The organism is Haloplanus ruber, from assembly GCF_024494725.1.
In the GTDB taxonomy this organism is placed as follows: Archaea; Halobacteriota; Halobacteria; order Halobacteriales; family Haloferacaceae; genus Haloplanus; species Haloplanus ruber.
In genome coordinates this window covers 1,053,458-1,107,747 of the sequence record NZ_JANHDK010000001.1, presented here as the reverse complement: position 1 = coordinate 1,107,747, position 54,290 = coordinate 1,053,458, and the positions used below count along the sequence as shown (strand labels likewise).

Annotated in this window: 59 protein-coding genes and 1 tRNA gene (1 of these 60 cut by a window edge); 32 read left to right on the top strand and 28 right to left on the bottom strand. The window is 66.7% G+C overall.

Annotation, left to right across the window (positions count from 1 at the left end):
- Window positions 1-15 precede the first annotated feature (15 nt).
- Window positions 16-1,092 (top strand): tubulin/FtsZ family protein, encoded by a 1,077-nt coding sequence (locus NO878_RS05940; RefSeq protein ID WP_256405042.1) that lies wholly within the window; start codon window positions 16-18, stop codon window positions 1,090-1,092.
- A 1-nt stretch (window position 1,093) separates the two neighbouring features.
- Here NO878_RS05940 and NO878_RS05935 read toward each other — a convergent pair whose 3' ends face one another.
- Window positions 1,094-2,446: an alkaline phosphatase family protein gene (locus NO878_RS05935; protein WP_256405041.1), complete on the bottom strand. Its 1,353-nt coding sequence runs from the start codon at window positions 2,444-2,446 to the stop codon at window positions 1,094-1,096.
- A gap of 251 nt (window positions 2,447-2,697) precedes the next feature.
- Between NO878_RS05935 and NO878_RS05930 the strand changes: the two genes are divergently transcribed.
- Complete coding sequence (locus NO878_RS05930; RefSeq protein ID WP_256405040.1) at window positions 2,698-2,934, top strand: DUF7123 family protein; 237 nt, start codon at window positions 2,698-2,700, stop codon at window positions 2,932-2,934.
- On the opposite strand, the gene NO878_RS05925 is transcribed toward NO878_RS05930, so the two are convergent.
- Window positions 2,931-3,602: a winged helix-turn-helix transcriptional regulator gene (locus tag NO878_RS05925; protein ID WP_256405039.1), complete on the bottom strand. Its 672-nt coding sequence runs from the start codon at window positions 3,600-3,602 to the stop codon at window positions 2,931-2,933. The genes NO878_RS05930 and NO878_RS05925 overlap by 4 nt on opposite strands.
- 56 nt (window positions 3,603-3,658) lie before the next feature.
- Complete coding sequence (locus NO878_RS05920; RefSeq protein ID WP_256405038.1) at window positions 3,659-4,801, bottom strand: SPFH domain-containing protein; 1,143 nt, start codon at window positions 4,799-4,801, stop codon at window positions 3,659-3,661.
- Window positions 4,802-4,896: 95 nt separating this feature from the next.
- Between NO878_RS05920 and NO878_RS05915 the strand changes: the two genes are divergently transcribed.
- Complete coding sequence (locus tag NO878_RS05915; protein ID WP_256405037.1) at window positions 4,897-5,157, top strand: HAH_0734 family protein; 261 nt, start codon at window positions 4,897-4,899, stop codon at window positions 5,155-5,157.
- A 4-nt stretch (window positions 5,158-5,161) separates the two neighbouring features.
- Here the strand turns inward: NO878_RS05915 and NO878_RS05910 are convergent, their stop codons facing one another.
- Window positions 5,162-7,477 carry a DUF2298 domain-containing protein gene (locus NO878_RS05910; RefSeq protein WP_256405036.1) on the bottom strand — a complete coding sequence of 772 codons (2,316 nt, stop codon included), beginning with the start codon at window positions 7,475-7,477 and terminating at the stop codon, window positions 5,162-5,164.
- Window positions 7,478-7,571: 94 nt separating this feature from the next.
- On the opposite strand from NO878_RS05910, the gene NO878_RS05905 reads away from it, so the two are divergent.
- The 5 genes from NO878_RS05905 to NO878_RS05885 all read left to right on the top strand — a co-directional run bounded on the left by NO878_RS05905 (window position 7,572) and on the right by NO878_RS05885 (window position 9,646).
- Entirely contained in the window at window positions 7,572-8,342 is a 771-nt protein-coding gene (locus NO878_RS05905; RefSeq protein WP_256405035.1) for a glycosyltransferase, read from the top strand.
- Complete coding sequence (locus NO878_RS05900) at window positions 8,339-8,797, top strand: GtrA family protein (protein WP_256405034.1); 459 nt, start codon at window positions 8,339-8,341, stop codon at window positions 8,795-8,797. The genes NO878_RS05905 and NO878_RS05900 overlap by 4 nt, the downstream gene beginning before the upstream one ends.
- A gap of 66 nt (window positions 8,798-8,863) precedes the next feature.
- Window positions 8,864-8,938: transfer RNA gene (locus NO878_RS05895), tRNA-Met, on the top strand.
- Window positions 8,939-9,131: 193 nt separating this feature from the next.
- Entirely contained in the window at window positions 9,132-9,449 is a 318-nt protein-coding gene (locus NO878_RS05890) for a hypothetical protein (protein WP_256405033.1), read from the top strand.
- 23 nt (window positions 9,450-9,472) lie between these two features.
- A complete protein-coding gene (locus NO878_RS05885; RefSeq protein ID WP_256405032.1) occupies window positions 9,473-9,646 on the top strand; it encodes a hypothetical protein in 174 nt (57 codons plus the stop codon).
- Here NO878_RS05885 and NO878_RS17070 read toward each other — a convergent pair.
- The 6 genes from NO878_RS17070 to NO878_RS05855 form a co-directional block, all read right to left on the bottom strand.
- Window positions 9,626-10,852 carry an outer membrane protein assembly factor BamB family protein gene (locus tag NO878_RS17070; protein WP_305882568.1) on the bottom strand — a complete coding sequence of 409 codons (1,227 nt, stop codon included), beginning with the start codon at window positions 10,850-10,852 and terminating at the stop codon, window positions 9,626-9,628. The two genes, NO878_RS05885 and NO878_RS17070, sit on opposite strands and share 21 nt — an antisense overlap.
- A gap of 99 nt (window positions 10,853-10,951) precedes the next feature.
- Window positions 10,952-11,395, bottom strand: coding sequence for a hypothetical protein (locus tag NO878_RS05875; RefSeq protein ID WP_256405031.1), 444 nt, complete (start codon window positions 11,393-11,395; stop codon window positions 10,952-10,954).
- 47 nt (window positions 11,396-11,442) lie between these two features.
- A complete protein-coding gene (locus NO878_RS05870; RefSeq protein ID WP_256405030.1) occupies window positions 11,443-11,856 on the bottom strand; it encodes a Rieske (2Fe-2S) protein in 414 nt (137 codons plus the stop codon).
- 52 nt (window positions 11,857-11,908) lie between these two features.
- Window positions 11,909-12,793: an aminotransferase class IV gene (locus NO878_RS05865; protein WP_256405029.1), complete on the bottom strand. Its 885-nt coding sequence runs from the start codon at window positions 12,791-12,793 to the stop codon at window positions 11,909-11,911.
- A 6-nt stretch (window positions 12,794-12,799) separates the two neighbouring features.
- Window positions 12,800-13,309 (bottom strand): DUF4332 domain-containing protein, encoded by a 510-nt coding sequence (locus NO878_RS17250; RefSeq protein WP_379824027.1) that lies wholly within the window; start codon window positions 13,307-13,309, stop codon window positions 12,800-12,802.
- Window positions 13,310-13,354: 45 nt separating this feature from the next.
- The gene (locus NO878_RS05855; protein ID WP_256405028.1) at window positions 13,355-14,173 is read right to left on the bottom strand and encodes a shikimate dehydrogenase; all 819 of its coding nucleotides are present in this window, start codon (window positions 14,171-14,173) and stop codon (window positions 13,355-13,357) included.
- Window positions 14,174-14,270: 97 nt separating this feature from the next.
- Here NO878_RS05855 and NO878_RS05850 point away from each other — a divergent pair, with 97 nt between their 5' ends.
- The 3 genes from NO878_RS05850 to NO878_RS05840 all read left to right on the top strand — a co-directional run bounded on the left by NO878_RS05850 (window position 14,271) and on the right by NO878_RS05840 (window position 16,905).
- Window positions 14,271-14,465, top strand: a complete 195-nt coding sequence (locus NO878_RS05850; protein WP_256405027.1) for an HVO_2922 family protein — start codon at window positions 14,271-14,273, stop codon at window positions 14,463-14,465.
- 276 nt (window positions 14,466-14,741) lie between these two features.
- Window positions 14,742-16,070: a sodium:calcium antiporter gene (locus NO878_RS05845; protein WP_256405026.1), complete on the top strand. Its 1,329-nt coding sequence runs from the start codon at window positions 14,742-14,744 to the stop codon at window positions 16,068-16,070.
- Window position 16,071: 1 nt separating this feature from the next.
- A complete protein-coding gene (locus NO878_RS05840; protein ID WP_256405025.1) occupies window positions 16,072-16,905 on the top strand; it encodes a universal stress protein in 834 nt (277 codons plus the stop codon).
- A gap of 54 nt (window positions 16,906-16,959) precedes the next feature.
- On the opposite strand, the gene NO878_RS05835 is transcribed toward NO878_RS05840, so the two are convergent.
- Window positions 16,960-18,156: a sodium:calcium antiporter gene (locus NO878_RS05835; RefSeq protein ID WP_256405024.1), complete on the bottom strand. Its 1,197-nt coding sequence runs from the start codon at window positions 18,154-18,156 to the stop codon at window positions 16,960-16,962.
- A gap of 97 nt (window positions 18,157-18,253) precedes the next feature.
- Window positions 18,254-18,649 carry a universal stress protein gene (locus tag NO878_RS05830; RefSeq protein ID WP_256405023.1) on the bottom strand — a complete coding sequence of 132 codons (396 nt, stop codon included), beginning with the start codon at window positions 18,647-18,649 and terminating at the stop codon, window positions 18,254-18,256.
- Window positions 18,650-18,727: 78 nt separating this feature from the next.
- On the opposite strand from NO878_RS05830, the gene NO878_RS05825 reads away from it, so the two are divergent.
- From NO878_RS05825 to NO878_RS05805, 5 genes are all read left to right on the top strand, one after another.
- Complete coding sequence (locus tag NO878_RS05825; RefSeq protein WP_256405022.1) at window positions 18,728-20,086, top strand: D-aminoacyl-tRNA deacylase; 1,359 nt, start codon at window positions 18,728-18,730, stop codon at window positions 20,084-20,086.
- Between the two features lie 131 nt (window positions 20,087-20,217).
- The gene (gene ftsZ, locus NO878_RS05820) at window positions 20,218-21,390 is read left to right on the top strand and encodes a cell division protein FtsZ (protein ID WP_256405021.1); all 1,173 of its coding nucleotides are present in this window, start codon (window positions 20,218-20,220) and stop codon (window positions 21,388-21,390) included.
- Window positions 21,391-21,449: 59 nt separating this feature from the next.
- Window positions 21,450-21,623 carry a protein translocase SEC61 complex subunit gamma gene (locus NO878_RS05815; RefSeq protein WP_256405020.1) on the top strand — a complete coding sequence of 58 codons (174 nt, stop codon included), beginning with the start codon at window positions 21,450-21,452 and terminating at the stop codon, window positions 21,621-21,623.
- Window position 21,624: 1 nt separating this feature from the next.
- Complete coding sequence (locus NO878_RS05810; protein ID WP_256405019.1) at window positions 21,625-22,062, top strand: transcription elongation factor Spt5; 438 nt, start codon at window positions 21,625-21,627, stop codon at window positions 22,060-22,062.
- A gap of 109 nt (window positions 22,063-22,171) precedes the next feature.
- The gene (locus NO878_RS05805) at window positions 22,172-22,903 is read left to right on the top strand and encodes a PHP-associated domain-containing protein (protein WP_256405468.1); all 732 of its coding nucleotides are present in this window, start codon (window positions 22,172-22,174) and stop codon (window positions 22,901-22,903) included.
- Window positions 22,904-22,919: 16 nt separating this feature from the next.
- Here NO878_RS05805 and NO878_RS05800 read toward each other — a convergent pair whose 3' ends face one another.
- Window positions 22,920-23,426: a metal-dependent hydrolase gene (locus NO878_RS05800; RefSeq protein WP_256405467.1), complete on the bottom strand. Its 507-nt coding sequence runs from the start codon at window positions 23,424-23,426 to the stop codon at window positions 22,920-22,922.
- Between the two features lie 85 nt (window positions 23,427-23,511).
- Here NO878_RS05800 and NO878_RS05795 point away from each other — a divergent pair, with 85 nt between their 5' ends.
- Window positions 23,512-24,612, top strand: coding sequence for a pyridoxal phosphate-dependent aminotransferase (locus tag NO878_RS05795; protein ID WP_256405018.1), 1,101 nt, complete (start codon window positions 23,512-23,514; stop codon window positions 24,610-24,612).
- On the opposite strand, the gene NO878_RS05790 is transcribed toward NO878_RS05795, so the two are convergent.
- Window positions 24,609-24,956, bottom strand: coding sequence for a DUF7979 domain-containing protein (locus NO878_RS05790; RefSeq protein ID WP_256405017.1), 348 nt, complete (start codon window positions 24,954-24,956; stop codon window positions 24,609-24,611). The genes NO878_RS05795 and NO878_RS05790 overlap by 4 nt on opposite strands.
- Window positions 24,957-25,034: 78 nt before the next feature.
- Here NO878_RS05790 and NO878_RS05785 point away from each other — a divergent pair, with 78 nt between their 5' ends.
- Window positions 25,035-26,165, top strand: a complete 1,131-nt coding sequence (locus tag NO878_RS05785) for an ArsA family ATPase (RefSeq protein ID WP_256405016.1) — start codon at window positions 25,035-25,037, stop codon at window positions 26,163-26,165.
- Here the strand turns inward: NO878_RS05785 and NO878_RS05780 are convergent.
- Both NO878_RS05780 and NO878_RS05775 read right to left on the bottom strand, forming a co-directional pair.
- Window positions 26,157-26,981, bottom strand: coding sequence for an SDR family oxidoreductase (locus NO878_RS05780; protein WP_256405015.1), 825 nt, complete (start codon window positions 26,979-26,981; stop codon window positions 26,157-26,159). The two genes, NO878_RS05785 and NO878_RS05780, sit on opposite strands and share 9 nt — an antisense overlap.
- Before the next feature lie 30 nt (window positions 26,982-27,011).
- Window positions 27,012-27,491, bottom strand: a complete 480-nt coding sequence (locus NO878_RS05775) for a DUF7984 family protein (RefSeq protein ID WP_256405014.1) — start codon at window positions 27,489-27,491, stop codon at window positions 27,012-27,014.
- 239 nt (window positions 27,492-27,730) lie between these two features.
- Here NO878_RS05775 and NO878_RS05770 point away from each other — a divergent pair, with 239 nt between their 5' ends.
- Window positions 27,731-29,650 (top strand): beta-CASP ribonuclease aCPSF1, encoded by a 1,920-nt coding sequence (locus NO878_RS05770; protein WP_256405013.1) that lies wholly within the window; start codon window positions 27,731-27,733, stop codon window positions 29,648-29,650.
- 117 nt (window positions 29,651-29,767) lie between these two features.
- Here NO878_RS05770 and NO878_RS05765 read toward each other — a convergent pair whose 3' ends face one another.
- Window positions 29,768-30,415, bottom strand: a complete 648-nt coding sequence (locus NO878_RS05765) for an endonuclease III domain-containing protein (protein ID WP_256405012.1) — start codon at window positions 30,413-30,415, stop codon at window positions 29,768-29,770.
- A 532-nt stretch (window positions 30,416-30,947) separates the two neighbouring features.
- Between NO878_RS05765 and NO878_RS05760 the strand changes: the two genes are divergently transcribed.
- Together NO878_RS05760 and NO878_RS05755 are read left to right on the top strand one after the other, a co-directional pair.
- Window positions 30,948-31,451: a DUF1102 domain-containing protein gene (locus NO878_RS05760; RefSeq protein ID WP_256405011.1), complete on the top strand. Its 504-nt coding sequence runs from the start codon at window positions 30,948-30,950 to the stop codon at window positions 31,449-31,451.
- Complete coding sequence (locus tag NO878_RS05755; RefSeq protein WP_256405010.1) at window positions 31,448-32,251, top strand: PKD domain-containing protein; 804 nt, start codon at window positions 31,448-31,450, stop codon at window positions 32,249-32,251. Before NO878_RS05760 ends, NO878_RS05755 begins: the two co-directional genes overlap by 4 nt.
- 202 nt (window positions 32,252-32,453) lie before the next feature.
- Here NO878_RS05755 and NO878_RS05750 read toward each other — a convergent pair whose 3' ends face one another.
- Entirely contained in the window at window positions 32,454-32,867 is a 414-nt protein-coding gene (locus tag NO878_RS05750; RefSeq protein ID WP_256405009.1) for a DUF371 domain-containing protein, read from the bottom strand.
- 38 nt (window positions 32,868-32,905) lie between these two features.
- On the bottom strand, window positions 32,906-33,061 hold the full coding sequence (locus NO878_RS05745) for a hypothetical protein (protein WP_256405008.1): 156 nt from the start codon (window positions 33,059-33,061) through the stop codon (window positions 32,906-32,908).
- Window positions 33,062-33,387: 326 nt separating this feature from the next.
- On the opposite strand from NO878_RS05745, the gene NO878_RS05740 reads away from it, so the two are divergent.
- From NO878_RS05740 to NO878_RS05730, 3 genes are all read left to right on the top strand, one after another.
- The gene (locus tag NO878_RS05740) at window positions 33,388-34,311 is read left to right on the top strand and encodes a coiled-coil protein (protein WP_256405007.1); all 924 of its coding nucleotides are present in this window, start codon (window positions 33,388-33,390) and stop codon (window positions 34,309-34,311) included.
- A 67-nt stretch (window positions 34,312-34,378) separates the two neighbouring features.
- Entirely contained in the window at window positions 34,379-35,374 is a 996-nt protein-coding gene (sppA, locus tag NO878_RS05735) for a signal peptide peptidase SppA (protein ID WP_256405005.1), read from the top strand.
- A gap of 49 nt (window positions 35,375-35,423) precedes the next feature.
- Window positions 35,424-36,548 (top strand): DUF373 family protein, encoded by a 1,125-nt coding sequence (locus NO878_RS05730; protein WP_256405004.1) that lies wholly within the window; start codon window positions 35,424-35,426, stop codon window positions 36,546-36,548.
- Between the two features lie 9 nt (window positions 36,549-36,557).
- Here NO878_RS05730 and NO878_RS05725 read toward each other — a convergent pair whose 3' ends face one another.
- The 4 genes from NO878_RS05725 to NO878_RS05710 all read right to left on the bottom strand — a co-directional run bounded on the left by NO878_RS05725 (window position 36,558) and on the right by NO878_RS05710 (window position 41,446).
- A complete protein-coding gene (locus tag NO878_RS05725) occupies window positions 36,558-37,379 on the bottom strand; it encodes an aldo/keto reductase (RefSeq protein WP_379824018.1) in 822 nt (273 codons plus the stop codon).
- Between the two features lie 128 nt (window positions 37,380-37,507).
- The gene (locus NO878_RS05720) at window positions 37,508-38,743 is read right to left on the bottom strand and encodes a digeranylgeranylglycerophospholipid reductase (protein ID WP_256405003.1); all 1,236 of its coding nucleotides are present in this window, start codon (window positions 38,741-38,743) and stop codon (window positions 37,508-37,510) included.
- A 70-nt stretch (window positions 38,744-38,813) separates the two neighbouring features.
- Complete coding sequence (locus NO878_RS05715) at window positions 38,814-39,677, bottom strand: 2-oxoacid:ferredoxin oxidoreductase subunit beta (RefSeq protein ID WP_256405002.1); 864 nt, start codon at window positions 39,675-39,677, stop codon at window positions 38,814-38,816.
- Window positions 39,674-41,446 (bottom strand): 2-oxoacid:acceptor oxidoreductase subunit alpha, encoded by a 1,773-nt coding sequence (locus tag NO878_RS05710; RefSeq protein ID WP_256405001.1) that lies wholly within the window; start codon window positions 41,444-41,446, stop codon window positions 39,674-39,676. The genes NO878_RS05715 and NO878_RS05710 overlap by 4 nt, the downstream gene beginning before the upstream one ends.
- A 190-nt stretch (window positions 41,447-41,636) precedes the next feature.
- Here NO878_RS05710 and acs point away from each other — a divergent pair, with 190 nt between their 5' ends.
- On the top strand, window positions 41,637-43,631 hold the full coding sequence (gene acs / locus NO878_RS05705) for an acetate--CoA ligase (RefSeq protein WP_256405000.1): 1,995 nt from the start codon (window positions 41,637-41,639) through the stop codon (window positions 43,629-43,631).
- Window positions 43,632-43,802: 171 nt separating this feature from the next.
- On the opposite strand, the gene NO878_RS05700 is transcribed toward acs, so the two are convergent.
- Together NO878_RS05700 and NO878_RS05695 are read right to left on the bottom strand one after the other, a co-directional pair.
- Entirely contained in the window at window positions 43,803-45,302 is a 1,500-nt protein-coding gene (locus tag NO878_RS05700) for a sodium:solute symporter family transporter (protein WP_379824014.1), read from the bottom strand.
- Window positions 45,303-45,391: 89 nt separating this feature from the next.
- The gene (locus NO878_RS05695) at window positions 45,392-46,147 is read right to left on the bottom strand and encodes a GNAT family N-acetyltransferase (RefSeq protein WP_256404998.1); all 756 of its coding nucleotides are present in this window, start codon (window positions 46,145-46,147) and stop codon (window positions 45,392-45,394) included.
- An 83-nt stretch (window positions 46,148-46,230) separates the two neighbouring features.
- On the opposite strand from NO878_RS05695, the gene NO878_RS05690 reads away from it, so the two are divergent.
- From NO878_RS05690 to NO878_RS05660, 7 genes are all read left to right on the top strand, one after another.
- Entirely contained in the window at window positions 46,231-46,908 is a 678-nt protein-coding gene (locus tag NO878_RS05690; RefSeq protein ID WP_256404997.1) for a haloacid dehalogenase type II, read from the top strand.
- 158 nt (window positions 46,909-47,066) lie between these two features.
- Window positions 47,067-48,422, top strand: a complete 1,356-nt coding sequence (locus tag NO878_RS05685) for a substrate-binding protein (RefSeq protein ID WP_256404996.1) — start codon at window positions 47,067-47,069, stop codon at window positions 48,420-48,422.
- Between the two features lie 128 nt (window positions 48,423-48,550).
- Window positions 48,551-49,492: a branched-chain amino acid ABC transporter permease gene (locus NO878_RS05680; protein WP_256404995.1), complete on the top strand. Its 942-nt coding sequence runs from the start codon at window positions 48,551-48,553 to the stop codon at window positions 49,490-49,492.
- Window positions 49,489-50,589 carry a branched-chain amino acid ABC transporter permease gene (locus NO878_RS05675; protein WP_256404994.1) on the top strand — a complete coding sequence of 367 codons (1,101 nt, stop codon included), beginning with the start codon at window positions 49,489-49,491 and terminating at the stop codon, window positions 50,587-50,589. The genes NO878_RS05680 and NO878_RS05675 overlap by 4 nt, the downstream gene beginning before the upstream one ends.
- Window positions 50,589-51,347, top strand: coding sequence for an ABC transporter ATP-binding protein (locus NO878_RS05670; RefSeq protein WP_256404993.1), 759 nt, complete (start codon window positions 50,589-50,591; stop codon window positions 51,345-51,347). The genes NO878_RS05675 and NO878_RS05670 overlap by 1 nt, the downstream gene beginning before the upstream one ends.
- Window positions 51,344-52,087, top strand: a complete 744-nt coding sequence (locus tag NO878_RS05665; protein WP_256404992.1) for an ABC transporter ATP-binding protein — start codon at window positions 51,344-51,346, stop codon at window positions 52,085-52,087. Before NO878_RS05670 ends, NO878_RS05665 begins: the two co-directional genes overlap by 4 nt.
- Before the next feature lies 1 nt (window position 52,088).
- Window positions 52,089-52,763 (top strand): thioredoxin family protein, encoded by a 675-nt coding sequence (locus NO878_RS05660; protein ID WP_256404990.1) that lies wholly within the window; start codon window positions 52,089-52,091, stop codon window positions 52,761-52,763.
- On the opposite strand, the gene NO878_RS05655 is transcribed toward NO878_RS05660, so the two are convergent.
- The 3 genes from NO878_RS05655 to NO878_RS05645 all read right to left on the bottom strand — a co-directional run.
- Window positions 52,760-53,158 carry a universal stress protein gene (locus NO878_RS05655; RefSeq protein ID WP_256404989.1) on the bottom strand — a complete coding sequence of 133 codons (399 nt, stop codon included), beginning with the start codon at window positions 53,156-53,158 and terminating at the stop codon, window positions 52,760-52,762. The two genes, NO878_RS05660 and NO878_RS05655, sit on opposite strands and share 4 nt — an antisense overlap.
- A 24-nt stretch (window positions 53,159-53,182) precedes the next feature.
- Window positions 53,183-53,452, bottom strand: coding sequence for a DUF7520 family protein (locus tag NO878_RS05650; protein ID WP_256404988.1), 270 nt, complete (start codon window positions 53,450-53,452; stop codon window positions 53,183-53,185).
- Between the two features lie 195 nt (window positions 53,453-53,647).
- Window positions 53,648-54,290, bottom strand: partial view of a cbb3-type cytochrome c oxidase subunit I gene (locus NO878_RS05645; RefSeq protein WP_256405465.1) — the 3' end only. It continues 1,073 nt past the right edge of the window; only the last 643 of its 1,716 coding nucleotides appear in the window; its start codon lies beyond the right edge, outside the window; the stop codon is at window positions 53,648-53,650.

Sequence of the window (54,290 nt, the reverse complement as noted above, 5' to 3'; positions counted from 1 at the left end):
ACACACGTCGGACGCATGAAGTCCGTCCTGATTGGTGTCGGACAGGCCGGCGGTAAGGTCGTCGACGCCCTGTCCGATTTCGACGCGCGAAACGGCTTTGGCGCGGTCATCGGTTCCCTCGCGGTCAACAGCGCCCGCTCCGACCTGCAGTCCCTCCCTCTCGATACGGTCCTGATCGGCGGGGCCGAGGTGAACGGACACGGGGTCGGCGGCGACAACGAACTCGGCACGAAGGTGATGCGGGACGACGTACAGGAGGTACTCGGCGCCATCGACGGGCGGGTGACCGCCCGGGCCGAGGCGGTGTTCGTCGTCGCCGGCCTCGGCGGTGGGACCGGGAGTGGGGGCGCACCGTATCTCGTCAAGGAACTCCAGCGAATCTACGACGTGCCGGTCTACGGCCTCGGCATCCTTCCCGGGCGAGATGAGGGAGCGCTCTACCAGGCGAACGCCGGGCGGTCGCTGAAGACACTGAGCCGGGAGGCCGACGCGACGCTCTTGGTCGACAACGACGCCTGGCGGTCGGCAGGCGAGAGCCTGGAATCCGGATACGAGGCGATCAACGAGCGCATCGCCCGCCGTGTCGGCCTGTTGCTCGCGGCCGGCGAGGCGGTCGACGGCGTCGGTGAGTCCGTCGTCGACAGCTCCGAGGTCATCAACACCCTCCGCGGGACGGGCGTCGCTACGCTCGGCTACGCCGCCGCGGAGTCGTCGTCCGAGGCGGCGGCGAACGTGAACGTCGTCACGAGTACCACCCGTCGGGCGATGCGGTCGGGGCTGAGCCTCCCCGATACGACCAGCGCCGAACGCGGACTATTAGTCGTCGCCGGCCGGCCCGAGACCATCTCTCGGAAGGGCGTCGAGCGCGCCCGCTCCTGGCTGGAGACCGAACTCGATACGATGGAGGTTCGGGGCGGCGACTTCCCCCTCTCGGGCGACCGCCTCGCGGCGCTCGTCTTGCTCGGCGGGGTGGCCGACTCCGACCGTCTCGACGGCTTCCTCGAACGGGCACGACAGGCCGCAGATGCGGGGGACGACGACGAAGATGCCGCCTCGGCGCTCGAAGACGACCGGATCGACGGGCTGCTCTAGGTCACTTCGACGTGACGAGGCTGCCACCGTCGAAGTCGGTGCGGCCGTAGTCGACGTCCATCAGATCAAGGATGGTCGGCGCGATATCGAACAGGTCGGCGTCCGTCACCGATGCCGAGGGGTCGTCGACGAACAGCGTCGCGTTGTCGAAACTGTGCATCCCGTTCCGCGGCCCGACGTCGAACACCTCGTCGTGACCCTTGAACCCGGATTTGAGGTCGAACCCGTGGCTGGGGATGGCAACGAGATCAGGCGCGATATCGTCGTGTTCGCCGCGGAAGGCGTCCTCCTTCTCGACGACGCGTTCACACACCGGGTTGCCGTCCGGCCCTTCTAGACTCTCTAGTGCCGCCTTCAGTTCGTCGCGGGTCGACTCGTACTCCTCTTGAGGGACCGAACCCCGTGGCTCCCGGCCTTCGAGGTTGATGTAGAAGCGACCGGGGATGAGCGAGTACGCCCGCGACTCCTCGGCGATATCCGTCAGGTCGTCGTGGTCATCGTCCTCGAAGGAGAGCCAGCCCTCTTCCTGGAGCCACGCGTTGCAGTGTACCTCGTAATCGAGGGAGGTGAAGCCGTGGTCGCTGGCGACGACGAGTGTCACGTTGTCGTCCAGGCTGTCGCGAATCCGGCCGATGTAGTCGTCGACCTTCCGGTAGAAGTCCATGAACGCCTCCTTGTTCGGGCCGTCGCGCTCGTAATCCTTGAACAGGAAATGATTGACCCGGTCGGTGGTCATGAAGACGCCGAAAAACAGGTCCCAGTCGTCGTCTTCGAGGTAGTTGGAGAACGCCTCGAAGCGCGTGTCGATGGTGTCGTGGGCGTCCTCGACGAACTCGCTTTTGTCCTCTTTGTGTCCGAGTTTGGCGTTCACGTCGATGGCGTAGTCGATAGACTGCAGGTAGTCCCGGAGTCCGTCCGGGTGGGCCGCCTTGTCGACGCCGGGCGAGAGGAACCCCGACACCATCCGCGTGACGTTTCGCTGTGGGGGGAACGTAACCGGGACGTTCATCACCGTCGCGGTCCGGTCGTTTTCCTCCAGTCGGTCCCAGATGCGCGGCGCTTGGACGTCCTGTCCCATGGGGACGTAGGTGTCGTAGGAGCCAGCTTCGCGGTCCTGAAAGCCGTACACTCCCGTCTCACCGGGATTGACGCCGGTCGTGAGCGCCGGCCAACAGGCGCTCGACTCCGGCGGAACGATGCTGTCGATGGCGCCCGCGCTGCCCTCCGATGCGAGCGACGCGAAGTTGGGAAACTCCTCGGGGTGGTCCTCGAGGAGGCTAAACGGCACCCCGTCGATGCCGATGAACGCGACACGCGGGTGATCCTCTCCCCGCAGTCTATCGAACAGACCCATACCATCGCATATCCGGGACACCAATAAGAACCTTCGTTTCCGGCGGGTACGAGCGGTTTCTGCGACGCCACCACGCTCTCTCGGCGGTCCGGGCTGTCCCCCACCGGCGTCCGAGGCCTGTTAGGTAACCGTACCTCCCCACCCGCTCACGGGGTGATTCACCCGCCACCGTAGCCCAATAATCGACAGACAGCGCGGTGTTAACCGTCCGTACCAAACGCCCTATTACCGTTAGCGCCGACCAAACAAGTATGAGCACGAGTGCCGCCGGCAACGATCTCACCGACAAACAGCGACGCATCCTCGCGTACCTGCGCGAACACGCGGCGGACAAGACGTACTTCAAGTCACGGCTCATCGCGTCGGAACTCGGCATGACGGCAAAGGAGGTTGGGGCGAACATGACCGCTATCCGCACCGGTGAGTTCGACGTGACCGTCGAGAAGTGGGGCTACTCCTCGGGGACGACCTGGATGGTCGAGGCTTAGGGATCGTATCGGAGCAGGTCGTCGGCCTCGGCGGCGAACGCGCGCACCTCGTCGTCGAAGGAGTCCGCGTACCGCACCAAGAGCGTGATGATCGTCTCCGGGCGTGCGACGACGTAGCCGTCGTCTCGGGCGAGCAGTCCCGCCTCCGCGAGTTCCGAGGCGTACGTGCTCACCGTCGCCCGCGACACCCCGACAGCATCGGCCACCGCACTTCCGGTCGCGCCAGGGTGGCGAAGCAGCGTCAGCAACATCCCCCGCGGTGTCTCCCGGCGAAGGTAGCCGAGCGCCACCTGTTCGAACGTCGAGAAGCGGTCGGCGATGAAAAAGCGGCGGTAGTCGCCGTCGCGCCGTGAGACGATGGTGGCCTCCGTGGACCGACGGCCGGCCGTCTCGTGTGTGTCCTCCCCGCCGTCGAGCAGTCGGCGCAGGTGGTGCTGTGTCTCGCCTGTCCCCAACTGCAGGTCGTCACGGAGCTTCGAGAAGTGTGCCCCGGGAGTCGTGTTCACGTACCCGAGGATTGCGCCGCGAACGTCGGAGCTGTCGTCCGTCGAGCGTGCGGCCGCCTCGCCGCTCCCGAACCCGGCAAGCGGCGTCGCCGCACCCAGCGCGGCGAAGCGGCGCAGCGTAGTTCGTTTGTCCTCGTCGACCCCCCGGTCCCCGTTCGGCATCTACCTTGGTGCTCGGTAGCTGTCGACTAAAGGGTGTCGCCCCCGCGGCCGAGTGATCACTCCGTCTCGGGTTCCGGCTCTGACTCGGCGGCGTCGGGCGATCCGTCCGCCTGCTGAACCACCTCGTCCGGACTCTTGATGTCCGTCCCGGCGCCCGACTTGATCGCTTCTGCCTCCTGTTCCAGTTCCTCGATGTCCATCTCCGCGGCCTGGTCGATCTGTCCGAGGATCTCCTCGATGTCGTCGAGACCGATCAGCTCGCGGGTTTCGGCGTCGAAATCGAGCGAGTCGAGTCCCTCCGTGTCCTGGACGTCGCTGCCGGTCAACTGCTTGCCGTACCGGCCGACCAGCGACGTGAGTTCCTGCGGGAGGACGAACGTCGTCGACTCGCCTTGGCCGATCCCCTCTAGGGTCTCCATCCCCTTCTCGATGATGGCGCGTTCGCCCATCGACTCCGCGGACTTCGCGCGCAACACGGTCGAGATGGCGTCACCCTGTGCTTCGAGGATCTGGCTCTGCTTTTCACCCTGGGCGCGGATAATGTTCGACTGCTTTTCCCCTTGGGCCGTTTCGACGGCGCTTCGCCGTTCCCCCTGCGCTTCGAGAATCATCGCCCGGCGGCGACGCTCCGCGGAGGTCTGCTGTTCCATCGCCTGCTGGACGTCCTTCGAGGGGTTGACCTCGCGGACCTCGACGGACTCGACCCGGACGCCCCACTCGTCGGTCGGCTCGTCGAGTTCCTTCCGGATGCGGGCGTTGATCTCCTGGCGCTTGTTCAGCGTGTCGTCGAGTTCCATGTCGCCCAGGACGGCACGCAGCGTCGTCTGGGCGAGATTCGAGACCGCCATCTTGTAGTTGTCCACCTCAAGGAACGCCTTCTTGGCGTCCATCACCTTGATATAGACGACGGCGTCCGCGGTCACCGGCGAGTTGTCGCGGGTGATCGCCTCCTGGCGCGGCACGTCGAGTGTCTGGGTCCGCATGTCGAAGGCGTACGTCCGCGAGACGAACGGGGGGATGAACGTGATCCCCGGTTCGAGTAGTCGTCGGTACTCGCCGAAGACGGTGAGTGCCTTCTTCTCGTAGGCGTCTACGATCTCGACCATCTGGTAGACGGTGACGATGGCGAGCAACAGGACGAGCACGCCGACGAGGAGCGGTCCGAGCCCTGGGATCAACTGCAGTACGACGGGGGCCATACCATCGAATTAGGCTGTCGTGGGCAAAAGCGTTCGCACGGATTCTCTCGACACCCATCGAAGCGATTAAACCCGGACTGTCCGAAGCGTGGTCCATGCAACAGCTCATCGTCAGGGGCGACCCCGGCATCCGCAAGGACGCCGTCATCGAGTACGACGGCGAGGAGCAGGTCTGTTTCTCGATTCAGCGTCAGGGCGACTACCACGGCCCCGATGAGGTACAGCTCTGGTGTACCATCGGCACGCCCGACGAGCGCGAGACGTTCGCGAAGCGCCAGTACGTCCCCCACTGGCTCGACATCGACGCAATCGACGCCGACGCCCTCGACGTGGTCAGCCCGCGCGGCCGCGAGTAAGCGATCACGCAGCGCCCAGTTCCGCCGTCTCGACCCGATAGATCGTCACCGCCTCGTTCTCGAAGACCGGCGTCACCCCCGAGACGTCAGCGAAGGACACCTCGCCGTAGCGGTCCCGCTCGGCCGGCCCGACCCAGACGTAATCGACGCCGTAGCGTTCGAGCACCGCCGTGGTCCGCTCGGGCGGCCCGGTGTAGGCGTCGTCGACGGCCCGAACCCGCGTGAGGTACGGCTCCCGGCCGCGGTAGCCGACCTCGTGGTGCCAGCCGGCGACGGTCGGCACACCGGTGAGGCTGGCCGCCGGACTCGAATCCCAGCTATACATCCCGGGCGGCGCCGGGGCGTCGCGTTCCGGCCCGGGATACCGGCTCGTCGCCGGCGCCGAGAGCAGGGTCGGCTGGCCCGACAGGTCGTCGACGTAGGCGACGGCGCGGGCCTCTGCGGGGTGGTGCCGCTCGACGAACCGGGTGGCGTCGAGCGTCGGATCGGCCGCCCCCTCGAAGTGCGTCGACAGCGCCAGCCCCGCGTAGGGCACCGTCGCGAGGACGACGACGGCGGCGAGGCACGCACGGAGCCAGCGAGTGCGGGTCCCCGGCACCGAGACGCCGCCTGGCCACCGGACGAACGCGGGGAGGGCGACGCCGGCGGCGACCCCCCACAGCACCCACACCTGCGCGTAAGTCTTGAATACGGTATTCATTCGGAGCGGCCCGGCGAGTTCGCGGACGTACACGAGTTCGACGAGGCCAACCAGCCCTGCACCGGCGACGATCAGCACAGTTTCGAACCCGACCGGGCGGTCGGTGCGATGGGCGGCCCACCCGGCGATCAAGAGTGGGCCGACGATCAGCGCGACGGCCAGATTGGCCGTCAGCGCGAGGCCGACGAGGGCGCCGAGACCGACGAGCGGCGCTAACACTCGGTCGACGGACAGGCGATCAAGTAGGTAGGCGACGAAGACAGCGACGAAGGCGCCGTGGACGAGGAGAAGCGCCGGCAGGCTGGAACGCTCTGCGGCCGGCAGGAGCGCCACCGACCGGCCGCCACCCGCGCCCAGCAGAAAGGGGAGCGCGAGGAGTCCCCCGAGAGCGCCAGCGACCCCCGCGACGGCGAGGGCACCCGTGAGGCGTTCGAGTTCCGCCGTCACCGGGTCGACGTCGCGGGCGGCCCGCCAGCGGGCCACCCGCGCCGAGAGGAGGCCCCAAGGGTCGACGCGGCCGAGCGCGAGTGCGAGAAAGAGCAGGCCGAAAAGCGAGGGAAAACTCCAGGTGTCGACGACGGCTTGAAAGCCGGCGAGCAGCGGCAGAGCGACGAACGCGAGGACGCGACGGCGCCGACGGTCGGTCGCCGGCGTCCGGAAAAGCGCGAACGCGAGGCCGGCGCCCAAAAGTAGGAACGGCGCCCCCATCATGTGGGCGTGGAGGTCGCCGTTCACCCAGGCGAACAACGGGAACTCGTTGATCGTCCCCGGGATGACGCGGCTGGCGGTCCAGTACGAGAAGGAGTCAAGCCCCGAGCGGACGGCGTCGGCCGAGTAGCGGGTCTGTGCTGCGATGGCGCTGGCGACCGCCATCCGCTGAGAGTCGGGAAGGGCGCCGACGGCGAGACGAGATACCGTGACGAGGTTGCTCGCGAGGCCGACGAAGAAGGCGGCCGCGAGGCCGGCGAGACGCCACGATCCAGCCCGCTGGCGGGCAATCGCGCCGGCGAGTCCGTATGCTGCGGTCACGAGGGTCGCATAGAAGCCCGCGAGCGAGAGGTTGTACGCGTAGCGGGGGGCGGTGCCCGTGAGGTCGGCGAGTGTCGCCGTCAGCAGGTGGCCACCGTAGTAGTAGGCGACGGGGTCACCCGCGAACCACACGTCCGCCGGTGGAAGCTGCGTCGCCCGGTCGAGGGATTTCAGCAGGCCGAAATCGAGGAACTTCTCGCCGCCGACGGGAATCACCGCCGGGTCGACGGCGCGGACGGCAAGCAGGAGAGCGAAGGCGGCGACGAAGACGGCCGCCGCCGCCCACCCCTCGCGTCCGGGGCGAACGCCGCCGGCGAGTTCGATCCGACGGTCGGCGAGCGCGTCGCGGTCGAGCGCCGCGAGGAGGGCGAGACCGGCCAAGACGACGACACCGGCGGCGAGCGTCGGGAGCGTAAAGGCGAGATGACCGAGCCAGTAGACGACGGTTCCGAGGACGACGAGGGCCGTCGGAAGAGCGAAGCCGACCCCGCGACCGGGGAGAGTCGCGAACAGTCGGGCGGCAAGTGGCCGGCCAAGCGCCGCGAGGAGGCCGTAGAGGACCAGCCACCGGAGAACGAGCCCGTACTCCATCTACACGGAATCGAGCCAGCGACGATAAACCGGTTTCGGTGTGAGACGAGAGCAAGTCGTTCGGTTTTTTACGCCCGTCACGAAAGGCCACCCTATGACCCGTTCCGTCGGGGTGGTGATCCCCGCCTACCACCCGGACGTCGACCGTCTCGAACGCTACGTCGACGCCCTCCACGAAACGGTCGCCCCCGAGACGATCCGCGTCGAACTCGACGCCTCCGACCCCGGCGTTCGGGACCGAATCGACGCCCTGCCGGTCACCGTCGGCGAGTCGTCCGCACGCCGGGGAAAGGGTGCGGCGATCACCGCGGGGTTCGAAGCCCTCTCGACGGACGTATTGGCCTTCGCCGACGCCGACGGCAGTACGCCCGCGTCGTCCGTCGCGGACGTGATCCGTCCGGTCGCGGCCGGCGAGGCCAGCCTCGCCGCCGGGTCGCGTCGCCACCCCGACGCGACCGTCGAATCCCACCAGACGGTCGCGCGACGCTATCTCGGCGACGGGTTCGCGTGGCTGGCCCGTCGTCTCCTCGACGTCCACCTCCACGACTACCAGTGTGGCGCGAAGGCACTGACGCGCGAGGCTTGGACGCGGACCCGGCCCTACCTCCACGAACCCGGCTTCGCGTGGGACATCGAACTGCTCGCCGTCGCCGACGCCGTCGACTGCCGGATCGTCGAGGTACCGGTCGTCTGGGAGGACCGCCCGGAATCGACCGTCTCGCCCGTCCGGACGACGGTTCGACTGGCCCGGGGACTCGTCGCTGCCCGCCATCGGGCGCGCCTCATCCGGAACGACCGCCTGCACGAGATGCTCGACCGGTCGCGGGAGTCGACGCCCGCGCTCGTCGACCGAAACCACCGATGACCGACGGCCTGGGCAAACTGGAGGAGCTTTTCTCCGGGATTCGGTTCGGACAGTTCGTCTCCGTTGGTGCGGTCGGCGCAACCGCGGAGACAGCCGTCGTCGCGGTGCTCACGGCCGGCTACGGCGTTCTCCCGCAGGTTGCTAAGGCCGCCGGCGCCGAGGTGTCGATCACGCTGATGTTCCTGATCAACGACTGGTGGACGTTCTCGGAGGCCGGCGCGGCCGGGTGGCTCCCCCGTGGCCGGCGCTACCTGAAATCTCACCTGGTGCGGGCGGGTGGCTTACTCGTCGGCTTTGCCGTTCTGACGGCGCTGACGTCGTGGACGGACATCAGACTCGTCGTCGCCGGCGCCGACCTCTGGCCGACGGTGGCCAACGCCATCGGAATCGGCTGTGGGATGCTCCTCAATTACCTCACCGAGGGGCTGTTCACGTGGCGCGTCGGCGCGGAGTGAGGACGCACGCCCCGTTCCGGTCCGTGAATCACAACCCTTAATGCCGCGACCGGACTCGGATTTGATAGCGGGATGGGATAGCCAGGAGATTCCGCCGGGCTCATAACCCGGAGATCGGTAGTTCAAATCTACCTCCCGCTATTTTTCGGACGACATACGCGACGAGGAAGCCATCCGCTCGACGGATCTCTATCGCTTCGAACGAGCGAAGCGCCGTGGTTGCTCCCTTGGACACACGGAACTCAGCCCCGATACGACGGCTGTGCGGCGTCGGAATCGACGGGTGTGACGTGACGACAAGATATATGTGCTAATATTTAGTATGTGTATTGTCATGAGTACCGGCGAGAAACCACCCGATCTGGTCCCACGGCGGCGGTACGAGTCGTTCCTCGACGCCTCGGGATCGTGGACGTTCGACATTCGCGAGTATCGGAGCGACCTCAACTCGATTGTCCCCACCGACCTCGCTCCCGACCCCGGGCCGCAAGAAGCCTACCGCGCGGCCGTCTTTCTCGAAGGGTTCATTCAGGAACGGCGGCGTGTCGACGACTGGTCAGATAGTGCCCTCGACCGGTTCGATGCCTTCGACTCGACCCTCGAAGCTGAAGCCGTCGCGAAAGCGCTCAGACAGTTCGAAGGCCGGGCCTAGCGGCAGTCACGCACGGTTCACGCATGAACTACACCCTCCAACCTGCGGAATCGGTTTCGGACGGCATCAAGCGCATCGTCGATGGCAAGATCGAACGGGCCATCGAACACATCGACGGCGCCGACGACCCCCACGAGACGATCCACGAGGTGCGCAAGCGCTGTAAAGAGAGATCATCACCGAAGTTCGTACACTGACGACCCCGCCGCGACCAGCACGCGCCCACCGACGAGCGCCAGGCCGCCGACCCCCGGTGTTTCGAACCGGTGGGTCCACAGCCGTTCGCCCCCGGCGCGGTCGTAGGCCCGGACCACCCCGCCGACCACCTCGCCGCCCTCTCGGGCCTCCCCGGCCACGACGAGCGTATCGCCGCCGACGGCGGGGGTGAGGGCGTGCCACTCGGTCTCGTCACGCCACTCGCTCTCGCCCGTCCGGAGATCGAGTGCCGCGACGAGGCCCGCTCGTCGGTCGTCAGTGCCAGTGGCGACGTAGCCGTGGGTGCCGACGACGGCCGGCGTGGCGACGTCGACACCCAGCGGCCGAGGCTCCCACAGGGGGTCGCCGGAGATGGCGTCAACGGCGGCGACCACGCCGCCACCTTCCGCGTAGGTTCCGACGACGAGACGGCCGTCGGCGACGGCGGGGGCGTGGACGAAGCCGGACACGGGACCGGCGCTCCACGCCCGTCGCGGCCCCGGCCGGAGCGACCGGTCACACCCGGTGCGCTCGGCGTACGCGACGGTCCCGTCGAGGGGTGCTCCGGCGGCGTACAGGCGGTTATCGACGAGGGCGGGCATCGTGCCGTCGACCCGCCAGCGCCGGCCGCCGTCGGCGTCGACCCCGTGGAGCGTTCCCTGTTCGGTTCCGAGGTACACCTCGTCCGTTCCGACCGTCAGGCCGCGAGGATTGTCGGCATCGAGCGGCACCCGGTAGCGCTCGCGCAGGTCGGCCGCCTCGTAGCCGACGACGGCCGTGGGCGCGCTGTCGGTGTCCGATTCGAGGCTAACCGTGTGGAGGTGACCGTCGGGGCCGAATCCCGCGCGAGGCGTCGCGGCCGCGACGGTACGGGCCGCCGATCCGTCGTCGCGGGCGTAGGCCGCGAGCCCCGAGCCATAGACGACGACGTAGTCGGGGCCGACGAGCGGCGAGTACGACGGGCGTCTGGCGGACGTCGAGAGCGTGGTGAACTCTCGGAGTGTGGGTCGCTCTCTCGGCGGCGTCGCGTGTGGATTGTGTGCGGTGTTCGCGGGGTCGTATCGACGGAGCGGCCACGTTCCGGGGGCGGGCGTCCAGGCGTCGAACGTCGCCGCGGCTGCGCCGCGGTGCAGGCGGTAGGTTCCGTAGCCACCGGCCGCGAGGGCGAGGCTTCCACCGAGGAGTCGGCGGCGCGTGATGGAGGGCATCAGTCGGCACGTCCAGACGCGGGAATAAAAAAGGCGGACCCGGCGTGACACGTCGCCGCCAACAGATTGCTCGCGCTTCCGGGCGACCTGGGAGGGCGATCAGAGCGTCACGTCCGGCTGTTCGGCGCTCGTCCGTCCCGCTCGGAGGCCCCGGAGACCGGCGGCGACGGAGAGCAGGAGCGCGAACGGGGCGACGGCCACCCCGCCAGCGGTAGGGGTGAGCACGGCGACGACGGTAGCGGTTCCGGCGAGCGACCACACCAGCCATCGCCGGCGAGTCCAGAGCGCGTAGGCGGCGAGCAGGGAGCCACAGAGGAGTAGCGCCGCCGCCGCGACGGGGGAGGCCAGCGGGGCGTACGGCGGTCCCCCCGATCCGACGGCGACGAGTGCGTGCAGGCTGTCGAGGGCGGCCGGGAGCGCCCCCCGGTCGCCGAGGAGTGCCAGCGACCCGATCACGCCCGCGAGGACGGCGAGGGCGTCGACGATGGAGGCGATGCGTGCGACGGCGGGGTCCGTGGAGGGGAGGGAGGACCGGGCGGACATATTCCAATGTGCGACCGGTAACGACAAAAGTCCTTGCTGGGCGCCGGTCAGAACTCGACGTTCGACGACGGGGAGGGACCGCCGTCGTCGAGCGATCCGGTCGTAACGAAGGCGTAGTCGTCGTCGGTCAGATAGACGGCCCCGTCGTCGACGGCCACGTCGACGGCTTCGAGGGTGGCACCCTCACAGGGGCCGAACGTACAGTAGCCGGAGTCGGCCTCGAAGTAGGCGCCGTGGTTCGCACAGACGAGTTCGCCGTCGCGCATCGGGGCGCCCGACCCCTTGTCCAGTCGCACGTCCAGCAGGTGTCGACAGTAGTTCAGCCAGCCACGCACCCCGCCGTCGGCGCGAACCAACACCGCCTCGCGCTCTTCGCCGGTGTCGCGGCGACGGAGCGTGACGAGGAAGGTGGTGTCGTTGGGGACCGAATCGAGCGACGTCATCCGCCGGTCGGCATCCATCGGGTCGGGGTATTGGCCGCCGAAATTTATACCTCACGTCGGCGCCACACCGTCACCCGCCGGTTGCGGCGACGCGTTCCGCGAACAGCCGAGCGAGCAGGTCGGTGACGGGGCCACCGCCGACCGTGACGCCGTCGAGTCGGGTGATCGGACGGACACCCGCGCTCGGTTCCGCGACGAACGCCTCCGTGGCCCCCCTGATGTCGGCGGGCGTGTAGTCGCCCGTCACGACGGGGAACCCTTCCTCGGCGGCGAGTTCGCGGACGACCGACCGGGTGGCGGTCCGGGCGGGTCGGTCGCCGAGTTCCGGGAGTCGAACTGCGTCGCCGTCGACGAAAAACGGGTCGCTCACCGTCCCGCTCACGACGTTGCCTGCGGCGTCCAACAGGAGGGCCTCGTCCGCCGGGTCGTCGTCGGGGGGTGCCGCCCGCCGGAGTTCCGCCTGGGCGCGGACCGCGTCGAGTCGATTGTGGGTGAGCGACGCCGCCGGCACCGCGTCGGGCGCGATGGCACGGGTGCGGACGGTCTGGACAGTCACCGGCGCCGCGTCGTCCGACGGGGCCGGCGTCGCCGAGACGACGACGGTCGGATCGGGGTCGGCGGGGGGACGGAGGCGGTCGGCGTCCGGGAGAGCGGACCCAGTCTCCTCGTCACCGGTGGCACACCCGCGGGTGATCGAGATCCGAACCAGCGCGTCTTCGAGGCCGTCGGCGGCGAGCGTCTCCTCGACCCGTGTCCGGAGAGCGTCGGCGTCGACCCCGGGGTCGAACCCGTGGCGCTCGCAGGCATCGAACAGGCGGTCAACGTGGCGTCGCCACGCGAACGGGGTGCCGTCGTAGACCCGCAGCGTGTCGGTCACGGCGTCGCCGAGGGCGGCCCCGCGGTCGTCCAGCGAGAGCGTCGCGGTGTCGACGAGGCGGCCGTCGACGTGGTACATCGCCGGTCAGCGGTCCTTCGCGCGGTCGATCCAGCGGCCGACCCGCTTCGCCGAGAGGTCGATCTGTGGCGCGAGGTCCTCCGCGTCCGCGGCCGCGAGGTCGGCCACCGACTCTACGCCCGCCGCGGAGAGTCGTTCGGCGTAGGCGGGGCCGATACCCTTGATGACCTCGACCGATTCGACGTCCACCTCTGGTGGTCCGTCGTGTTCGCCGGTCGACTCGCCGGCGGATTCGGCCGCCGCAGTGTCGAGTTCCGTCTCCGTATCGCCCGCGTCGGGACCCGCTGCCTCGGCAGGTTCGGCGGCGGCGTCGGCGTCCTCGTCGACCAGCGACCCGGTCGACGCGGTGGCCTCCGTCCCGGCGGCGGCCGTGTCGGCGGGATCAGTGCCCTTGACGGCCGCCTCGGAGTCTGTGTTGGCCCGCTCGCGTTCGACGCTGACGGTCGTCTCCCGTCGCTCGTCGCTCGACGACCCACCCAGTCCGAGCAGCGACAGCAGCGTATCCAGGATTCCCATTGATAATATGTACGGCCGCCCGGCATTTAAAAACCTTCGAGGCAGTCAGAGATGTGACCTGAGTGTCTCGTTCATTACGTCGACGGGGGCGTCACGCCCCGTCCAGTGCTCGAAGGCGACGACGCCCTGGAATAGGAGCATCCACGCGCCGTCGATGACCGTCGCACCCGCGTCGGCGGCCGCCCGGAGGAGACGCGTCTCGACCGGCGAGTACACCGCGTCGAGGACGGCCAGATCCCCGTGTAGCAGATCTTCCGGCACCGGTGTGGCGTCTTCCTCCATCCCGACGCTCGTCGCGTTGACGAGCAGATCGGCCGCAGGCACCCGATCCGCGAGGGTGTCGAGTCCGCCGGCCGTCACGGTGGCCGTCGGATCATCGGCGCGGACGTCGGCCGCGAGTTCGTCCGCTCGTTCGACGGTTCGGTTGGCCACGTGGACCGTATCGCAGGCGGTGGCAAGGGTGACGGCGACGGCCCGGCCGGCGCCGCCCGCACCGACGACGACGGCGTCGGTGCCGGCGAGTGCGACGTCGTGGTGTTCGAAGGCGCGGCGAACCCCTGCGGCGTCGGTGTTGTACCCACGAGGCGGCGACGTGGAGAAGTCGATGGTGTTGACGGCGCCGATGCGTGCCGCGAGGTCGTCGGGGTCGACGAGTTCGAGGACGTCCTGTTTGAACGGGATGGTGACGTTGAGGCCGTCAATACCGAGTGCCGCCGCCCCTTCGACGGCGTGGGCGACGTCGTCGGGGTCGGGTTCGAACGTGACATAGCGGGCGTCCACGTCGAGTTCGCGGTAGGCCGCCTCGTGCATCGGCGGCGAGAGCGAGTGCCCGACCGGGTTGCCGATCAGTCCATAGACGTACATCGGGCCCCGATTCGTCGCGGGGGGAGAAAAGCCCCCGCGTCCGACGCGTGGCGCGTGTGGCCGCCGATTTATTGGGCCGCCCGCGTGTACGGCCGGTATGCCACCTGCACCGCGGTTCGAAGTGTACCAAGACAACGCCGACGAGTGGCGGTGGCGACTCGTCGTCGCCAACGGCAACATCATCGCCGACAGCGGCGAGGGGTATGCGTCGAAACAGGGGGCGAAACGGGGCATCGAGAGCGTAAAATCGAGCGTGCCCGCGGCGGCAGTCGTCACGAAAGAGGAGGAGTGACGACGCTCCCCGGCCAACCGAGAACGGACGCCCTGACTGCGAATCCGACGCTCTCGGCCCGAAACGCCCGAATTCAGCGGTGAGACGGTCTATATCGAACGTTCATCTTGTTCGCCGCCTCTCGGAGAATTGGGCGCGTAGCGGGACTTTACTCTCCGATATCGAGCGTGTTGTGGACAACTTGTGTTTTATTACCCGGGGGCGTGGTATCGACAGACACGATGTCATGATCCGGACACTGATACCCGACGCGTCCCGGCACGGTGGGGGCAACCCATGAGACGACAGGCCATCGGCGCACTCGCCGGCGCCTTCGCGCTGACACTCCCGTGGATCGTCAGCTTTCTGACGGGGACGGCACACGGATATTCGACCGGGGTGACGGTCCTCGTGAGCGGCCTCTCGGTGCTCGGTGCGTCATTCCTGCTCGCGTGGGGTGCCGAAACCGCCGAGAAGGACGTCCCCCGGGCCTTCGCCATCGCCGTCCTCGCGGTGCTTGCGGTCGCCCCGGAGTACGCCGTCGACGCGCTGTACGCCTGGAACGCCGGCGTGTTCGCCGGGACCGAGCGCGGTATCGAAGCCGGCAACCTCGCCGTTGCCAACATGACCGGCGCGAACCGCATCCTCATCGGCATCGGTTGGGCCGGCGTTGCACTCTTTACGGTCTTCCGGAACGGGTCGTCGGCCGATCCCGCGGTGAAACAGCGAGACGGCTTTCTCGCCAACTCCGTCTCGCTCGACCGCGACATCGGCCTCGAAATCGTCTTTCTCTTTCTCGCCACGCTGTGGGCCTTCCTCGTCCCCTTCGGTGGCGGGATCGACATTCTCGATATGGCGGTTCTCGTGGGGCTGTACGTTGCGTATATCGCCATCGTGCTTAAGGGCGACGTGGAGGCCGAGGAGGCCCACGTCGGCGTCCCGGCCTATCTCCAGCGGTTCCCGAAACCCTACCGCGCGGCGACGGTGATCGGCCTGTTCGCGTACTCCGGCATCATGATCTTCACCGCCGTCGAACCGTTCGCACACGGTCTCGAACAGTTGGGACAGAACGTCGGGATTCCGTCCTTCTTCATGATCCAGTGGATCGCACCGCTGGCCTCGGAGTCGCCGGAACTCATCGTCGTCGTCTATCTCGTCAACAAGGCGCGGTCGACGGCGGGATTCAACGCGCTCATCTCCTCGAAGCTCAACCAGTGGACGCTCCTCATCGGGACGCTCGTCCTCGTCTACTCCATCGCCCTGGGACAGTACGGCGCGCTCCCCTTCGATCAGAAGCAGTCGGGCGAAATCTGGCTGACCGCGGCCCAGTCTTTCTTCGCCATCTCGCTGCTGGTCAACTTCGAAATCTCGGTTCGCGAGGCGGTGGCGCTGTTGGTCCTCTTCCTCACGCAGGTAATCTCGGAGTTTCTGCTCATCCGGGGACTCCTCGAACTCCCCATCTCGGACTACCAACTGCTGTTGGTGTTCACCGGTATCTACATCATCTTGGGGCTGGGGCTGTTCGCGGCCCGGCGCAAGGCGCTGGCCGGCATCCTCCGGCAGTCCGCTGGGACGGTGAGTGACGCCTTTTCCAGCGCCGACGATCAACCGAGGGGGGCAGACTGAGATGTTCGACGATATCCTGATCGCCGTCGACGGCAGCGACCGTGCCCGTAGGGCGGCCAAGTACGGCGTGGAACTGGCGGCGACGTACGACGCCGCCGTCGACGTCGTCACGGTCTACGGCGGCGACGCCGAGGAGGGACAGGCCGTCCTCGACGACGTCGCCGAGATGGCCGACGGCGCCGGCGTCGTCGTCGAGACGGAAGTCCTCTCGGGCAAGCCGGCAACGACCATCGCAACCCGGGCCGACGAACGGGGCGTCGATCTGCTGGTCGTTGGTCGTCGCGGGCGATCCGGAATCCGGGCACGCCTCCTCGGGTCCGTCACGGAACGGGTCCTGCGGCGAAGCCCCGCGCCCGTCCTGACGGTCCCAGAAGGCGCCGTCGACGGCGACACCGGCACCGAGTACGGGAACGTCCTCGTGACCACCGACGGCAGCGAACTCGCCGCCGAAGCAGGCCCCTACGGAGCGGATCTGGCGCGGCGCTTCGACGCCGCACTCCACGTGCTCAACGTCGTGGACATTCAGGCCGAAGCGGGTGTGTTCGACGCCGGCGGCGTCGACAGTGAGTACATCGAGCGCCTGGAGACACAGGGCCACCAGGCGGTCGACGAACTGGTCGCGACGGTCGACGCGTCCGATCTGGACGTGCGAGACGACGTGATTCGGGGCGTCGCCCACGACGCCATCGGCGAGTACGTCAAGGAGAACGGTGTCGACCTGGTCGTCATGGCCTCCGAGGGGCAGTCGAACCTCGCCGGGCAGCAACTGGGGACCGTTGCTGGGCGTGTCCTCCGCACCGTCGACCGACCGGTGCTCGTCGTCACCGAGGACTGACGACGACAGCACCGACCGTAGACGGGGGAGATCACCGCGTCCCGGCCGTCCTACTCAGTGTCCGGCTCCCCCGGCCGCGACCCCGATCACGAACACGTGATACAGGAGGACGGCGATGAACAGGGTGTAGAAGACGCCGCCGATGAGGAACGGATAGGGACTCATATTTCCTTCGTCGACGTTTCGGGCCCGAAGGTAGAGGATGCCGCCGCTGACGATGGCGAGTATGGCCGAGAAAGCGTTGAGGAACCCGGTCGTTCCCCAGGCGAGCGAGAGGTTCCACGAGGTGAAGAGAATGCCGAGCGTGACGGGGAGAGTCCCCTGAAACGCCATCGCTCCCGAGATGTTACCGAGCGCGAGCGTATCCTTGTCCCGCGAGATCCAGATGACGCTGTTGAGTTTCTCGGGCAGTTCGGTCGCCAGCGGCGCGATGAGGAGTGCGATCACCGCCGCCGGCATGTGGAGAATCTCGTCGGAGACCCACGTCGTCTGCCCGACGAACATGTGGGCACCGGCAATGATGACGGCCAGTGCGCCGAGGGTCTGGAGGACGACCAGCGAGACGTGTGGATCGTCAGCGTGAGGCCCGGATTCACCGTCGAGCAGGCGGTTACTGGCGCCTTCGACGGCCTGCCCGAGGTGGAGTTCCTCTAGGTCGTCGCTCTCGACGAGTTCACCGCTCTGGAGTGACCGGACGAGATACACGAGATACAGGGCAACGAGCACGGCCCCGATGGCGTAACCGACGAGTTCGTCGTGGATGACGGCAGCGGCGAACGCGAGCGTATACCCCATCAAAAAGAAAGAGAGGTCACGCTGGGTCGACACCTCGTTGAAGTGCATCTGCTCGCCGAAGCTCCGGCGGTCGCCGAAGTAGAGCACGCTGGCTCCGACGAGAAACATGGCGATAGTCGAAAGCATGAACGGGGCACCGAGGATCGCACCGACACCGACCTCGTCGGCGGCGGCCTGCGCCCCCGACCCGAAGGTCGCCTGCAGGATGGCGATGACCGGGATCATCGTCTCGGGGAGGGCCGTCCCGACGGCCGCGAGGATGCTCCCCGTGGCACTCTCACTCACGCCGAGGCGGTGACCGAGCCACTCGACGCCGTTCGTGAATATTTCCGCACCGAGCAACAACAGCAGGAAGGATAGCACCAGCAACACGATGTGTATCGCCGCGGGGGATGCCAGTTTCCCGACGACCAGGGGGTGCGTATTGGCGTTCACGAGCGACGGACTGAGACTCATGAGTGCCGAGCGCTTTCGAATCGAAGTAGTTAAATCAGTCCATCCGTCTCCACAGCACCAGGACGGGAACGGTCGTCGTGAGGGGTGACTCCCCGGTTCAGGGCACGATTGTGGTTGGCACTGTCCCCGACTTCGAGACGGTGTTCGCCGCGCTCCCCAGGAGGAGTTTGCCGATGCGGCCGGTCCCGTGATGCCCCATGACGACGTGATCGTAGTCGCGCTCCTTGACCAATCCGAGGATGTCCTTGCCGACCTGATCCGACGCCTTCAGATTGCTGAGGCGAACGTCGCCGATGATCTCGGTCTCCCCGTCCAGCCCCTCAGATTCGAGCACGTTCGACACCTGCTCTGCCAGACGCTCGGTGTCGGCCCCCGGTGAGTCGGTGAAGTGAACGACATCGAGCGTCGCGTCGAATCGGCACACGAAATCGGCCGCGAAGCCGAGTGCGCGCATGCTACACTCCGATCCGTCGACCGGGACAAGCACCCTCATACGCCCGCCTCCTCTTGCCGCCGGAATAAGCGTTCCCCATCGACGTACTTATTCGCCGCCTCCGCGGACCTACCCGCCGTGATCGCTATCGTCGTCAGCCGCGCCGACAGCGCCTCCGAACGCATCGGCGAGGCGCTGCTGGACCTCGCCGACTGGACCGAACGACACGACGAACACCGCCCCGACGGCGAGGGGGGCGGCACCTACTATCGCACCGACGGCTTCGAACTGCGCACCTTCGACGAGTTACACATCCACCTCGACCGGCCCGACGCCGCCTTCGACGACCCCGACCTCCTGGTCGTCGTCTCCCGGCACTCGGGGGAGACGGGACCGCTCCTGACCGCCCACTTCACCGGTAACTTCGGCGACGCGGAGTACGGCGGGACGGCCGGCGAGTTCGCCCGTGCCTGCCCGAACGCGGCGTCGGTCGTCGTCTCGGCGCTCGAAACCCACGCTCCGCCAGCCTACGAGGTGGGCACCGAGTGCACTCACCACGGGCCGACGGCCGTGGGCGTGCCCTCGATGTTCGTCGAACTCGGGAGCGGTGAGACACAGTGGTCCGATCCGGACGGTGCCCGCGCCGTCGCGCGGGCCGTCCTCGAGTTACGCGGTGTCGACGCCGACCGCGAGAAACAGGTCGCGGGCTTCGGCGGCGGCCACTACGCGCCGCGCTTCGGCCGCGTCGTCCGCGAGACGGCGTGGGCCGTCGGTCACGTCGCCGCCGACTGGGGACTGGAGGCGATGGGGAACCCCGCGGCGAACCGCGACGTCCTCCGCCGGGCGGTCGAGGCAAGTGGTGCCGACCACGTCCTCGTCGAGGGCGGGCGGTCGGGACTCGCGGACGTCCTCACAGACCTGGGCTACCGGGTCGTGACCGAGACGTGGCTCCGGGAGACGAGCGCACACCCCTTGCCGGTCGTCACAGCCGTCGAGGAGCGACTCGATCCCGTGGCCGAGGGCCTCCGGTTCGGCGAGGTGGTCCCACAGGTCGACGGCGATCCCGCCGATGGGGTCGTCGTCGGGTCGCTTCCGACGGCGTTGGTCGACGCCGCGAGCGCCGTCGACGTCGAGGCGACGCGGGCCGCCGTCGAGGACGCCGCCGTCGCCTTCGAGACGACCGACGGCGGGGCTCGGCCACGCGGACGGATCGCCCTGCCGGCCGACGACCCTGCGGCGGTCGCCGAGGGGCTGACCGACGCACTGGCGACGATCCTGCGGACGGATTACGACGACGTGTCCAAGGAGGGCGACGAGGTGGTCGCCCGGAGAGAGACGTTCGACCCGGCGGCCGCCCGCACCCTCGGTGTCCCCGAGGGGCCGGCCTTCGGCCGCCTGGCCGACGGCGAAGCCGTCGAAGTCGACGGCGAGCGGATCGACCCCGACGTCGTCAGCACCGAACAAGTCGAACGGTTCCCGGTCGTTTCGCCGCCGTAATTATTTAACATCTGACTATTGTCTGACGCACGCATGACGTTCTCAGCACGTCGATTCCCCGGAGCGTCAGACGTGTGCGTGACAACGGGCGGAAAGATAATGTGGTTGCCTTCGAAACGCCCGTGCGTACTATGGACTCCATCGTGGAGGATGCAATCGAGGAAGCCGAGGAGCCGGGGGATGGGGCCGCGGCCGACGTCAGTGCCGACCGGGAGCCCGCGACCGACACGTCCGCCGACACCGACGCAGAGAACCGCACCGGGAAGATGACCGACGAGGAACTCGAGGACGTCCTGAAGGACCTCCAGACGGACATCACCGTCGTCGGCTGTGGGGGCGCCGGCGGCAACACCGTCAACCGGATGGCTGAGGAGGGCATCAAAGGTGCCAACCTCGTCGCCGCCAACACCGACGTCCAACATCTCGTCGACGTGGAGGCGGACACGAAGATTCTGATGGGCGAAGAGAAGACCGGCGGCCGCGGCGCAGGGTCGCTCCCGCAGGTCGGCGAGGAGGCCGCCATCGAGAGCCAGGACGACATCTACGGCGCCATCGAGGGCTCCGATATGGTGTTCGTCACTGCCGGCCTCGGCGGCGGCACCGGCACCGGGTCGGCGCCTGTCGTCGCTGAGGCGGCCCGCGAGTCCGGCGCACTCACCATCGCCATCGTGACGACGCCCTTTACCGCCGAAGGCGAGGTCAGGCGGACCAACGCCGAAGCCGGGCTGGAACGCCTGCGTGACGTGGCCGACACGGTCATCGTCGTGCCCAACGACCGCCTCCTCGACTCGGTCGGGAAACTCCCCGTCCGACAGGCGTTCAAAGTCTCCGACGAGGTGCTGATGCGCTCGGTGAAGGGAATCACCGAACTCATCACCAAACCCGGCCTCGTCAACCTGGACTTCGCCGACGTAAAGACGGTGATGGAGAAAGGCGGCGTCGCCATGATTGGCCTCGGCGAGAGCGACTCCGAGCAGAAAGCACAGGACTCGGTTCGCTCGGCGCTTCGGTCGCCGCTGCTCGATGTCGACATCTCGGGGGCCAACTCGGCGCTCGTCAACGTCACCGGTGGCACCGACATGGCCATCGAGGAGGCGGAGGGCGTCGTCGAGGAGATTTACGACCGGATCGACCCCGACGCTCGCATCATCTGGGGAACCTCCATCGACGAGGAACTCGACGGGACGATGCGGACGATGATCGTCGTCACGGGCGTCGAATCACCGCAGATCTACGGCCGTGGCGACGACACGCCGACGCCGGAGCCGGCGACGTCCGGTGACGATATCGACTACGTCGAGTAGTCGCCACCTGCGCTCGGCTTATCAATAGATAGAAAAAGCCCGCTCGCGTATCGCCCGGTATGGACGTCAAATACGACCTCGCAAGCTACGTCCGCGTGCTCAAGATGGCGAGCACGCCGTCGTGGAACGAGTTCTCGCAGATCGCCAAGGTCGCGGGGGCAGGTATCTTTCTCGTCGGCCTCCTCGGGTTCGTCATCTTCGCGGTCATGACCCTCCTCCCCGGAGGTGTGTAGCATGGGTATCTTCGCCGTCAAAACCACCGCCAGCCAGGAGCGGACTGTCGCGGACATGATCGCCAGCCGCGAGGAAGACGAGGTCCACGCGGTGTTGGCGCCCGACTCCCTGACGAGTTACGTGATGGTCGAGGCGGACAACAACGCCGTCCTCGAACGGGTTATGGACGAGATTCCCCACGCTCGCTCTATCGTCCCCGGCAAGTCCTCGCTCACCGAGGTGGAGCATTTCCTCTCGCCCACTCCGGACGTCGAGGGCATCGCGGAGAGCGACATCGTCGAACTCATCGCCGGACCCTTCAAAGGCGAGAAGGCCCGTGTCCAGCGGATCGACGAGGGCAAAGACCAGGTGACCGTCGAACTGTACGAGGCGACGGTGCCCATCCCCGTCACCGTCCGCGGCGACCAGATCCGCGTCCTCGACTCGGACGAACGGTAACCCCGCCTTCACCTCAACGCACCGACACTGTATCTCCCGAATAGCAACCACTAACTGCGCCGTCCGCTCAGGTGGGTCCGTGACGACGGCAGGGTCGACTCGCATCGACATGCACGTGAAGGTACTCGACGAGGACGTCGTGACGCGGGCGAAAGCCCGCGGCCTCGACGCTCTCGTCTACGCGCCGCATTTCACGCGCCTTCCGACCATTCGCGAGCGGGCCAGCAAATTCTCCGACGACGAACTCCTGATCGTGCCCGCACGCGAGGTGTTCACCGGGCCGTGGTACGCCCGCCGTCACCTCCTCGTCGTCGGCCTCGACGACCCGGTCCCCGATTTCATCACCTTCGACGGGGCATTGGCGGCCGCCGACAGACAGGACGCCGCCGTTCTCGTCCCCCACCCCGAGATGCTGAACATCAGCTGTTCCCGTGACGGCATCGCCGCCCACGCCGACGCCATCCACGCCGTCGAGACGCACAACGTGAAGTGCCTCCCGCCACAGAACCGGCGGTGTCGGGCGGTGGCCCGAGAGACGGGACAGCCAGGGTTCGGGTCATCGTACGCCCACCTGCAGCGAACTGTCGGCGAGGCGTGGACGGCCTTCGAGGCGTCCATCGACTCGGAGGCGGCCCTCGTCGAGGCGCTCCGGTCGGAGACACCCCGGCGTGTCGTCCGGCGACGTGGCGCCGACCACCACCTGCGTGGCCTCGCGGAGTTCGCCCATCTCGGCGTCGAGAACACGTGGGGGAAGCTGGATCGACTCTTCCTCTCGGGAACGGAGCCGACCCACCCTCGACATATCGCGTACGACGGCCGCTTCGACGACGTGGCCGTCTGAGGAGGCGGCACCGGTGTTAGGCCAGGATGGTGTTCACCACGCTTGCCGTCTCCCCGAGCGGAATCACGTAGATGTGGACGGCCGCGAGGGTGGCGACCTCCAGTCCCGTGACGACGACGGTCACGAGATCCGCGTACTTGCTGCTGGTGGTTACGCCGCTGGGGAGACCCCACTCCTGGCTCGTCAGCGGGTAGAAGAGCGCGATCCCTCGACGGCTGCCGACCACGTCGAGGAGATAGTGGGTGGCGATGCCGATCCAGACGAACTGGAGGTTGTCGAAGACGATGGGAAAGGCGGCGACGACCCCCAGAACGAACAGGTTATGAAGCGTCTTGCGGTGCTTGCCGAAGGCGGTGTCGACGTCGGGAAAGAGCGCGCCGAGGACGATGGGGACGGACAGTTTGGCGACCGTTTCGGCGACGGCGAGTGCCTCGGCCGCCGTGAGTGCCGTCGGCGCGGCGAGCACGACACCGAGGCCGACGCTCAGTAGCGCGGCGTTGAGCACGTGTCCTTTCTTGTTCACGTCGGCCACCTTCGCCCCCTCCCGACTCAAGCGTGTCGGCACGGGAGAGCGAAAGACCGATTTGACCGCCGTCCGGATGGCGGGCATGGACTACGACACGCCGCTGTTCTTTCACGTCATGCAGTACGCGGCCGACGCGGACCGCGACGTGATCGACCTGGTGAGCGGGGGACCGGACTGGGAGCCGCCGACTGCCCTCCGCGAGGGCCTACGCGACTTTGCCGACGCCGAACCCGCGGCGTTCCAGTACCCGCCGAGTGACGGCCTGCGCGCGCTCCGAGAGGAGATTGCCGCCCGCCGCGACGTCGACGCCAACCGCGTGATCGTCACGAACGGCGCCGGCGAGGCGAACTACCTCGCGATGGCGGGCGCGCTCGAACGCGACGCGGGCAACGAGATCATTCTCACCGATCCCGTCTACCCCTACTACCCCGGCAAGGCACAGATGCTTGGCGCGGACGTGTCTCTCGTCCCCGTCGCCGAGGACGGTGGCCTCGACGTGGCGGCGATGCGCGAGGCGGCAAGCGCCGAGACCGCCGCGGTTCTCGTCAACTCGCCGAACAACCCGACGGGGGCGGTGTACGACGCGGACACGATGGCCGCGGTGGCCGATCTCGCGGCCGAGCACGACGCCGTGCTGATCTCCGACGAGGTGTACGATCACTACGACTTCTCCGGGCGCTTCGAGAGCGCCCTCTCCGTCGACGGCGACCACGCGGTCGTCACCAACTCCTTCTCGAAGTCGATGGCGGTGACCGGGCTGCGGGTCGGCTACGGGATCTTCCCCCCGGAGTTGGCCGAGGCCGCCCGCACCCGACATATGCTCGTGAACGTGGCCAGCGCCCGCCCTTCACAGGCGGCCGTCCTCCGGGCACTCCGGGAGACCGGTCCCGAGTATTACGAGGCCTCGCGCGACCTCCTCCGGGAGCGGATCGACGCCTTCACCGACGCGCTGGACGCCGCGGGCGCCGACTACGTCGTCCCTGAGGGGGCGTTCTACGTCTTCGCGCGCTTCGAGGGCTTTCCCGGCACCCTCGAGAACGTCGAACGCCTCGTCGACGAGGCGGGCGTCGCCTGCATGCCCGGCGACACCTTCGGCTCCTACGACGAGTGGGTCCGATTCGCGCTCGTCAGCCCGCGGGCCGAGGAGGCCGCCGAGCGCCTCGCCGCCTACGACGGCTTCTAACAGACGACGACGCCCGTCCGGTAGTACGCCCCATCGTACGCCACGACGTCGATATCCCGCCAGTCGTACGCGAAGTCGGTGACGCGCTCGTTGCGCGCGCGGTCGAACGTCGCCCGCTTCTCGGCGGAGAGGTTCTCGTAGTCGACGACCGAATCGAGATTGGCGGGGTCCTCGTCGAGGGCGTAGACGGTCAGTGCCGGCGGACAGTCCGTCCCCACCGACGCCGTCGGCGTCGCTGTCGGCGTTGCGGGCGGCGACGGCCCCACGCCGAGACAGCCGGTGGTCACGAGCGAGACGGCCGCGACAGCGGCGAGCAGCGGTCGCCCGGAGGGACAGCCGATCATACCTGAGATGCATCGCCTACCGGCAAGTGTCTTCCCCGTATCGACGGGTACAGGTGCCCGGGTCGTCTCGGACCGGATATGAGCGAACTCGACGTGGAGCCGGTCGACGAGGTTGCGGAAGGGGGAAACGACAGCCCCGCGCGGGTCGACGTCGCGGCGGCGACCGACCTCCCCGAGACGGTGGACGCACCGGAGTACGTCCTCTACGGCGGCAAGGGTGGCGTCGGCAAGACGACGATGGCGGCGGCGACGGCGCTTGCCTCGGCCGCCACGGGGACGGCGACGCTCGTCGTCTCGACCGATCCCGCCCACTCTCTGTCGGACACCCTCGACGTCGACATTCCCGCGACGCCGACGCGCATCCGCGAGGACAACCCCCTGTGGGCCGCGGAAATCGACCCCGAGGCGGCCATGGAGGAGGGGCTGTTCGGCGCGGGCGGCATCGGCGTCGACGGCGGAACAGACGGCGCGGGTGACGCCGGCGCCGGTGCGCCACTCGGCGGTCTCGGCGAGATTGGCGAGGCACTCGGCGACGACGCCATCGATCCGCTGATGGGCGGGTCGATGCCCGGCGCGGACGAGGCGGCAGCGATGCGCCAGTTGCTGGAGTATCTGGACGACCCCCGGTTCGACCGCGTGGTGATCGACACGGCACCGACGGGTCACACCCTGCGACTGCTCGAACTGCCCGAGGTGCTCGACTCGATGGTCGGGCGCCTGCTCTCCATGCGCGAGAAGTTCTCGGGAATGATGGACGGCTTCAAGGGCATGTTCGGTGTCGGCGGCGGCGACGACCCCGACGCGCCGGACCTAGACGAACTCGGCGACCGGATCGAGCGACTCCGGGCCGTCCTTCAGGACCCCGCCCGCACCGACTTCCGGGTCGTGATGGTGCCGGAGGAGATGAGCGTCGTCGAGTCCCAGCGCCTCGTCCGCCGCCTCGACGAGTTCTCCATTCCCGTCGGAACCGTCGTCGTCAACCGCGTGATGGAGGATCTAGCGGACGTTGCCGACGTCGACGCCGAGTGGGTCGTCTCTCCGAATCTGGCGGACTGTGAGTTCTGTCAGCGTCGGTGGGACGTCCAGCAGCGGGCGCTCCGTCGGGCGAGCGACCTGTTTCGCGACCACGACGTGAAACGCGTTCCCCTGCTCGCCGACGAGGTGCGTGGGGAGCGGGCGCTCCGCGTCGTCGCCGCGTGTCTACGTTAGTCGGTCGAGCAACGAGAAGGCCTGATCGCGCAGGCGGTCGGGGACGAACCGCCCCAAGACGCTCGCCCGCGCGAGCGTCCCGACCGGGACCCGACTCGCGGGCTTCGTCGAACTCGCGGCGTTGAGGACGTCCTCGGCGACACGCTCGGGGGCGACCGCACCGGGACCGCCGCCGCCGATGGCCTGCGTGTCCGCGAAGACGTCGTAGAAGTCCTCGTACGCGCCGGAGCGTTCGACTCCTTCGATCTCCTTCTCGGCGCGCTCGGTAAAGCCCGTATCGACGGGTCCGGGTTCGATCAGGACGGCATCGATCCCGTACTCGTCAACCTCGGCACGGAGCGCGTCGGTCATGGCTTCGAGCGCGAACTTCGACCCGGCGTAGACGCCGCCGCCGGGAAAGGAGAGACGGCCGGCGACGCTGGAGATGTTGACAATCGTCCCCTCGCGGCGGCGACGCATGTGTGGGAGGACCGCCCGGGCCAGTCGGTGGGCGCCGTAGACGTTCACGTCGAACTGCCGGTGGACGGCATCGACGGGAACGTCCTCTATCGGGCCGAACTGGGCGTACCCGGCGTTGTTGACGAGGCAGTCGATCCGGCCGTGGTCGTCGAGAACCCGGTCGACGACCCGTTCTACGTCGTCGTCCTCCGTCACGTCGAGTGTCGCGACGGTACAGCCGCGGTTGCCGAGTGTCTCCACGTCGGCGGGGTTGCGGGCCGTGGCGTACACGTCCCAGTCTGCGTCGAGAAAGGCCTCGGCGGTCGCACGACCGATACCGGACGAACAGCCCGTGATGAGGACGGTCTTCGATTGCACACGCCACCCCTCGGCCTGGCGGCAGTTAACTCATTCCCGACCGACCGCGAACGGACTGGACCCCTCGGTCCACTCCCACCCCGGAAGGCGGGTCTGGAAGCCCGCAGCGAGGGCGGCGTCCAAGTCGTCGGCCCCCGCGACGCCCTCGGTGTGGGTCGTCACGTCCGCAAAGTGAAAGGTCGCCTGTGCGAGCAGCGAGTAGGGTTGCCCGCCCGCGATGGCCGCGGCGAGTTCCCGGCCGAGTACCTCGTCGACGACGAACCCCGGGTAGTCGCCGGTCACATCCAGATCACGGAGGAGGGCGACGTAAGCCGCGACGTTGACCGCGCGGGCGCCGTCCGCGAAGACGGCGGCGACTTCCTCGCGGTACGCCTCCCGGGTGACGTGACCGACGTCGACGTCGAAGCAGTCGGCGAGGCGGTCCCGTGTTCCGTTGATCAGTGGGACGACCGACTCGCGCTCTCGAACCCATTCGTACTCGCGTTCGACGGCTGCCGGGGTGAGTTCCATACCGGCCGTCGAGGGGCGAGTGCCTTCGATTTTGCGAAGGCTTTTATAATGCCCGACTGATAGGGTGACTCAAGCGGGTTTTCGCTGCCTCTTCCCGCAGTCGAGCACCTCCCGTACAGCACCGTACCTATGCGATTTGGCACGACCGCCACCGTCCGGCGCCGACCGTCCACGGGGACGTCGCCGACGGGCGAGAATCGAACGGGCACGACCGTGCGGAGGGCTCTCACCCGGTACATATGAGCTCCGTAGACAAGCAACTCGAGGACCTGAAAGCAGAGATCGAGGACGAACTACCGCCCGGCATCTCCGTCTCCGACGTGAAATACGAAGGGCCGGAACTGGTCGTGTACACGCGCGATCCGAAGGACTTCGCCAGCAATGGCGACCTCATCCGCAAGCTGGCGAGCAAACTCCGGAAGCGTATCACGGTCCGGCCCGACCCCGACGTACTGATGAACGTCCGCGAGGCTCGCGAGCGGATCCAGGACGTGATCCCCGGTGACGCCGGCGTGACCGACCTCGATTTCCACGCCGACACCGGCGAAGTCGTCATCGAGGCCGAGAAACCGGGGATGGTGATCGGGCGTCACGGCTCGACGCTCCGGGAGATAACCAAAGAGATCGGTTGGACGCCCGAAGTGGTCCGCACCCCACCAATCGAATCCTCGACGGTGTCGAACGTCCGGAACTTTCTCAAACAGGAACGCGAGGAGCGACGGGACATCCTCGAACGTGTCGGCCGGCAGATCCACCGCGAGGAGATGGCCGACGACCAGTGGGTGCGGATCACCACCCTCGGCTGCTGTCGCGAGGTCGGCCGCGCGAGCTTCATCCTCTCGACCGCCGAGACGCGCGTCCTGATCGACTGCGGCGACAAGCCCGGCGCCGAGGGCGAGGTTCCCTACCTTCAAGTGCCGGAGGCTGCGCCTCTGAACTCCATCGACGCCGTCGTCCTCACCCACGCTCACCTCGACCACTCCGCGCTGATCCCCCTCCTCTTTAAGTACGGCTACGACGGCCCCATCTACTGCACCGAGCCAACCCGAGACCTGATGGGTCTGCTCACGCTCGACTACCTCGACGTGGCCGTCAAGGAGGGCCGGACCCCACCCTACGAGAGTGAGATGGTCCGGGAGGCGATCAAACACACCGTTCCCCTCGAGTACGGCGACGTGACCGACATCGCGCCCGACGTGAAACTCACCTTCCACAACGCCGGGCACATCCTCGGCTCGGCCGTCTCTCACTTCCACATCGGTGACGGCCTCTACAACGTCGCCTTCTCGGGCGACATCCACTACGAGGATACGCGACTCTTCAACGGCGCCGTCAACGACTTCCCGCGGGTCGAGACGCTCGTCCTCGAATCCACCTACGGCGGGCGCAACGACTACCAGACCGACCAGGAGGACTCCGAGCGCAACCTCCTCCGAATTATCAACGAGACGCACGAGCAGGACGGCAAAATCGTCATTCCGGCCTTCGCAGTCGGGCGGTCTCAGGAGATCATGCTCGTACTGGAGGAGGCGATGCGGAGCGGCAAGATCCCCGAGATGCCCGTCCACCTCGACGGGATGATCTGGGAGGCGACGGCCATCCACACCACCTACCCCGAATATCTCCGGGACGACCTCCGGGACCGCATCTTCCACGACGACGAAAACCCCTTCCTCGCTGAGCAGTTCAACCACATCGACGCCGGCGAGGACGAACGTCAAGAAGTTGCCGACGGCGAGTCGGCGATCATCCTCTCGACGTCGGGGATGGTCACCGGCGGCCCGATCATGTCCTGGCTCCGCCACCTCGGCCCCGATCCGGACTCGACGCTCGCGTTCGTCGGCTACCAAGCCCAGGGAACCCTCGGCCGGCGCATCCAGAACGGCTGGGACGAGATTCCGATCAACGACCGCGAGCGCGGCGGCCGCGGTAACACCCTCTCCCTGAATATGGGCGTCGAGACGGTCGACGGCTTCTCCGGCCACGCCGACCGTCAGGGCCTAGAGAACTTCGTCAAGACGATGAACCCACGTCCGGAGAAGGTCCTCTGTGTCCACGGCGACGAACGCTCTGTACAGGACCTCTCCTCCGCGCTCTATCACGACTACAACATGCGAACGTTCGCGCCGAAGAACTTGGAGACGTTCCGCTTCAAGTAACGCCGACGGGGTCGCTCCACCACCACCCGACTCGGTCACGCCGGACGGCACGGCACACGGGTCGACGAAGCGAGCGGATCACGACTGTGATCGCCGCCCGTCACCCCTCTATCCCGCTCAGCAGTACTCGCAGTGACAGTAGTTCTCACACACCGGATTCCCGCAGTTTGCGTTCTGCGCGGAACAGTACTCTTTGCCGTGAGTGATGAGCAAGACGTGCAGACTGTATTTGATATCGTCCGGGATCCGCTCGTTCAGGACTTCGTGGGCCTGTGTCGCCGTCGTCGACTCGTCGATGAGTCCGAACCGCTTGGAGAGTCGTTCGATGTGTGTATCCACCGCGAACGTCGGTTTCTCGAAGTGAAAATTGAGCACGACGTTGGCTGTCTTCGCCCCGACCCCCTTGATCTGGGTGAGCCACTCTTGTGCCTCTGCAGTCTCCATCTCGCCTAAAAACGCGAGCGTGTACTCGCCACCGGTCTCCTTTCGAATCCGCTCGAGCGACCGCTGAATCCGGCGTGACTTCTGGTTCATCAATCCGACGTCCGAGATAACGTCAGCTAGTTCCTCCTGATCGGCTCGTTCGATGGCTCTGTAATCTGGATACGTCGAGAACAGCTTCTCCGAGGCTCTGGCCGTCTGCACGTCGGTAACGTTCTGTGAGAGGATAGTGGTCAAAAGCTGTCGCACTCCGTCCTCGCTGTACGTCTTACTCGGGCGCCCGTGTAGGTCGATCAAGTCCTCGTGTAGCCGTCTGATCTCCATGCTGCAAGGGTACGGCCGCAGCGTAATCTATCATTGGACACAGATTGAGTCCCGGTCTACGCATCGTTCACACCGTCGACCACCCGTCGCTCCGGAAGATTCCCGCGTCCGTGTCGCCGGTCTCCGTTGGACGGGTGGCGTATTCGGCGCTTACCGGTGGGAATCCCGGCCGATAGCTGATTGCCCCGCGTCACATGTCGGCGTATTCTAAGGTTACGCCTCTTCTATCGCTCGTTGTAGACGTTTCAATAGGTCAACAACAACCTGTTAAGAAGTGTATTCGAGTTGTATGCTGCCGAACGATAGGCGCGAATCACGATACGTCGACGAGCGTCTCCTCTGACGGTAGATCCGTTCGATGCGGGTCGCACGACGACCGACCAGTGCGTTCACGACTCCCCACCCACACGGGTGTCCGTACGGTGCGGTGGCGGTTCGACTCCGCCAGTGGGCATCGGCCGGGGTCCGTTCGACCCACCACAGGATCCCCACGCCGAACCCCCACACAATGAACCGACGACAACTCATCGCGATGATCGGAACGATCGGTGCGGGCAGTGCCGTGGTGAACGGGACGGGAGCGTTCACGAGCGTCGAGGCCGACCGGGATGTCGCCGTGGATGTGGCTGCCGACGCGAACGCGTTTCTCGCGTTGGAGGCTGTCGGTCCGAACGCACCGTACACCGAAACGACCGACGGCCAGTTCGGGGTGGACCTCACCGGGGACAACGCGACGAGCGCCGGTGGCCAGGGTGTCAACGCCGACGCGACCACCGTGTTCGAGGACCTGTTCGAGGTGCGTAATCAGGGAACCCAGGAGGTCGACGTCGAGGTCACGCCGCTGATCCTCGTCGACACCGACACCAGCAGTACCCTGATGGTGTTGACCGTCCCAAAGACGGACTTCCCGTCGGTAGCACTCTCTCCCGGGACCGCGGAGACGTACAGCCTCGTCGTGGCTGCCTTTCCTGATGACGTCGGCTCCGACGTCGAAACCGGCGAGAGCGTGACCGTCACCGGGAAGGTCTCCACATGAGTCCCTCGTTCGCGGACTTCGTTGAGCGCGCGGAGACGAACCTCGCGTTCGAGGATGTCCCGCCCGACGTCCGGGAAGAAATCGAGGAGGGACTGGTCGGGGTTGCCCCTGGACTGTACGGTGACAGCGAGGGGGGTGGTGGGGGCGGCGGCAGCAACGTCTCACCGAAGGTCACCGACATCACCGTAACGGATCAGCAAGGCGCGGTCTACACGTTCGAGGCCGAGGCCTCCGACCCGCAGGATTCGGCCTCCGCGCTGACCTACGAGTGGCAGATCGACGGTGTCCTGGTCGGAGACGGCTCGCAGACACTAACACGCGCGTTTCAGTCGGAAGGGGACGTCGAGGTGACGGCGACGGTGACCGACACCGGCGGCAAGTCGAGTCTTCCGTTCTCGAAGACCGTGTCGATTACGCTCCCCGCGCCAGCCGAACGATTCTCTGTCGACGAGTTCGAGTTCGTCGGGCCGATCGGCCAGACACAGTCGATAGCGTACAGCGTCTCGGACGCCGACGGCGACGACGACGTGTTGGCCCTGCGGCTATCGGTCGAGCCTGACAGTAACTCGTCGATTTCCCGGACCACGACAACGCTGACCGACCAAGACAAGGGGCCGGTCGCATCGCTCAGCGATGAGTTTCTGTATCTCAACGGATTCGGCGGATACACCGCGAGGCTGGAGGCACTGGATCTCGACGGGTACGACGGCACGGTTTCGACGCCGTTCACCGGCGAGGATATCGACGACGGCGACGAGTTCGTCACGCTCCGCGAACAGACCGACGCCATCACTGACTGACGGCTCCTGCAGCCTCTTCGGATCGCGCTGCTGCGATCTGTGGGCAGATTCCGGTGCGACGTTTCACCGGGACCCCGCCAGCGACGACTCGGTGGCTCCTCTCTGAAGCGGGAGACTACTATGCCGCCTCGGAACCGGCGGCCGCGAGGTGGGCCTCGGCGTCGCCGCTACTGCTCTCTGCGGCGGATAGAAGAGCGCGGAGTCACTCGACGGTTAGCGTCAGGGTACAGTCGACGCCGTCGGCGAGGGCGGTAACCAGTCCGCGGTCCAGGTCGGACGCGGCGGCGCCGGCGCCGACGGCGACGGTGCGGTCGTCGACGTAGGTGCTCGTCCGGACGACGGCGCTTCGGTCGCTTTCGAAGGTGAGGTCGGGGTGGCCGTGGGCGCGAACCGTCTGCGTCGCCCCGTCGACGTCGAGGGTGAGGGTGATCGACGCCGTGGAGTCCCGGCAGGCGTCGACGAACGCGTCGTCGAAGTCGGCGGGGGCCCGGTCGGCTTCGACGCCGACGATGCAGTCGCCGGCGGGGGTGAGCCAGTCGTCGGTCGTCACCTCGAAGGTGGTGTCGTGGGTTGCGGCGACGTGTTCGTGACCGCGTGCGTGGACGACCTCTTGCATGCCGAGTCGTCGCCGGCCGGCCGGCTTAGCGGTGACGATCAATCCTGGACGACGGTCACCGTCACCGCGCCACAGGCACACTCGTAGGCCCGCCGCTCGCCCGAGTCGGTCCGCATCGCCACCATCAGGGCGTCGTCGTCGAGGGGTCGATCACAGCCGGCCGCCTCGCAGGTACTCGTGAGGTTCTCGAGCATATCCATAGGTAGTCGACGGACCGACATGAATCCGTGCCGTCCCCGTAGTGAAACTGAAACTGGAACCGATCGGCGACGGTGTTTTATATACCCTGCCGATGGCGTTGTGAACGGTTCGCACGGCAGGTACAGCGGCTCGTGGTACCGTTTCTCACTCCTTCGTTCACCGAAGTATTTATGTACATGTCGGCTGTATTTGCAGTTACCAACGCGTCTCCGGCGCGTGGCGGTATCGCTCGCAGAATGATCGGGAACTCTTATCCACGGTTGATTGCGGGACGACTAGCCGCCAGTTCGCCCGGAGCGGTGGTATCGAGGTTTCAACAATGGTAACAACAGAAGAAGTACTCGACGAATTCGACGTCGCAGCGCTCGACGAAGCGAACAACGTCGAACTCACCGACGACCAGCTCGAAAACGACTCGAAGGGACAGCTCATCAAACTCGCCGGCCAGCTCCGCGACCGGCGTAACGAACTCAACCAGATGGCCTCGGAACGGGCCTCTGAGCGCGACGACCTGAACGCCGAGACGCGGGAGAAAGTCGACGAGGCCCAAGAGCACCGCGAGAAACGCGACGAGCTCAACGAACAGGTCCAAGAGCACAAGGAGAGCCGAAACGAGCTCAACGCCAAGGCAAACGAGCTCTTCGACGAGGTCGAGGAGATGAAACAGGACCTCGAACTCGGCGATGGCAAGGATCTCGAGGAGCTCGAAGAGGAGATCGAGCAGCTCGAATTCCGCCAGCAGACCGAGGTGCTCAGCGCCGAGGACGAGCGCGAACTCATCGAGAAAATCGAGGACAAACGCGAGGAGTACCAGCAGCGCAAGGAGAAACTCGACGATGCGAGCGAACTCGACGAACTCGTCGCGGAGGCCGAGGAGGTCCGCTCCGAGGCGTCCCAGCACCACCAGAAGGTGACGGAGCTCGCCGATAAGGCCCAGGAACATCACAACCAGATGATCGAGGCCTATCGCGAGGCCGACGAGATCCGTGACAAGGCCGACGAGATGCACGAACTCTTCGTCGAGGCCCAGGAAGCGGCCGACCGACACCACGAGGACTTCGTCCGCGTCCAGAAGCGCCTGCGCGAACTCGACAAGGAAGAAGAGCAGGAACAGCAGGACGAGCGCGAGGCCGAGCGCGAGGCCGCCAAAGAGGAGGCCGAGGAAATCTACCAGAAGTTCAAGGAAGGCGAAACCCTCGACACCGAGGACCTGATGAAGTTGCAGAAGACGGGTCTCCTGTAGACTGGATCCGCCGACGCAGGTGTTTTTATGCCGATCCGTTCCCCAGCAGTGCGTATGGTGAGCAAACGTGAGTGAGGACGACGTCGGCCGGGCCGTGATCGTGGTCGGCGGCGTGGTGGTCGCGGCGGTGCTTGGATTCCTGCTTTTCGTGGTCCTCCCCGGATCGCTCGCGGACCTCCTCGGGCTGTTGGTGACCACCGGCGTCGTGGTCATCGGCGCCCGTACCGCCGGCGGTCTGGCCGACTCGATTTTCCCGGATTACAACGCCGCCGAGGTGGCGGTCGACGGACCGATCACCCGCGATGGATCGGCGCCCGGGCCGCTCCCCGGCGGTATCGGCTCGACGGCCGACGACATCGTCGAACAGATCGAGCGTGCCGACGAGGACGACGCCGCCGAGGCGTTGCTAGTGAAACTCGACACGCCGGGCGGTGAAGTCGTCCCGAGCGACGATATTCGCCGGGCTGCCGCCGACTTCGACGGCCCGACCGTCGCCTACGCGACCGACGTCTGTGCCAGCGGTGGCTACTGGATCGCCAGCGGCTGTGACGAACTCTGGGCGCGACAGGCGAGCATCGTCGGAAGCATCGGCGTCATCGGCTCGCGGGTGAACGTCTCCGAGTTGGCCGACGAGTTGGGCGTCTCCTACGAGCGCTTCGCGGCCGGCGAGTACAAGGACGCGGGAACCCCTCTGAAGGAACTCTCGGCGGACGAGCGCGAGTATCTCCAGGGTCTCATCGACGGGTTCTACGAGGACTTCGTCGAGCGCGTCGCCGAGGGCCGGGGGATGGACCCCGCGGTGGTCCGGGACACCGAGGCTCGGATCTACCTCGGCGACGACGCCCACGAACTGGGGCTGGTCGACGAACTCGGCGACCGAGACGACGTCGAGGACCACGTCGCGGACCTGCTCGACGAGGAGGTGTCGGTCCGCGAGTTCGAACCCGACCGAGGGCTGACCGAGCGCTTCCGTGGCGGCGCGACGGCCGTCGCCTACGCGTTTGGCGCCGGCGTGGCCGGCACCCTCGTCGACGACGAACAGGGCTTCCGGCTCCGCTTCTGATCGGCAGCCGGACGGGAGATATTTATCCCCGTGGATAGTTCTCACGAGCGTGACGACACTCGTCCTGTGTGTCGACCGCGCCGACGACATCGGGCGGACGGTTGGCGTGTCGATGCCCGTCGACGGGTGGGACGCGATGCAGGCGCTGGTGACGGAGGTCGGTCTCGCCGACCCCGAGGACTCGACGGTCAACTGTCTCCTGGAGGCGCTCCGTGTCACCCGCGACCTCCGGAACGACGACGAGGAGGCTGTGGTCGCTGTCGTCTCAGGGTCCGGTGACTCCACGGTTGGCGCCGACCGCTCGGTGGCTTCACAGATCGACGAACTCCTCGACCGCCACGCCCCCGATTCGGCGATCATCGTCACCGACAGCGCCGACGACGAACGCCTGATTCCCATCGTCGAGAGCCGCCTGCCCGTCGACTCCGTCGACCGGGTCGTCGTCAGGCAGGCCCGCGACATCGAATCTACGTACTACCTCCTCAAGCAGTTTCTCGCCGACGAGGAACTCCGGTCGACCGTGCTGGTTCCGCTTGGGGTCGGCCTGCTTCTCCTCCCGGTGTTGCTCGTGCGGTTCTCACTCCCCGTGGCGTTCGCAGGGCTTGCCTCGCTGCTCGGTGCCGCGGTGCTGTACAAGGGCCTCGCCATCGATACGTACGTCGCGCGCCTTCCCGACCGGATCCAAGAGGCGCTGTACTCCGGACAGGTGTCGGTCGTCACCTACGCCGTCGCCGGCGGTCTCGCCCTCGTCGGCGCCTTCCTCGGGGTCCTCGCCGTCGAGACGACTGCGGAGGGCGTCCTCGTTCCGGTCATGCAGTTCGCGTACAGCGCCATTCCGTGGCTGGCGCTGGCGGCGCTTACGGCCAGCGCCGGTCGTCTCCTCGACGAACTCATCGACTCGGATCGCGTGCCACGTCCGTATCTGAATCTCCCGTTCGGCGTCGTCGCCCTCGGCCTCGTCGTCCGCGGGTTCGCCGGCTACTTTCTCGAACGCGAGGGCGTTCTCCGGAATCTTCAGCTTCTCGGGGTCGGGGTCCCGGCAACCGAACGGCTCGCTCTCTTTGTCGTCTCGGCCATCGTCGTCTCGCTGGCCGGCGTCCGGGTGGCCGCGAACGTCGCCGACAACCCAAAAGAGGACGCCGAGGCCGACGCCGAGACGGCCGACCGCTCGTAGCGGCCGTGCCTACCAGGGGGCGAAGTCGGGGTCGACCATCCGCTCCCGGCGGTCGATGCCGTCGAGTTTCGCCACGTCCTCGTCGTCGAGAGTGAGCGTCCGCGACGCCCAGTTGTCGCGGACGTGCTCCTCACCGGTCGCCTTCGGGATGGCGGTCACGCCCTTCTCGCGGAGCCAAGCGAGCGACACCTGCGCCTCGCTGACGCCGTGTTTCTCGGCGACGGCCTGAATCTCCGGCACGTCGAACACCTCACCGCGGGCCAGCGGCGAGTAGGCCACTACCTCGATCCCGAGGTCAGCGCAGTGGGCGCGCAGTTCCTCTTGGGGGAGCAGCGGGTGACACTCGACCTGGTTTGCGAAGATGGGTGCTTCGGCCGTCTCGACGGCCTCGGTCACCTGTTCGGGTTCGAAGTTGCTGATCCCGATTCGGTCGATCAGGCCGTCGTCGTACAGGTCGTCGAAGGCCCCGAGGGTCTCGGCGGGGTCATACGCCCGCGCCGGCCAGTGGATGTAGAGCAGGTCGACGGCGTCGACGCCGAGTTTCTCCAGACTCCGCTCGGTCGTCTCCCGAACGTCCTCGGGCGCGAGGTTGTCGATCCATACCTTCGTCGCCAGGAACACGTCCTCGCGCGGGACCGACGCCTGCGCGATGCCGTCGCCGACGTGTTCCTCGTTGTCGTAGGCCTGTGCCGTGTCGATGTGGCGGTAGCCCATATCCAGGGCCGTCGCCACCGCGTCCGCACACTCCTGTGGTGTGGTGTTCTGCCACGTTCCGAGTCCGAGAACCGGCATCCCGCTCGACCGCTGCACGTCGCTGTTGGATTGAGACATATCCGAATCGAGGGCCGAGACGCCGAAAGGAGTTGTGGAAGGATCGGTTCGTGCCGGTACCCCCTGTCCGTCGTGTCTTCGATTACGAGAGCGCTTCGGGTCGGGGTCTCTCCCCGCGTCACGCGACGCTACCCGGCCAGTCGCTCGCGGCCAAACCTGCCCAACAGGGGCAGGTCACCGAGGTGGATGAGTTTCATCATCGCGCGGACGTTACCCGCGTTTGCCTTCGCCAGCGTGCCGTCGTCGGCGCTCTGGAGGTCGTCCATCAGCGTGTCGTACCGGTCGTTGGGGGCGAGATAGAGGAGTTCGGTCATCAACAGACGCTCGCGCATCCGGGGGGCAACCTCGCTGTGCCACAGTTTGCTGTAGACGGACATCGCCTCCGCGGACGTGTCCGGATCGGCCTCGGTGAAACACCGGTCGGCGGTGATGGCGGCCATCCGCCCCGACTTCATCCCCTTGTGGATCCCCTCGCCCCAGAGCGGGTCGATGGTCGGCACCGTGTCGCCGATAGCCATGAAGCCGTCCGTACAGAGGCGCCCGGGCATCTGGATGTGGGCCGAGCCGCGGTGTTGCTGTTTCTCGGTGATCTGTTCGGCGTCGGCGAAACGAGGGTCCGTTTCGAGCCAGTGGGTGAGGTAGTCGTCGATGTTCGCCCCGTCGCGACTGTACCGTTCGTGGCTCTCGTTTTGGATGTAACAGAGGCCGACCTTCGCGGTGTCGCCGCCGGTGTGGAAGATCCAGGAGTAGCCGCCGGGCGCGTACTCGTGGTCGAGGCGGAGCATCATCGTGTCCCGCAGATCGGCATACTCCGGGTGGTCGACGTCGACACCGGACATCTCCCACTCGATGCCGATAGCCTGTTGTTCCCGCTTCAGGTCGCTCACGCCGAGTTCCCGGGCGAGCGGTGCGGCCGGTCCCGTCGCGTCGACGACGATGTCGGCGTACGCCTCCGCGTCACCCGCGTACCGGACGCCGGCGATGTCGCCGTCCTCCATGATCGGCCCGTTCACGCGGGCGTCGAACCGGTAGGTCGCCCCCTCCGACCGGCCCTCCCGGACCAGCCACTGCTTGAACGCCGCGAACTCCAGAACGGCGCCGGGTTGATGCTGGACGTAGTGATCGTTCGGCGACTCCAGTACCACGTCGTCGGTGTAGTTCATCACCACCTCGTCGGGCACGCCGAAGGAGGCCATCATCGAAGGGAAGGTTCCGGCGGTCGACTTGTTGCTCTGGCGGGGGAAGCCGTCCTCGGATTCGGCTTCGAGGACGAGAACGTCGTAATCCCGCTGAGCAAGGTCGCGCGCACACTGGGCCCCGGCGGGCCCCGCGCCGGCGACGATCACATCGAAACGGTCGGACATATCTTTCGATACCACGAGAGCATAATCAGTCTTGCTGAACGGGGACGAGAACGGCCGACCGCCGACGGCCTCAGTAGAACTCGCGGACGAGGTCCATCGCGTCCTCGGGTGCGCCGTCGGGGATGTCTGACATATCGGCGTCGACACCGTGGCTCCGCTCGTAGGGCGCGGAGTCCTCGTCCCGGTAGAAGACGCCCTGGTACTCCTTGCCCGGATCGAGGATGCGCGAGCGAGCGTCCTCGTAGCTCGTCGGATCGTGATCGGTATCGTCGAGGTCGACGATGTGATCCCGGAAGTAGTCGTACGTGTCCACGTCGTTGAACGTCACGCAGGGTGAGAACACGTTGACGAAGCCGAAGCCGTCGTGTTCGACGGCCTGCTTGACGATTTCCGCGTGGCGCTGGGCGTCCGTCGAGAACGACTGGGCGATGAAGGTGCCGCTGGCAGCGAGCGCGAGCGCAAGCGGATTAACCGGGGGTTGCTGGGGACCCTCGGGGGTCGTCGACGTCTCGAAGTCCTCGCGGCTGGTCGGCGAGGCCTGCCCCTTGGTGAGTCCGTAGATGCGGTTGTCCATGACGACGTAGGTCATGTCGACGTTGCGGCGGACGGCGTGGATGAAGTGCCCAGCGCCGATGGAGTAGCCGTCGCCGTCGCCGCCCGCGACCATCACCTCGATGTCGGGGTTGGCGAGTTTGGCGCCGGCGCCGACCGGGAGCGCTCGGCCGTGGACGCCGTGGATGGCGTAGGATCGCATGTACGTCCCGATCTTACCGGAACAGCCGATGCCGGCGACGATGAACGTCTCGTCGGGACTGTTGCCGGTTTCGGCCAGTGCCTTCATCATGCCGTTCATGGTCCCGAAGTCGCCGCATCCGGGACACCAGGTGGGCTGTGCGTCGGATTTGAAGTCGGTGAATCGAACGTTGGAACTCATGCGGTGGCCTCCTCGGCTCCCTCGTCGGTCGCCAGCACGTCCGCGATTCGCTCGGCGAGTTCGTCCGCCTTGAAGCGGACGCCGTCGTACTTGTTGATGCGGGTCACCCGCGTCAGCGTGTCGTGTTCGACCAGATCCGCGAACTGTCCTGTCGCGTTACACTCGACGACGATGGTCTCCTCGGCCGCCTCGACGGCCTCGGTCAGGTCCGGCCGCGGGAAGATGTAGGGCACCGAGAGATAGCGGGCGTCGATTCCCTCCTCGTCGAGGAAGGACTTTGCCTCGATCAGCGCCCCCTCGTTCGACCCCCACGAGACGACGAGTGTGTCCGCGTCGGCGTCGCCGAACTCGCGTGGCTCGAACGGTTCGCGCTCTCTGGCCGTCTGGACTTTTCGGGTCCGCTTGTCGACCTGCTGGACGCGCATGTCGGTTTCCTCGGTTCGGCGCCCGAGTTCGTCGTGTTCGAGGCCGGTGGACATGTGGACACCACCCTCGGTCCCCGGGAACGCACGGGGGCTGATCCCGTCGTCGGTGAGGGCGTGGGGCTTGAACCGCCCCGACTCGTCCTGCCACTCGCCAACCGTCTCCTCGTCGACGACCTTGCCACGCTCGATGTCGACGGCGTCCATGTCGAACTCCTCGGGCGGGTAGGTCTGTTCGGTGACCGCAAGCGAGAGGTCGGCGGTCAGGTAGACGGGTAGTTGGTACTTCTCCGCGAGGTTGAACGCCTCGACGGTCTTGTGGAAGCACTCGGCGACGGTCGTTGGCGCGAGGACGAACCGCGGCACCTCGCCGTGCCCGCCGTAGAGCATCGCGTTCAGGTCGCCCTGCTCCTGTTTGGTGGGCATCCCGGTCGAGGGTCCCGAGCGCATCACGTTACAGATGACCAGCGGCGTCTCGCTGGTGGCGACCAGACCGAACGTCTCGGCCATGAGGTCGATTCCGGGACCGGAGGTGGCGGTCATCGACCGGGCGCCGGCGCGGGCGGCACCGAGCGCCATGTTGATCGCCGAGAGTTCGTCCTCGGCCTGGACGACGTGGCCGCCGTACTGTTCGATCCGTCCCGTGAGGTACTCCATCACGTCCGTCGCGGGTGTGATGGGGTAGCCGGCGTAGAATCGACAGCCAGCGGCGATAGCGCCCATCCCGATGGCCTCGTCCCCGTTCAGAAGGACGTAGTTCTCGTCGGTACACTCCAGTTCGAATCCGAACTCCTCGTCGTAGTTGTCGTGGACGTACTCTTTCCCCTTTCGGGCGGCGTTCTTGTTGTTCTCGACGATGGCGGCCCCCTTGTCGCCGAACCGCTTTTCGAGGGCGCTGTCGAGGTTCGCGATGGGGAATTCGCCCACCGCACACGCGGCCCCGAGCGCAACGACGTTCCGCATGATGGCGCCGCCGGCCTCCTCGGCGAGCGCCTGCAACGGGACGTCCAAGCCGATCATCTCGTCGGGAATCTCGACACCCTCCATCGTCGTTCGGTCCCCGTCGTAGATGATGACGCTGCCCTCGTGGAGTTCGTCGATGTTCTCGTCGATTGTCCGTTGCGTGAGTGCGATGAGCACATCGAGGCGGTCGACGACGCTCTGTACCTGATCTACCGACGTGCGGACCTTGTACGCCGTGTACCCGCCCCGAATGCGAGACGCGAAGTCCTTGGAGGTGAACACGTGCCGACCGGCCCTCGAAAGCGCCTGGGCGAAGATTTTCCCGGTAGAGTTGATGCCGTCGCCGGCTTCTCCACCGATTGCCCAGTTGAAGTCCGCAGGCATGTTATGTGGGACGTATCGCCGGATCGGTCAAAAGCCTTCTGAATAGTTCGGGTTCCCGCAATACCGGCCGTACGGCGGCCAATCTGCGCTGTTTCGAACTTCCTACCGGCCCAGTAGCCGGCGAGTCGGGGCATCACCGGACGCCATGGCGTAAATTTATCACGAATGATTGGAAATTCTATCTTGACATATGTCCGAGGACGACATCGAACTGGAGGCGAGGCTCGAAGAACAGACCAGGTTCGAGCCGTCCGATTCGTTCGTCGAACAGGCGAACGTGTCGGACCCAGCCATCTACGAGGAGTTCGAGGAGAACTGGCCCGACTGCTGGGAGGCGGCGGCCGACCTCCTCGACTGGGACGAGCCGTACGATCAGGTACTCGACGACTCGAACCCACCCTTCTACGAGTGGTTCACCGACGGCACGCTGAACGCGTCGGCCAACTGTCTCGACCGGCACCTCGACGAGCGGGGCGACGAACCGGCCATCGAGTGGGTGGGCGAACCCGTCGACGAGGACGACCGGACGTTCACGTACGCGGAACTGCACCGCGAGGTCAACGAGGCGGCGGCGGCGCTGCGTGACCTCGGCGTCGGCGAGGACGACGTCGTGACGATGTACATGCCGATGATCCCCGAACTCCCCATCGCCATGCTGGCGTGTGCGCGGATCGGCGCGCCCCACAGCGTGGTGTTTGCGGGCTTCTCGGCGGACGCGCTGGCCACCCGGATGAACGCCGCCGACTCGGAGTATCTGGTCACCTGCGACGGGTACTACCGCCGCGGCGACCCGCTCGATCACCTCTCGAAGGCCAACGATGGACTCGCAGGCGTCGAACACGACGTCGAGGACGTGATCGTGGCCGAACGCCTCCGTGACGGCGACGGCTTCGGTCACGACCTGGCGGACAACCAGCACACCTATGCCGACCTCGTCGCCGAACACGAGGGGGCGACCGTCGACCCCGTCCAGCGTGACGCCGAGGATATGCTGTTCCTGATGTACACCTCGGGGACGACGGGCCAGCCGAAGGGGGTCAAACACACCACCGGCGGCTACCTCGCGTGGACGGCCTGGACCAGCCAGGCGGTACTCGACGTCAAGCCCGAGGACACGTACTTCTGCTCGGCCGACATCGGCTGGATCACCGGCCACTCCTACATCGTCTACGGGCCGCTCGCCCTCGGCACGACGACGATGATGTACGAGGGCACGCCCGACCACCCCGACCGGGACCGCCTCTGGGAGATCGTCGAGGAGTACGAGGCGACCCAACTCTACACCGCGCCGACCGCCATCCGCGCGTTCATGAAGTGGGGTGCGGAGTACCCCGAGCGCAACGACCTCTCCAGTCTCCGACTGCTGGGGACCGTCGGCGAGCCGATCAACCCGCGAGCCTGGAAGTGGTATTACAAGCACATCGGCGGCGAGGACTGTCCCATCGTGGACACCTGGTGGCAGACCGAGACGGGCGGGATGATGGTCACGACCCTGCCGGGCGCCAAGACGATGAAACCCGGCTCCGCCGGCCCGCCGCTCCCGGGCATCGACGCGCAGGTCGTCGACACCAACGGTGACGAGGTCGAACCCGGCCGTGCCGGCTATCTCACCGTCCGGAAGCCGTGGCCCGGCATGCTCCGGACGCTCTATCACAACGACGAGCGCTACATCGAGGAGTACTGGGCGGAGTACTCCGACACCGACAGCTCGGACCCCGAGGATTGGGTCTACTTCCCGGAGGACGGCGCCAAACTCGACGAGGACGGCTACATCACCGTCCTCGGCCGCGTCGACGACGTGATCAACGTTTCGGGCCACCGCCTCGGGACCATGGAGATCGAATCCGCCATCGTCGGCGTCGAAGGCGTCGCCGAGGCGGCGGTCGTCGGCGGTGAGCACGACGTGAAAGGCGAGGCCGTCTACGCCTACGTCATCACCGAGGACGGATACGAGGAGAACGACGACCTCCGTGACCGAATCATCCAGGGTGTCGAGGACGCCATCGGTCCTATCGCCCGTCCCGAGCGCGTGGTCTTCTCGCCGGACCTGCCCAAGACCCGCTCGGGGAAGATCATGCGCCGTCTCCTCGAGGACATCGCCAACGAAGCGGAGTTGGGCGACACCTCGACGCTGCGCAACCCCGACATCGTCGAAGACATCCAGGGCAAGATCAGCAGCGACTGAGGCACTCTCCGGTCTATCCGCGGACCACCGACCGTCGTCGGCGACGGCCGGCTGCCGCGCGTTACGCCCGGCGGTACTCCCGCCAGACCGCTGCCAGTTCGTACAGAAAGACGCCGGCGACCAGCGCCAGCGACCCCCAGATCAGGACCGCGAAGCCGAGCGCGGAGATGGTCACCGCCCCTCACCCCCCGAGTCGTCGGCCGCCTCGTCGTCGAGGCGCCGGATCGCCAGGTCGAGGCGGTCGAGGTCGAACCGCTCGTCACCGACTTGGGCAGCCGCGACGGTCAGGGCCGTCGAGACGGCGGCGGCGCCGAAAAACGACCGGAAGTACGAGGCCGCCGGAAGCCCCGCGAGCGGCAGGACACCGCGGGCGGGTGGGAAGACGGCTAGGCCGACGACAAGGGCGACGAGGCTCGCCGTCAGGGCGCCGGCGGACGTCGCCCGCGGGGAGAAGAGACCATGCAAAAGCGGGATGAAGGTTGCCGCCGCGAGCAGGTCGGCGAGGAGAAAGAGCGTGAGCACGGAGTATCCCTGTGCGCCGACGACCGTCGCGGCCGCGGCGACGACGACGGTCACGCCGCGAGCGGTCGCGGTGAGGCGGTCCCCGGAGATATCGAGGAGACGCGGCAGGTCCGCGGTGACGACACTCGCGATGGCGTTAAACAGCGTGTCGGCGCTAGAGACCACGAGCAGGACGGCGAGGACGGCCACGACGATCACGGCGGCGTCGGGGAGCACCTCCGTCACGACGAGGAAAAAGGAGATACTGGCGTCCCCCGGCGCCTCGACGAGGCCGAGGCCGACGGCAACGGGGCCGAACACGCCCGCCAAGAGCACCATCGGGACGACGGCTACGGCGGCGACGAGGAAGGCGCGACGGAGCGTCCCCTCGTCGCTCGCGGCGTAGACTCGCTGCCACCACGCCTGGTTTAGCATCTCCGCGCCGACGACGGCGATGACGACGTAGGCGCCAAACTCCAGGCCGGTGGCCGAGCCGACGGTCAGGAGTTCCGGCGCGGCGTCGACGACGGCGGCGTGGGCAGCGTCGGTGCCGCCGAGTGCCAGCACCGTGACGACGACACTCACCATCAGGAGCGGGAGGATGAGCACCGTCTGGACGGTGTCGGTGACGATGCTGGCCCGGAGACCGCCGTAGCCGGTGTACGCGAGGACGGTGACGCCGACGACCGTCGCCGTCTGCCAGCCGGGCACCCCCGCGACCAGCGAGAGTGCGCTCGCGATGCCGGTGAACTCCGCGGCGAGGAAGACGAACATGTAGGCGACGCTAACGACGAGCACGTAGGCGTACATCGCCGTCCCGTAGCGGGCGTAGGCGTACTCGGTGAGGCTGTGGCCGCGAGGGAGGAGCCGCCGAATCCGAGGGCCGACGACGGCGAAGGCGGCGAGTGCGAGCGCCGACCCTGCGGCGTAGCCGGTGACTGCGGTGATCCCGCCGAAGGCCGCCCCGGCCTCCGCGGGACTGAACAGGATCCACGCCCCCATGCTCGACGCGACGATGGTCGCGGTCAGCGTCCCACCGCCGGCCGAGTTCCGCGCGGTGAGGTAATCCTCGACGGTTTCGATGCGCCCCCGGGCGTACCACGCGCCAAACGCCGCGAAGGCGAGCAAGACGACGGTCAGCAGCCCGAGCAACGTCGTCGTGCTCACCACGGCAATTCCTCCGTGTGCGTCGGTCGTCGCATACCCACGGCTGTGTGGCCGACCTGATAATACTTTGTGATATAACCGGGTGATCGACGCTAGAGGTAGCTGGCGTCCCACCGGGTCGGCTTGCGCCGGTTCTCGCAGTCGTTACAGACGACACGGCCCATCGTGTCCATCGAGACGGCGAAGCTATCGCAGTTGCCACAGAGGTAGCCGTACCGCTCCGCGCGGTCCCGGTCGAGATAGACGGAGTAAAACGGGCCGTCGGCGCCGCGGACGCTCTCGTCGAGAGCGATGTACACCTGCCGGCCGTCCGGGAGAGTTGCCGCCTCCGAGAGCACCTGTCGGCCGCCGGTCTCCGGGAACTTGGAGTAGAGCATCTCGACGAACGGTTCGCCGCCGATCTCGACGGTTCGTTCGCCGATCCGCTCGAAGTCCTCGTTCTCGTAGAAGTCGGTTCCGGCCTCGTTGGCAGCCAGTACGCGCCCCTCGATGCGCGTGACGCCGTGATCGAGGAGTCGGTCTTCGAGCGTCTCCAGTAGGCCGTCGCCGACCCCGACCCCGCGGCTGTCGGGTTCGACGTGGAGCCAGTCGATTTCGCCGACGGTCTCGCGTCGCTCGACGACATAACTTTGGGCGAATCCGACGAGTCGAGCCTCCGCCTCCGCGACGAGGAACTCGGTGTCCGGGTCGTCGAGGTCGTCGGTGAGCGTCTTCTCGTCGTACCACCGCTCGACGGCCTGCGCGATGATGTCGTCCTCCAGTGCGTGTCCGTACGACGCGGCGAGCGAGTGGTGTGCGACGGTTCTGATCCCTTCGATGTCCTCCGTCCGTGCCTCACGAATGTCCATGTACGTGATGTGGACCGGGGGTCCCCTTAAATTGTCGCGGTGGCGGGGAACGAATCAAGACGCCCCCTGCCGTACGGACGGGCATGACCGGCATCTGTTTCGACATGTACGGCACGCTCTGTGATACGAGCAGCGTACGCACCCGTCTGGGGGCCGAACTCGACGTTGCCGACCGACTGGTGGCGGCCGTCGACGACACGTGGCGCCGCAAACAGCTCCAGTACTCCTACCAGAGCGCACAGATGGACGACTACGAGCCGTTCTGGGAGATCACCGGCCACGCGCTGGAGTACGCGCTGGCCCAATTCGATCTCGACCCGGACGCGGCGACCCGCGAGCGCATCCGCGAGGCGTACGACCACTTGACGCCGTTCGCCGGCGCCGCGGAGACCCTCGACCGCCTGTCCGCGGCCGGTCACGAGGTGGTCGTCCTCTCGAACGGCAACCCTGCCATGCTCGAACGACTGGCGGAGAACGCGGGGCTTCGCTCTCACCTCGACGGAATCGTCAGTGCCCACGGCGTGCGGACGTTCAAGCCCGACCCGTCGGTGTACGAACACGCCGCCGAGACGCTCGACCGGCCGCTCGACACCTGCCGGCTCGTCTCCTCGAACGCCTGGGACATCGCCGGCGCCGGCACCGCGGGCATGGCAACGACGTGGGTGAATCGCCGACGTGACCCGCCGGAGGCAATCGGGGCCCGCCCCGACCACGAGGTGACGGGGCTGCCGGCCGTCGCCGACGACCTGTCCTCGGACTGAGCGGCGTCGGCTCGGGGCCGACCACCGACGGCTCGCCACACCTGTCGCCAAGACAGTACGCCCGCTCCGACCACGGGGCCATGGTTCACCACCGGCACACCTAACTAATCCGATACATGAACAGAAACTATTATTAACATTCTGGCCGCCGAATGAGTATGGGTACCAATGGCGGCCAAATAGATCGACGCGACGTGATCAAGGCAGCTGGCGCGGCTGGGACGGCTGGCCTCGTGGGACTGGCGGGTTGTTCCGGCGGTGGCGGCGGAGGCGGCGGCGAGTCGGAGTATCCCGAACTGGGCAACTACCCCATCGAGGGTGATACGGCGACGTTCGGGTTCAACGTTCCCCAATCCGGGCCGTACGCCTCGGAGGGGGAAGACGAGCTTCGGGCGTACGAACTCGCGGTCGATCACCTCAACAACGGCGGCGGCTGGGTCGACTCCCAGTTCGACGACCTCTCCGGCGACGGCGTGCTCGACTATCAGATCGACTCCGTGAGCGGCGACACGGCGACGGACGCCGACACCGCGCGCCAGTCGGCGTCGCGGATGATCCAGCGTGACGAGGTCATCATGGTGACCGGCGGGTCGTCGTCGGCGGTTGCCATCGCGGTCCAGGAGCTGTGTCAGCGGGAGAACACGCCCTTCATGGCGTGTCTGACCCACTCCAACGACACCACGGGCCAGAACTGTGTGCGCTACGGCTTCCGTGAGATGTTCAACGCGTACATGACGGGGCAGGCGCTGGCACCGGTCCTCACCGACGAGTACGGGGACGACCTGCAGTTCTACCAGCTCTACGCCGACTACAGTTGGGGACAGACCGTCCAGGAGTCGATGAACCAGTTCCTGACCGAGGCGGGCTGGGAGGAGGTCGACTCCGTCGCCACGCCACTCGGCACGAGCGACTACTCCTCGTATCTCTCCGAGGCAGCGAACTCCGGCGCCGACGTGCTTCTCCTGGACCACTACGGGCTCGACGGTGCAACGTCGGTGAGTCAAGCCGTCGACGCCGGCCTCGACGAGGACATGGAACTCGTCGTCCCGCTGTACAACCGCCCGATGGCGGAGGCCGCCGGGGCGGCCATCGAGGGTGTCTTCGGCACGGTGGCCTGGGACTCCCAGATCGACAACACGCCGTCCCAGGAGTTCCTCCAGGCCTTCCAGGACGAGTACGACCGCATCCCCTCGGGACCGGCCCAGCTCGCATACGGCCAGACGCTCCAGTACGCCGCGGCCGCCGAGCGCGCTGGGACGTTCTACCCGCCCGAGGTCATCCGGCAACTCGAAGATTACGAGTACGACAACGTCGGGATGGGTCCCGAGACGATGCGCGGCTGTGACCACCAGGCACAGCGCGACGTGCCGGTCGTCCGGGGACTTCCCGAGTCCGAACAGGCAGAGGGGCAGTACTTCGAGATCATCAACGTCACCGGCCGCGACGAACTCGGGTACGCCTGCGACGCCGGCCCCGCCGGCGAGTGTGAACTCGGCGAGTACGGCGACGAGTAACGCCGCCCCGTCTCCCTTTCCCGTAGCACAAGACTATAGTCAATTATGATCAAGCTAAACATAGACATGACACTACTAACCACACCTCGCAGATCTACCGGCCGCGTCGCGTCCGGTGGGGTGAGACGATGAGTTTTCACATCGAGGCGATCACCGTCCTCCTCAACGGCCTCCAGCAGGGTGCCATCTACATCCTGCTTGCAGTCGGCCTATCGATCATCCTGGGCACGCTAAAGTTCGTCAACTTCGCCCACGGGGCGCTGTACCTGATCGGAACCTACGCCGGCCTGCTGATCGCCCTCGAAGTCAACCTGACGAGCGGCCAGTTACAGGCCTGGGGCTTCGGTCAACTGGGACTCGGCCTGGGGTACATCCCCGCGCTCTTGATCGTCCCCTTCGTGGTGTTCGTCGTCGGCCTCGCGATGGAACGCTGGGTCGTCGAACCGTTCAAGAATCGCCCCGACACGGACCAGATTCTCGTTACCTTCGGGCTGGCGATCATCGTACAGGAACTGTTCCGCGCGTTCTTCGGGTCGAGTAGCCTCCCGTTCAGCCAGCCCTCGTGGGCACAGGGTCCGCCGCAGGTCCCGTTTCTTGCGGCGATTCCCATCTCGTCGTGGCGCTACTACGTCATCGGGATCACCGCGGTGCTGGTGTTGATCGTCTACCTGCTAGTCGAGTTCACCGACTTCGGGCTGGTCGTCCGTGCGGGCACCCGTGACCCCGAGATGGTCGAACTCCTCGGCATTCGCCTGAGCCGGCCGTACATCGTCGTCTTCGGGATCGGTGCCGCCCTCGCCGGCGTCGCCGGCGTCGTCGGCGGACCGCTCAATCCCGTCAACCCGACCATCGGCAACGAGATTCTCGTACCCGCGTTCCTGACCGTCGTCATCGGCGGCGTGGGGTCCATCGCCGGCGCCGTCCTCGGCGGCGTCCTCTTTGGCGTCACACAGGCCGTCCTCGTGGCGACCTACTCCGCGTGGGCACAGGTCGGTCTCTACGCCATCGCCGCCATCGTGTTGCTCGTGCGACCACAGGGCCTGCTCGGTGAGGCGGAGGTGGCGCCGTGAGCGACGAACCTGCCGCCGCGGCCGACGGCGAGACGGGGAGCAGTTTCGCCGATACCGTCGGCATCTGGATGCCCCGCGGCGACGAACTGCGCGTGATGACCGCCACCGCCGTCGTGCTCGCGGTGTTCCCGTTCGTATTCTCTCGCATGCCCGTCGTGAGCGACCTGCTACAGGGGTACCAGAGCCTCGCGACGCTGATCCTCATCTGGGGCATCTTCGCGCTCGGCTTCGACCTCCTGCTCGGTTACACCGGCCTGCTCTCCTTCGGACACGCGGCCTTCTGGGGCGGTGCCGCCTACGCCGCCGGTGTGTTCAGCCAACACGTCTCCGGTTCACCGATCCTGATGGTGCTGGCCGGAACGGTCTTTGCTGTCCTGCTCGCGTGGTTTCTCGGATTCCTGTCGCTTCGTCGTGGGGGCATCTACTTCGCCATCCTCACTCTCGCGTTCGCCCAGATGATGTTCTACATGTCGTCCTCGCCGCTCGCGTTCATCACCGGCGGCGAGAACGGCTTCACCGGCGTCGAGACGGCCGAACTGTTCGGGCTCTTCCCGCTCGAATCCGAACTCCCTCTCGTCCTTGAGACACTCTTGGGCACCTGGCTGTACGCCTTCGTGGCCGTCATCGCGCTTCTCTGTGTTGCGCTCGGCTACCGCATCCTCCACTCGCCGTACGGGATGGTGTTCCGGGCGATTCGCGAGAACGAACAGCGCGCGGAGTTCGTCGGCCTGAACGTCTGGCGCTACCGTCTGATGTCGTTCATCATCTCGGGCTTTTTCGCCGGCGTGGCCGGGAGCCTCTTTGTCATCCACGGCACCTACGTCCCGCTCTCGTCGCTGTACTGGACCACGAGCGGCGAGGTGGTCATCATGACCGTTCTCGGCGGCACGGGGTCGCTGTTCGGCCCCGTCGTCGGCGCCGGGGTGTATCTCTACGTCGAGAACATTGTCAGCGGCGGCCACCCCTTCGAGTTCGTCGCCCCGTTCTGGCATCTGATCCTCGGTCTCGTGTTCGTCGTCACCATCTGGGTGTTCCCCCGGGGAATCTGGGGGTTCTTCCGCGACGTGCGCGATTACGTCACCGGGGGTGAGGACTGATGGCGCTGCTCGAAACCGAGAACCTCGTCAAGGAGTTCGGGGGTCTCGTGGCCACCGACGAGGTGAACCTCTCCGTCGAGGAGGGTGAACGCGTCTCGATCATCGGTCCGAACGGCGCCGGGAAGTCGACGCTCGTCAATCTCATCACGCGCCGCCTCGACCCCACCTCTGGGGACATCCGGTTCAAAGGAGAGTCCATCGTCGGCCACGACCCCCACGAGGTCGTCCAGATGGGCGTCAGCAAGTCGTTCCAGACCGCGTCGATCTTCTCGGATCTCACGGTGCGTGAGAACGCCGAGATCGCCGCGCTGGCATCCGAACACGGTTCGTTCGGGTTCAAGCTTCTCGAACACCGGGACAGTCTCACTGGAGTCCACCAGGTGGCACGGGACACCCTCGACGCCGTCGGCTTACTCGATCAGGCCGACCGTCAGGCGTCGGAACTCCCCTACGGCGACAAGCGTCGCCTCGAAATCGGCATCGCACTCGCCGCTGAACCCGACCTCCTGCTGATGGACGAGCCTACGGCCGGGATGTCTCCCGAGGAGACCGAGGCGACGGTCGACCTCGTCGAGGAGGTCAAACGCGAACTCGGCCTCACGTTCGTGCTCATCGAACACGACATGGAGATTGTCTTCCGTATCTCGGATCGGATCGTCGTCCTCAACCGCGGTCAGGTGATCGCCGAGGGGACGCCCGACGAGATCAAAGGCGACGCGGCGGTCCAGGAGGCGTATCTCGGGGGGGTGGAGCTGTGAGCCTTCTCGATGTCGACGCCGTGGACGCCTACTACGGCGAGAGTCACATCCTGCGAGACCTCTCCCTGACCGTCGAGGAAGGCGAGGTCTGTGCGCTTCTCGGGCGCAACGGCGCCGGCAAGACGACGACGCTCCGGTCGATCTCTGGCGCGAAACCGCCCGAGGTACGGGACGGGACGGTGCGGTTCAAAGGCGATGACATTACCGGCCTCCCCGCCGACGACGTGGCAATGCAGGGGATCTCACTCGTCCCCGAGGAGCGGCGGGTGTTCGCCAACCTCACCGTCGAGGAGAACCTCCGGATCGCGGAGGTGTCTCGCAACACCTCGAACACGTGGCGGCGTCCGCGTACTGCGACCGGCCAGTCGATGTCCACCGAACAGGTGTACGAGGATTTCCCCCGCCTCGGCGAGCGCAAGACCCAGAAGGCTGGCACGCTCTCGGGCGGGGAACAGCAGATGCTCGCCATCGCGCGGGCGCTCAAACAGAGCACCGACCTCCTCCTCCTCGATGAGCCCTACGAGGGACTTGCGCCGAAAATCGTCGAGGACGTGGAGGCGGCCATCGAGCGCATCAGCGATCAGGGCGTGACGATCCTGCTGGTCGAACAGAACGCCGCGGCCGCAATCAAGATTGCCGACCGCGCGTACGTCGTCGACCAAGGGGCCGTCGTCTTCGACGGATCGGCCACGGAACTCCGGGACGACGACGAGACTCGCGAGCGCTACCTGGGGGTCTGAGATGGCTGGCCCCTCCGAGGCGGCGCTCGAATCCGCGCTGGATCGACTCATTGCCGCCGGACTCGTCGACGAACGCGACGACGGACTCGTCACGACCGAGACGTTCGAGTCGGCGCGACGCGTCTACCACGACACCTACGCGGACGCCGACGCCGACCGATTTCGCCGTACCGTTGCGGAGACGTTTGCGATTCCCGAGTCGACGGCCGCCGAGCGGATCGAGGCCGGCGCCGTGACCCGCGAGGGGTTGATCGACACCCTCTCGCTTCGGGCTGTCCTCGACGACGACGTCGACGACGAGACGCTCCTGACCATGGCGACACTCGTCGGCGAGATCACGCCCGCGTCGCCCGTCCCCGACGCCCTCACGGAACTCGACGACGGGGCGTGGCGGGCATTTCTCGACGAGAACCCCACGGCCGTCGTGACCGTGTGGCGTCGGGACTGTCCACCCTGTGAGGCGCTGAAGACGGACCTCGATGCGCTCCTCGACGCGATACCCGAGGGCGTCGCCGTCGCCGGCGTGGATGGGCCGTCCGTCCCCGACTTCCGGCGTACCTTCGGGGTCGACACCGCGCCCACGGTCTGTTGCTTTCGCAAGGGTGACCTCGTGACGACCGTGACCGGCCGGGAGTCGCCGCCGACCTACGCCGACGCGTTCGCCGAGGCGTTCTAGTCGTCGGTATCGCCGGCGACCATCACCGGCCGATTCGCGTTCAGAATCACCGACTGCGTGACACTTCCGAACAGCGCCTTCCCCGTCGGCGACCGCTTTCGCCCGGCCACGACGATCAGATTCGCATCCTCGCTTTCGGCAACGTCGACGATCTGTTCGGCAGGGTCGCCGCTAGATTCCGTCACCGTCACCTCGATGCCCTGCGTTTCGAGATACTCCATCGCCTCGCGGACGGAGCCGATCTGGGAGGCCGAGGCACCGCTCGGGTTGTCGGTGAAACTGTGAATGATGGTGACCTTGGCGCCCGATCCAGCACCCGGAAGGTCGGCGACGGCTTGCGCACACGCGACTGCCCGCTCTTCGTTATCGTCGACGCCGATCACGACGTGATACATACCCGGCTTTGGAGCGGCCAGTGACTAAGTGTCTTCCCCCGACGCTTCTTGCTCCGAGACGTAGGCGACGAGTGCGAGCGGCAGGCCGAGCGCGACGGCCACGGTCACCACGCCGTACACCGCGAAGCCAGCGCCGTTCGGCGGGAGCGGAACGAGAAAGAACAGGCGGGGCGGTTCGCCCATGTCGACGACTTCGCCGAGGATGACCCCGAGCACGCCGGCCACCGCGACGATGGCGACATAGAGGTACAACACGAATCGGCGGCCGTTCAGTGGCGTCTGCGTCACGGACACGGCTAGCGGTACGGGAACCGGCCGATTAGCGCTTTCCCTTCGGACCGATGCTCATTTGCCGATACGCGCCGTTGGGAGCGTATGAGCAACACGGATCTCCTCGGAATCATCCTCGGGTCGGTCGCACTCCTGATGTTCGTCACCGGCATCCTGCTCGCAACCTGACGCGAATCGGCCGTAAAAAAAGCTGCGTCCCTACTCCTCAGTGCCGCCGTCGGCAACGACGTCTTCGTCGCCGCCGTCCGTGATGGCCGTCTCCTGTCGGTCCTGGAACCACTGCCACTCGTTGGTGTACATCCCGTCGTCGCGGAGGTTCCACGGGTCGCCGTCCTGCACCCGGGGACCTTCGAGCCACGAAACAACGAAGTTGTACGTCCAGACGAGGCCGCCGACGAACATCAGCAACGCCCCGAGCGTGGCGAGTTGGTGGAAGGTGGCGAACTTGGGGAGGTACGTGGCGTACCGGCGCGGCATCCCGCCGTATCCGAGCACGATCATCGCGAGGAACGTGATGTTCGACCCGATCATCCACGTCCAGAAGTGAATCTTTCCGAGCCGCCGCTGATACATCCGACCGGTGAACATCGGGAACCAGTAGTAGAGTCCGGCGAAGCCGGCGAAGGCGATGGCCCCCATGACGACGTAGTGGAAGTGACCGACGACGTAGTAGGTGTCGTGAAGCACTAGGTCAACGGGGATGGAAGCGAGGAACACGCCCGTCACGCCTCCGAGGATGAAGTTCGAGACGAACCCGACACAGAACAGCATCGGGGTCGTGAGCCGAACCTTCCCGTTCCAGAGCGTCGTGATCCAGTTGAACGTCTTCACGGCCGAGGGG

What these genes read in the sequence shown, in the direction of transcription:
- NO878_RS05710 (WP_256405001.1), bottom strand. Translation starts at nt 41,446, where the DNA reads ATGCCTGCGGACTTCAACTGGGCAATCGGTGGAGAAGCCGGCGACGGC.
- NO878_RS05740 (WP_256405007.1), top strand. Translation starts at nt 33,388, where the DNA reads ATGGTAACAACAGAAGAAGTACTCGACGAATTCGACGTCGCAGCGCTC.
- NO878_RS05760 (WP_256405011.1), top strand. Translation starts at nt 30,948, where the DNA reads ATGATCGGAACGATCGGTGCGGGCAGTGCCGTGGTGAACGGGACGGGA.
- NO878_RS05660 (WP_256404990.1), top strand. Translation starts at nt 52,089, where the DNA reads ATGGCTGGCCCCTCCGAGGCGGCGCTCGAATCCGCGCTGGATCGACTC.
- NO878_RS05770 (WP_256405013.1), top strand. Translation starts at nt 27,731, where the DNA reads ATGAGCTCCGTAGACAAGCAACTCGAGGACCTGAAAGCAGAGATCGAG.
- NO878_RS05815 (WP_256405020.1), top strand. Translation starts at nt 21,450, where the DNA reads ATGGACGTCAAATACGACCTCGCAAGCTACGTCCGCGTGCTCAAGATG.
- NO878_RS05810 (WP_256405019.1), top strand. Translation starts at nt 21,625, where the DNA reads ATGGGTATCTTCGCCGTCAAAACCACCGCCAGCCAGGAGCGGACTGTC.
- NO878_RS05925 (WP_256405039.1), bottom strand. Translation starts at nt 3,602, where the DNA reads ATGCCGAACGGGGACCGGGGGGTCGACGAGGACAAACGAACTACGCTG.
- NO878_RS05795 (WP_256405018.1), top strand. Translation starts at nt 23,512, where the DNA reads ATGGACTACGACACGCCGCTGTTCTTTCACGTCATGCAGTACGCGGCC.
- NO878_RS05845 (WP_256405026.1), top strand. Translation starts at nt 14,742, where the DNA reads ATGAGACGACAGGCCATCGGCGCACTCGCCGGCGCCTTCGCGCTGACA.
- NO878_RS05875 (WP_256405031.1), bottom strand. Translation starts at nt 11,395, where the DNA reads ATGTCCGCCCGGTCCTCCCTCCCCTCCACGGACCCCGCCGTCGCACGC.
- NO878_RS05840 (WP_256405025.1), top strand. Translation starts at nt 16,072, where the DNA reads ATGTTCGACGATATCCTGATCGCCGTCGACGGCAGCGACCGTGCCCGT.
- NO878_RS05885 (WP_256405032.1), top strand. Translation starts at nt 9,473, where the DNA reads ATGAACTACACCCTCCAACCTGCGGAATCGGTTTCGGACGGCATCAAG.
- NO878_RS05750 (WP_256405009.1), bottom strand. Translation starts at nt 32,867, where the DNA reads ATGCAAGAGGTCGTCCACGCACGCGGTCACGAACACGTCGCCGCAACC.
- NO878_RS05775 (WP_256405014.1), bottom strand. Translation starts at nt 27,491, where the DNA reads ATGGAACTCACCCCGGCAGCCGTCGAACGCGAGTACGAATGGGTTCGA.
- NO878_RS05670 (WP_256404993.1), top strand. Translation starts at nt 50,589, where the DNA reads ATGGCGCTGCTCGAAACCGAGAACCTCGTCAAGGAGTTCGGGGGTCTC.
- NO878_RS05805 (WP_256405468.1), top strand. Translation starts at nt 22,172, where the DNA reads ATGCACGTGAAGGTACTCGACGAGGACGTCGTGACGCGGGCGAAAGCC.
- NO878_RS05850 (WP_256405027.1), top strand. Translation starts at nt 14,271, where the DNA reads ATGCCACCTGCACCGCGGTTCGAAGTGTACCAAGACAACGCCGACGAG.
- ftsZ (WP_256405021.1), top strand. Translation starts at nt 20,218, where the DNA reads ATGGACTCCATCGTGGAGGATGCAATCGAGGAAGCCGAGGAGCCGGGG.
- NO878_RS05855 (WP_256405028.1), bottom strand. Translation starts at nt 14,173, where the DNA reads ATGTACGTCTATGGACTGATCGGCAACCCGGTCGGGCACTCGCTCTCG.
- NO878_RS05720 (WP_256405003.1), bottom strand. Translation starts at nt 38,743, where the DNA reads ATGTCCGACCGTTTCGATGTGATCGTCGCCGGCGCGGGGCCCGCCGGG.
- NO878_RS05940 (WP_256405042.1), top strand. Translation starts at nt 16, where the DNA reads ATGAAGTCCGTCCTGATTGGTGTCGGACAGGCCGGCGGTAAGGTCGTC.
- NO878_RS05890 (WP_256405033.1), top strand. Translation starts at nt 9,132, where the DNA reads ATGAGTACCGGCGAGAAACCACCCGATCTGGTCCCACGGCGGCGGTAC.
- NO878_RS05830 (WP_256405023.1), bottom strand. Translation starts at nt 18,649, where the DNA reads ATGAGGGTGCTTGTCCCGGTCGACGGATCGGAGTGTAGCATGCGCGCA.
- NO878_RS05715 (WP_256405002.1), bottom strand. Translation starts at nt 39,677, where the DNA reads ATGAGTTCCAACGTTCGATTCACCGACTTCAAATCCGACGCACAGCCC.
- NO878_RS05690 (WP_256404997.1), top strand. Translation starts at nt 46,231, where the DNA reads ATGACCGGCATCTGTTTCGACATGTACGGCACGCTCTGTGATACGAGC.
- NO878_RS05915 (WP_256405037.1), top strand. Translation starts at nt 4,897, where the DNA reads ATGCAACAGCTCATCGTCAGGGGCGACCCCGGCATCCGCAAGGACGCC.
- NO878_RS05695 (WP_256404998.1), bottom strand. Translation starts at nt 46,147, where the DNA reads ATGGACATTCGTGAGGCACGGACGGAGGACATCGAAGGGATCAGAACC.
- NO878_RS05930 (WP_256405040.1), top strand. Translation starts at nt 2,698, where the DNA reads ATGAGCACGAGTGCCGCCGGCAACGATCTCACCGACAAACAGCGACGC.
- NO878_RS05685 (WP_256404996.1), top strand. Translation starts at nt 47,067, where the DNA reads ATGGGTACCAATGGCGGCCAAATAGATCGACGCGACGTGATCAAGGCA.
- NO878_RS05725 (WP_379824018.1), bottom strand. Translation starts at nt 37,379, where the DNA reads ATGTCTCAATCCAACAGCGACGTGCAGCGGTCGAGCGGGATGCCGGTT.
- NO878_RS05910 (WP_256405036.1), bottom strand. Translation starts at nt 7,477, where the DNA reads ATGGAGTACGGGCTCGTTCTCCGGTGGCTGGTCCTCTACGGCCTCCTC.
- NO878_RS05655 (WP_256404989.1), bottom strand. Translation starts at nt 53,158, where the DNA reads ATGTATCACGTCGTGATCGGCGTCGACGATAACGAAGAGCGGGCAGTC.
- NO878_RS05785 (WP_256405016.1), top strand. Translation starts at nt 25,035, where the DNA reads ATGAGCGAACTCGACGTGGAGCCGGTCGACGAGGTTGCGGAAGGGGGA.
- NO878_RS05745 (WP_256405008.1), bottom strand. Translation starts at nt 33,061, where the DNA reads ATGCTCGAGAACCTCACGAGTACCTGCGAGGCGGCCGGCTGTGATCGA.
- NO878_RS05835 (WP_256405024.1), bottom strand. Translation starts at nt 18,156, where the DNA reads ATGAGTCTCAGTCCGTCGCTCGTGAACGCCAATACGCACCCCCTGGTC.
- NO878_RS05920 (WP_256405038.1), bottom strand. Translation starts at nt 4,801, where the DNA reads ATGGCCCCCGTCGTACTGCAGTTGATCCCAGGGCTCGGACCGCTCCTC.
- NO878_RS05765 (WP_256405012.1), bottom strand. Translation starts at nt 30,415, where the DNA reads ATGGAGATCAGACGGCTACACGAGGACTTGATCGACCTACACGGGCGC.
- NO878_RS05865 (WP_256405029.1), bottom strand. Translation starts at nt 12,793, where the DNA reads ATGTACCACGTCGACGGCCGCCTCGTCGACACCGCGACGCTCTCGCTG.
- NO878_RS05680 (WP_256404995.1), top strand. Translation starts at nt 48,551, where the DNA reads ATGAGTTTTCACATCGAGGCGATCACCGTCCTCCTCAACGGCCTCCAG.
- NO878_RS05900 (WP_256405034.1), top strand. Translation starts at nt 8,339, where the DNA reads ATGACCGACGGCCTGGGCAAACTGGAGGAGCTTTTCTCCGGGATTCGG.
- acs (WP_256405000.1), top strand. Translation starts at nt 41,637, where the DNA reads ATGTCCGAGGACGACATCGAACTGGAGGCGAGGCTCGAAGAACAGACC.
- NO878_RS05790 (WP_256405017.1), bottom strand. Translation starts at nt 24,956, where the DNA reads ATGATCGGCTGTCCCTCCGGGCGACCGCTGCTCGCCGCTGTCGCGGCC.
- NO878_RS05935 (WP_256405041.1), bottom strand. Translation starts at nt 2,446, where the DNA reads ATGGGTCTGTTCGATAGACTGCGGGGAGAGGATCACCCGCGTGTCGCG.
- NO878_RS05870 (WP_256405030.1), bottom strand. Translation starts at nt 11,856, where the DNA reads ATGGATGCCGACCGGCGGATGACGTCGCTCGATTCGGTCCCCAACGAC.
- NO878_RS17070 (WP_305882568.1), bottom strand. Translation starts at nt 10,852, where the DNA reads ATGCCCTCCATCACGCGCCGCCGACTCCTCGGTGGAAGCCTCGCCCTC.
- NO878_RS05755 (WP_256405010.1), top strand. Translation starts at nt 31,448, where the DNA reads ATGAGTCCCTCGTTCGCGGACTTCGTTGAGCGCGCGGAGACGAACCTC.
- NO878_RS05905 (WP_256405035.1), top strand. Translation starts at nt 7,572, where the DNA reads ATGACCCGTTCCGTCGGGGTGGTGATCCCCGCCTACCACCCGGACGTC.
- NO878_RS17250 (WP_379824027.1), bottom strand. Translation starts at nt 13,309, where the DNA reads ATGGGAATCCTGGATACGCTGCTGTCGCTGCTCGGACTGGGTGGGTCG.